The sequence below is a fragment of the Lacticaseibacillus huelsenbergensis genome, assembly GCF_029726355.1.
Taxonomy (GTDB): Bacteria; Bacillota; Bacilli; order Lactobacillales; family Lactobacillaceae; genus Lacticaseibacillus; species Lacticaseibacillus casei.
In genome coordinates, this window is the sequence record NZ_CP120687.1 from 346,030 (window position 1) to 403,700 (window position 57,671).

57 protein-coding genes, 1 tRNA gene, 1 pseudogene and 1 riboswitch (2 of these 60 only partly in view) are annotated in these 57,671 nt (G+C 48.7%); of the genes and pseudogenes, 16 read left to right on the forward strand and 43 right to left on the reverse strand.

Annotation, left to right across the window (positions count from 1 at the left end):
• From LHUE1_RS01525 to LHUE1_RS01555, 7 genes are all read right to left on the reverse strand, one after another.
• On the reverse strand, positions 1-1,168 hold the 5' portion of the coding sequence (locus LHUE1_RS01525; protein WP_049169182.1) for an ABC transporter ATP-binding protein/permease. It extends 521 nt beyond the left edge of the window; the window shows 1,168 of its 1,689 coding nt (coding positions 1-1,168); the start codon lies at positions 1,166-1,168; its stop codon lies off the left edge, out of view.
• Positions 1,169-1,349: 181 nt separating this feature from the next.
• Positions 1,350-1,775 (reverse strand): NusG domain II-containing protein, encoded by a 426-nt coding sequence (locus tag LHUE1_RS01530; protein ID WP_049169183.1) that lies wholly within the window; start codon positions 1,773-1,775, stop codon positions 1,350-1,352.
• Between the two features lie 142 nt (positions 1,776-1,917).
• The gene (cydC, locus tag LHUE1_RS01535) at positions 1,918-3,645 is read right to left on the reverse strand and encodes a thiol reductant ABC exporter subunit CydC (protein WP_049169184.1); all 1,728 of its coding nucleotides are present in this window, start codon (positions 3,643-3,645) and stop codon (positions 1,918-1,920) included.
• Positions 3,626-5,368, reverse strand: coding sequence for a thiol reductant ABC exporter subunit CydD (cydD, locus tag LHUE1_RS01540; RefSeq protein ID WP_049169185.1), 1,743 nt, complete (start codon positions 5,366-5,368; stop codon positions 3,626-3,628). The genes cydC and cydD overlap by 20 nt, the downstream gene beginning before the upstream one ends.
• Positions 5,365-6,378, reverse strand: coding sequence for a cytochrome d ubiquinol oxidase subunit II (gene cydB, locus LHUE1_RS01545; RefSeq protein WP_047106359.1), 1,014 nt, complete (start codon positions 6,376-6,378; stop codon positions 5,365-5,367). The genes cydD and cydB overlap by 4 nt, the downstream gene beginning before the upstream one ends.
• On the reverse strand, positions 6,375-7,799 hold the full coding sequence (locus LHUE1_RS01550; RefSeq protein WP_010491892.1) for a cytochrome ubiquinol oxidase subunit I: 1,425 nt from the start codon (positions 7,797-7,799) through the stop codon (positions 6,375-6,377). The genes cydB and LHUE1_RS01550 overlap by 4 nt, the downstream gene beginning before the upstream one ends.
• A gap of 232 nt (positions 7,800-8,031) precedes the next feature.
• On the reverse strand, positions 8,032-9,336 hold the full coding sequence (locus tag LHUE1_RS01555) for a pyrimidine-nucleoside phosphorylase (protein WP_049169186.1): 1,305 nt from the start codon (positions 9,334-9,336) through the stop codon (positions 8,032-8,034).
• 104 nt (positions 9,337-9,440) lie between these two features.
• Between LHUE1_RS01555 and add the strand changes: the two genes are divergently transcribed.
• On the forward strand, positions 9,441-10,460 hold the full coding sequence (gene add, locus LHUE1_RS01560) for an adenosine deaminase (RefSeq protein ID WP_049169187.1): 1,020 nt from the start codon (positions 9,441-9,443) through the stop codon (positions 10,458-10,460).
• A gap of 195 nt (positions 10,461-10,655) precedes the next feature.
• A complete protein-coding gene (locus tag LHUE1_RS01565) occupies positions 10,656-10,892 on the forward strand; it encodes a hypothetical protein (protein WP_049169188.1) in 237 nt (78 codons plus the stop codon).
• Between the two features lie 2 nt (positions 10,893-10,894).
• Here LHUE1_RS01565 and LHUE1_RS01570 read toward each other — a convergent pair whose 3' ends face one another.
• The gene (locus LHUE1_RS01570; protein WP_049169189.1) at positions 10,895-11,383 is read right to left on the reverse strand and encodes a hypothetical protein; all 489 of its coding nucleotides are present in this window, start codon (positions 11,381-11,383) and stop codon (positions 10,895-10,897) included.
• A gap of 115 nt (positions 11,384-11,498) precedes the next feature.
• On the opposite strand from LHUE1_RS01570, the gene LHUE1_RS01575 reads away from it, so the two are divergent.
• A complete protein-coding gene (locus LHUE1_RS01575) occupies positions 11,499-11,678 on the forward strand; it encodes a hypothetical protein (protein ID WP_032958531.1) in 180 nt (59 codons plus the stop codon).
• A gap of 131 nt (positions 11,679-11,809) precedes the next feature.
• On the opposite strand, the gene LHUE1_RS01580 is transcribed toward LHUE1_RS01575, so the two are convergent.
• From LHUE1_RS01580 to LHUE1_RS01590, 3 genes are all read right to left on the reverse strand, one after another.
• Positions 11,810-12,730, reverse strand: coding sequence for a DMT family transporter (locus LHUE1_RS01580; RefSeq protein WP_010491905.1), 921 nt, complete (start codon positions 12,728-12,730; stop codon positions 11,810-11,812).
• A 29-nt stretch (positions 12,731-12,759) separates the two neighbouring features.
• Positions 12,760-13,374 carry a DNA-3-methyladenine glycosylase I gene (locus tag LHUE1_RS01585; protein ID WP_049169190.1) on the reverse strand — a complete coding sequence of 205 codons (615 nt, stop codon included), beginning with the start codon at positions 13,372-13,374 and terminating at the stop codon, positions 12,760-12,762.
• Between the two features lie 180 nt (positions 13,375-13,554).
• The gene (locus tag LHUE1_RS01590) at positions 13,555-14,001 is read right to left on the reverse strand and encodes a universal stress protein (RefSeq protein WP_049169191.1); all 447 of its coding nucleotides are present in this window, start codon (positions 13,999-14,001) and stop codon (positions 13,555-13,557) included.
• A 309-nt stretch (positions 14,002-14,310) separates the two neighbouring features.
• On the opposite strand from LHUE1_RS01590, the gene LHUE1_RS01595 reads away from it, so the two are divergent.
• The 4 genes from LHUE1_RS01595 to LHUE1_RS01610 all read left to right on the forward strand — a co-directional run bounded on the left by LHUE1_RS01595 (position 14,311) and on the right by LHUE1_RS01610 (position 17,632).
• On the forward strand, positions 14,311-14,703 hold the full coding sequence (locus LHUE1_RS01595) for a helix-turn-helix domain-containing protein (protein ID WP_010491911.1): 393 nt from the start codon (positions 14,311-14,313) through the stop codon (positions 14,701-14,703).
• 138 nt (positions 14,704-14,841) lie between these two features.
• Positions 14,842-15,630, forward strand: a complete 789-nt coding sequence (locus LHUE1_RS01600; protein WP_049169192.1) for a tyrosine-protein phosphatase — start codon at positions 14,842-14,844, stop codon at positions 15,628-15,630.
• Positions 15,631-16,084: 454 nt separating this feature from the next.
• Positions 16,085-17,227, forward strand: a complete 1,143-nt coding sequence (gene queG, locus LHUE1_RS01605) for a tRNA epoxyqueuosine(34) reductase QueG (protein WP_049169193.1) — start codon at positions 16,085-16,087, stop codon at positions 17,225-17,227.
• Positions 17,228-17,266: 39 nt separating this feature from the next.
• Positions 17,267-17,632 (forward strand): hypothetical protein, encoded by a 366-nt coding sequence (locus LHUE1_RS01610; protein WP_010491917.1) that lies wholly within the window; start codon positions 17,267-17,269, stop codon positions 17,630-17,632.
• Between the two features lie 96 nt (positions 17,633-17,728).
• On the opposite strand, the gene LHUE1_RS01615 is transcribed toward LHUE1_RS01610, so the two are convergent.
• The 4 genes from LHUE1_RS01615 to LHUE1_RS01630 form a co-directional block, all read right to left on the reverse strand.
• Entirely contained in the window at positions 17,729-18,271 is a 543-nt protein-coding gene (locus LHUE1_RS01615) for a biotin transporter BioY (protein WP_025012738.1), read from the reverse strand.
• 135 nt (positions 18,272-18,406) lie between these two features.
• A complete protein-coding gene (locus LHUE1_RS01620) occupies positions 18,407-18,811 on the reverse strand; it encodes a MerR family transcriptional regulator (protein ID WP_049169194.1) in 405 nt (134 codons plus the stop codon).
• A gap of 13 nt (positions 18,812-18,824) precedes the next feature.
• Positions 18,825-19,673 (reverse strand): aldo/keto reductase, encoded by an 849-nt coding sequence (locus tag LHUE1_RS01625; RefSeq protein WP_049169195.1) that lies wholly within the window; start codon positions 19,671-19,673, stop codon positions 18,825-18,827.
• 468 nt (positions 19,674-20,141) lie between these two features.
• Positions 20,142-20,213, reverse strand: a tRNA-Asn gene (locus LHUE1_RS01630).
• A gap of 212 nt (positions 20,214-20,425) precedes the next feature.
• On the opposite strand from LHUE1_RS01630, the gene LHUE1_RS01635 reads away from it, so the two are divergent.
• The gene (locus LHUE1_RS01635; protein WP_025012737.1) at positions 20,426-20,983 is read left to right on the forward strand and encodes a class I SAM-dependent methyltransferase; all 558 of its coding nucleotides are present in this window, start codon (positions 20,426-20,428) and stop codon (positions 20,981-20,983) included.
• A 386-nt stretch (positions 20,984-21,369) separates the two neighbouring features.
• Here LHUE1_RS01635 and LHUE1_RS01640 read toward each other — a convergent pair whose 3' ends face one another.
• From LHUE1_RS01640 to LHUE1_RS01650, 3 genes are all read right to left on the reverse strand, one after another.
• On the reverse strand, positions 21,370-22,425 hold the full coding sequence (locus LHUE1_RS01640; RefSeq protein WP_049169197.1) for an RlpA-like double-psi beta-barrel domain-containing protein: 1,056 nt from the start codon (positions 22,423-22,425) through the stop codon (positions 21,370-21,372).
• 263 nt (positions 22,426-22,688) lie between these two features.
• Positions 22,689-23,309 carry a type 1 glutamine amidotransferase gene (locus tag LHUE1_RS01645; protein ID WP_049169198.1) on the reverse strand — a complete coding sequence of 207 codons (621 nt, stop codon included), beginning with the start codon at positions 23,307-23,309 and terminating at the stop codon, positions 22,689-22,691.
• 20 nt (positions 23,310-23,329) lie between these two features.
• Positions 23,330-24,076 carry a TIGR02452 family protein gene (locus LHUE1_RS01650; RefSeq protein WP_049169199.1) on the reverse strand — a complete coding sequence of 249 codons (747 nt, stop codon included), beginning with the start codon at positions 24,074-24,076 and terminating at the stop codon, positions 23,330-23,332.
• Positions 24,077-24,218: 142 nt separating this feature from the next.
• Here LHUE1_RS01650 and LHUE1_RS01655 point away from each other — a divergent pair, with 142 nt between their 5' ends.
• Positions 24,219-25,607, forward strand: coding sequence for a hemolysin family protein (locus tag LHUE1_RS01655; protein ID WP_047106347.1), 1,389 nt, complete (start codon positions 24,219-24,221; stop codon positions 25,605-25,607).
• Positions 25,608-25,872: 265 nt separating this feature from the next.
• On the opposite strand, the gene LHUE1_RS01660 is transcribed toward LHUE1_RS01655, so the two are convergent.
• Positions 25,873-26,670 (reverse strand): alpha/beta hydrolase, encoded by a 798-nt coding sequence (locus tag LHUE1_RS01660; RefSeq protein WP_010491937.1) that lies wholly within the window; start codon positions 26,668-26,670, stop codon positions 25,873-25,875.
• Positions 26,657-27,658: an acyltransferase family protein gene (locus tag LHUE1_RS01665; protein ID WP_277848175.1), complete on the reverse strand. Its 1,002-nt coding sequence runs from the start codon at positions 27,656-27,658 to the stop codon at positions 26,657-26,659. The genes LHUE1_RS01660 and LHUE1_RS01665 overlap by 14 nt, the downstream gene beginning before the upstream one ends.
• 161 nt (positions 27,659-27,819) lie before the next feature.
• Here LHUE1_RS01665 and LHUE1_RS01670 point away from each other — a divergent pair, with 161 nt between their 5' ends.
• Together LHUE1_RS01670 and LHUE1_RS01675 are read left to right on the forward strand one after the other, a co-directional pair.
• Positions 27,820-29,277, forward strand: a complete 1,458-nt coding sequence (locus LHUE1_RS01670) for an MDR family MFS transporter (RefSeq protein WP_277848176.1) — start codon at positions 27,820-27,822, stop codon at positions 29,275-29,277.
• Positions 29,274-29,777 carry a DUF4811 domain-containing protein gene (locus LHUE1_RS01675; protein WP_049169202.1) on the forward strand — a complete coding sequence of 168 codons (504 nt, stop codon included), beginning with the start codon at positions 29,274-29,276 and terminating at the stop codon, positions 29,775-29,777. Before LHUE1_RS01670 ends, LHUE1_RS01675 begins: the two co-directional genes overlap by 4 nt.
• Before the next feature lie 141 nt (positions 29,778-29,918).
• On the opposite strand, the gene LHUE1_RS01680 is transcribed toward LHUE1_RS01675, so the two are convergent.
• The 4 genes from LHUE1_RS01680 to LHUE1_RS01695 form a co-directional block, all read right to left on the reverse strand.
• On the reverse strand, positions 29,919-30,467 hold the full coding sequence (locus LHUE1_RS01680; RefSeq protein ID WP_049169203.1) for a Maf family protein: 549 nt from the start codon (positions 30,465-30,467) through the stop codon (positions 29,919-29,921).
• Complete coding sequence (gene mutL, locus LHUE1_RS01685) at positions 30,464-32,419, reverse strand: DNA mismatch repair endonuclease MutL (RefSeq protein WP_049169204.1); 1,956 nt, start codon at positions 32,417-32,419, stop codon at positions 30,464-30,466. Before mutL ends, LHUE1_RS01680 begins: the two co-directional genes overlap by 4 nt.
• A 4-nt stretch (positions 32,420-32,423) precedes the next feature.
• Positions 32,424-34,997 carry a DNA mismatch repair protein MutS gene (mutS, locus tag LHUE1_RS01690; protein WP_213291510.1) on the reverse strand — a complete coding sequence of 858 codons (2,574 nt, stop codon included), beginning with the start codon at positions 34,995-34,997 and terminating at the stop codon, positions 32,424-32,426.
• Positions 34,998-35,304: 307 nt separating this feature from the next.
• On the reverse strand, positions 35,305-37,134 hold the full coding sequence (locus LHUE1_RS01695) for an APC family permease (RefSeq protein WP_047106343.1): 1,830 nt from the start codon (positions 37,132-37,134) through the stop codon (positions 35,305-35,307).
• A gap of 522 nt (positions 37,135-37,656) precedes the next feature.
• Between LHUE1_RS01695 and LHUE1_RS14325 the strand changes: the two are divergent.
• Positions 37,657-37,734, forward strand: a pseudogene (locus LHUE1_RS14325) (Asp23/Gls24 family envelope stress response protein); the annotation flags it as partial.
• Here the strand turns inward: LHUE1_RS14325 and LHUE1_RS01700 are convergent.
• The 3 genes from LHUE1_RS01700 to groES all read right to left on the reverse strand — a co-directional run bounded on the left by LHUE1_RS01700 (position 37,725) and on the right by groES (position 40,264).
• Positions 37,725-38,066: a DUF1827 family protein gene (locus LHUE1_RS01700; RefSeq protein WP_049171614.1), complete on the reverse strand. Its 342-nt coding sequence runs from the start codon at positions 38,064-38,066 to the stop codon at positions 37,725-37,727. The pseudogene LHUE1_RS14325 and the gene LHUE1_RS01700 overlap by 10 nt on opposite strands.
• 243 nt (positions 38,067-38,309) lie before the next feature.
• Positions 38,310-39,947 (reverse strand): chaperonin GroEL, encoded by a 1,638-nt coding sequence (gene groL / locus LHUE1_RS01705; protein ID WP_010491955.1) that lies wholly within the window; start codon positions 39,945-39,947, stop codon positions 38,310-38,312.
• A 35-nt stretch (positions 39,948-39,982) separates the two neighbouring features.
• A complete protein-coding gene (groES, locus tag LHUE1_RS01710; protein WP_003567052.1) occupies positions 39,983-40,264 on the reverse strand; it encodes a co-chaperone GroES in 282 nt (93 codons plus the stop codon).
• 154 nt (positions 40,265-40,418) lie between these two features.
• Here groES and LHUE1_RS01715 point away from each other — a divergent pair, with 154 nt between their 5' ends.
• Positions 40,419-41,063 carry a CPBP family intramembrane glutamic endopeptidase gene (locus LHUE1_RS01715; RefSeq protein WP_047106341.1) on the forward strand — a complete coding sequence of 215 codons (645 nt, stop codon included), beginning with the start codon at positions 40,419-40,421 and terminating at the stop codon, positions 41,061-41,063.
• 80 nt (positions 41,064-41,143) lie between these two features.
• Positions 41,144-42,202, forward strand: coding sequence for an LCP family protein (locus LHUE1_RS01720; RefSeq protein WP_025012729.1), 1,059 nt, complete (start codon positions 41,144-41,146; stop codon positions 42,200-42,202).
• 89 nt (positions 42,203-42,291) lie between these two features.
• Here the strand turns inward: LHUE1_RS01720 and LHUE1_RS01725 are convergent, their stop codons facing one another.
• From LHUE1_RS01725 to LHUE1_RS01740, 4 genes are all read right to left on the reverse strand, one after another.
• The gene (locus LHUE1_RS01725) at positions 42,292-43,335 is read right to left on the reverse strand and encodes a sodium/glutamate symporter family protein (RefSeq protein ID WP_049171617.1); all 1,044 of its coding nucleotides are present in this window, start codon (positions 43,333-43,335) and stop codon (positions 42,292-42,294) included.
• Positions 43,336-44,223 (reverse strand): ATP-binding cassette domain-containing protein, encoded by an 888-nt coding sequence (locus LHUE1_RS01730; RefSeq protein WP_049171621.1) that lies wholly within the window; start codon positions 44,221-44,223, stop codon positions 43,336-43,338.
• Positions 44,220-44,588, reverse strand: coding sequence for a GntR family transcriptional regulator (locus LHUE1_RS01735; protein WP_047106338.1), 369 nt, complete (start codon positions 44,586-44,588; stop codon positions 44,220-44,222). Before LHUE1_RS01735 ends, LHUE1_RS01730 begins: the two co-directional genes overlap by 4 nt.
• Before the next feature lie 107 nt (positions 44,589-44,695).
• A complete protein-coding gene (locus tag LHUE1_RS01740; protein ID WP_010491991.1) occupies positions 44,696-45,349 on the reverse strand; it encodes a redox-sensing transcriptional repressor Rex in 654 nt (217 codons plus the stop codon).
• Between the two features lie 217 nt (positions 45,350-45,566).
• On the opposite strand from LHUE1_RS01740, the gene LHUE1_RS01745 reads away from it, so the two are divergent.
• Positions 45,567-47,519, forward strand: coding sequence for an ABC-F family ATP-binding cassette domain-containing protein (locus LHUE1_RS01745; RefSeq protein WP_049171625.1), 1,953 nt, complete (start codon positions 45,567-45,569; stop codon positions 47,517-47,519).
• A gap of 106 nt (positions 47,520-47,625) precedes the next feature.
• Here the strand turns inward: LHUE1_RS01745 and LHUE1_RS01750 are convergent, their stop codons facing one another.
• The 6 genes from LHUE1_RS01750 to LHUE1_RS01775 all read right to left on the reverse strand — a co-directional run bounded on the left by LHUE1_RS01750 (position 47,626) and on the right by LHUE1_RS01775 (position 51,822).
• Positions 47,626-47,952, reverse strand: a complete 327-nt coding sequence (locus tag LHUE1_RS01750) for a PTS sugar transporter subunit IIB (RefSeq protein ID WP_010491995.1) — start codon at positions 47,950-47,952, stop codon at positions 47,626-47,628.
• Between the two features lie 97 nt (positions 47,953-48,049).
• Positions 48,050-49,072, reverse strand: coding sequence for a tRNA (adenosine(37)-N6)-threonylcarbamoyltransferase complex transferase subunit TsaD (gene tsaD / locus LHUE1_RS01755; RefSeq protein WP_049171628.1), 1,023 nt, complete (start codon positions 49,070-49,072; stop codon positions 48,050-48,052).
• Positions 49,073-49,107: 35 nt separating this feature from the next.
• Positions 49,108-49,641, reverse strand: a complete 534-nt coding sequence (gene rimI, locus LHUE1_RS01760) for a ribosomal protein S18-alanine N-acetyltransferase (protein ID WP_049171630.1) — start codon at positions 49,639-49,641, stop codon at positions 49,108-49,110.
• Positions 49,625-50,347 carry a tRNA (adenosine(37)-N6)-threonylcarbamoyltransferase complex dimerization subunit type 1 TsaB gene (gene tsaB / locus LHUE1_RS01765; RefSeq protein ID WP_049171633.1) on the reverse strand — a complete coding sequence of 241 codons (723 nt, stop codon included), beginning with the start codon at positions 50,345-50,347 and terminating at the stop codon, positions 49,625-49,627. The genes rimI and tsaB overlap by 17 nt, the downstream gene beginning before the upstream one ends.
• A gap of 138 nt (positions 50,348-50,485) precedes the next feature.
• Positions 50,486-51,097: a hypothetical protein gene (locus LHUE1_RS01770; protein WP_049171636.1), complete on the reverse strand. Its 612-nt coding sequence runs from the start codon at positions 51,095-51,097 to the stop codon at positions 50,486-50,488.
• A 206-nt stretch (positions 51,098-51,303) separates the two neighbouring features.
• On the reverse strand, positions 51,304-51,822 hold the full coding sequence (locus LHUE1_RS01775) for a folate family ECF transporter S component (protein ID WP_039639299.1): 519 nt from the start codon (positions 51,820-51,822) through the stop codon (positions 51,304-51,306).
• A gap of 37 nt (positions 51,823-51,859) precedes the next feature.
• Positions 51,860-51,954: riboswitch (THF riboswitch) on the reverse strand.
• A 758-nt stretch (positions 51,955-52,712) separates the two neighbouring features.
• Between LHUE1_RS01775 and LHUE1_RS01780 the strand changes: the two genes are divergently transcribed.
• Positions 52,713-53,693, forward strand: coding sequence for an asparaginase (locus tag LHUE1_RS01780; protein ID WP_025012722.1), 981 nt, complete (start codon positions 52,713-52,715; stop codon positions 53,691-53,693).
• Between the two features lie 88 nt (positions 53,694-53,781).
• On the opposite strand, the gene LHUE1_RS01785 is transcribed toward LHUE1_RS01780, so the two are convergent.
• The 6 genes from LHUE1_RS01785 to tmk form a co-directional block, all read right to left on the reverse strand.
• On the reverse strand, positions 53,782-54,525 hold the full coding sequence (locus LHUE1_RS01785) for an acyl-[acyl-carrier-protein] thioesterase (RefSeq protein WP_049171639.1): 744 nt from the start codon (positions 54,523-54,525) through the stop codon (positions 53,782-53,784).
• Between the two features lie 70 nt (positions 54,526-54,595).
• On the reverse strand, positions 54,596-55,456 hold the full coding sequence (gene rsmI / locus LHUE1_RS01790; RefSeq protein ID WP_049171643.1) for a 16S rRNA (cytidine(1402)-2'-O)-methyltransferase: 861 nt from the start codon (positions 55,454-55,456) through the stop codon (positions 54,596-54,598).
• Position 55,457: 1 nt separating this feature from the next.
• Entirely contained in the window at positions 55,458-55,796 is a 339-nt protein-coding gene (locus LHUE1_RS01795; protein WP_005687107.1) for a DNA replication initiation control protein YabA, read from the reverse strand.
• Positions 55,797-55,800: 4 nt separating this feature from the next.
• On the reverse strand, positions 55,801-56,778 hold the full coding sequence (gene holB / locus LHUE1_RS01800; protein ID WP_277848177.1) for a DNA polymerase III subunit delta': 978 nt from the start codon (positions 56,776-56,778) through the stop codon (positions 55,801-55,803).
• Entirely contained in the window at positions 56,778-57,107 is a 330-nt protein-coding gene (locus tag LHUE1_RS01805) for a cyclic-di-AMP receptor (RefSeq protein WP_010492028.1), read from the reverse strand. The genes holB and LHUE1_RS01805 overlap by 1 nt, the downstream gene beginning before the upstream one ends.
• Positions 57,108-57,269: 162 nt before the next feature.
• Positions 57,270-57,671: the 3' portion of a dTMP kinase gene (gene tmk / locus LHUE1_RS01810; RefSeq protein ID WP_049171646.1), read on the reverse strand. It continues 243 nt past the right edge of the window; the window shows 402 of its 645 coding nt (coding positions 244-645); the start codon falls outside the window, past its right edge; the stop codon is at positions 57,270-57,272.

The following is a 57,671-nucleotide window of genomic DNA, read 5'->3' on the forward strand; positions in this document are numbered from 1 at the left end:
TGCTCAACGCAGTGACGGCCGTATTGTCAGCCATAATCGTTCCGGATAAAGGTTCCAAGCGGCCTAAAATGGCTTGAATGAGCGTACTCTTACCGGTGCCATTTTCCCCTGCCAAGCCGTATAACTTGCCCGGTTCCAGCGTGGCATCGATTGCCGTCACAAGTGGTTTATCCGGCGCATAACCGATCGTCACCTGATCAAGCGCGATTTGTTTGAGCGGGCGGTTATCGGTAATCCGAACCGTCGCCGGCGTCGCTTTGGCCTTGGCAATTGTTCCGAGGATCGCCGCCAGTGACGGACCGTTTGATTTGACAACATGCACGAAATAGCCGAGTTGCCGGGCATTGACCATCATCATGGCCAATGTAAACCAGGTAGCGAATGCACCGGCAGCTGGTAACTGGCCGCCAATCAATTGAAGAGCAGTCACAAAACCGCCAACGAACACAGTTAGGTAAACAAAACCATTGATGACAAACAGCACCTGCAACTGGGTTTTCAACAGATTCATCGTGGCCTGGCGAAAATATTCGCTATCATCCGCAAATTTTTGTCCGTAATGGTCGGCAGCATTGTACATCACTAAAGTATTCATCCCGCGCAGGTCGTTGATAAAGCGTCCGCCCATTTTTAAGAAGCCAGCCAGATGGGTCTTATTCTGCGCCGACATTTGCTTGCCGAGAAACATCATCGCAAAGCCAATCAACAAAACACAGGCAAGCGGCAGCAAAGCTAACCATGAACGATACCAAATCGACAGCGCGATCAACAACAGGTAAGTCATCATCGCCTGCAAGGAAGTGGGAAACAACGTGCTATAAAACATATCCAAATTGTTAAGTCCGCCCAAATCACGCTGAATCACCGCATTGTCTGCACCGGTTGCGGCACTTGCATCATTGCGTTGGTAAAGCGCCTCGAAATAACGATCACGCAGCTCACGCTTGGCACTCATGGCCCAGTCATGACGGTGATGCCGTTCGTAAATCGTAATATAAAGAAGCCAAAATATCCCCACTACCCCGGCCACCACGATTGCTTCCATCGCACGATTTGCCGCCAATTCAAGCGCAATGATGACCGGCAAGACTGTCGGTAACCAATCAAAAATTGCTTCAATAACCCCAGCCCCAAGCTTGTCACGTCCGTATTTCAATAATCCAAGCATTATAAAGGCTTGCCTCTTTTCTTTCAATCAGTCTGCAGCATTGTGACTGCCATCCGTGTCGCAAACGATCTGCTGAACAACAGATTGTTTTTCCAGTTTACCATGAGAAAATCACATTTAAGCAGCTATTTTTGAAATGCTGCACTACATTTAGCAGCTTGTAAACGTTTAAGCCAACTGATTAAGGGTGTACCAGTCCGCCATCATCGCCGCTAGTGCCTTTATTTCCTTGCGCCGGCTTGATTTCGATCAGCAATTTATGCGGTAGGCAGATGCTTTGCTGCCCAATTTGGCTAATCCAGCCCGTATGCACCGCAATCTGATCCGGCGAATTATCTTCCTTGTCGCGAATGCGGGTGCCATCAACTTCGATGACATTGTACTGCCCTTTTGCCGGATACAGCGTAAACTGCTGGTGGCCCGCATGCGCATCCAGCTTAATGCGCCGTTTAACATGGCCATTAATCGAAATAACGGCCACTTTTTGATCCGTATTCACATGCGCTTCGGTCATTGAAAAAATGCCCAGCGGAATGAAGCATGCTATGAATAATAGAACGACAATAACGTAATCCAACGGCCGTACATATTTTTTTAACCAGCGCATTTTGTTTCGCCTCGAATCGGTCTTCAGGTTCTTATTGTACACGTTAACGACTGAGAATATGCTGAAAACAGCCGTACCCCCAAATCCCGGGATACGGCTGTTTTGTGCTCATAAGTTTAGATGCATTTTTTACTGCTATGAATCACCGCAACCCCGCATCCAGCGCATACAGATTCTGATACCGCTGATTCTGTTCAGCCAGATGCTGCGGCGTGTCGTTCATCGTCAACCGGCCATCTTCTAGGAAAACAACGCGATCAGTTTGACTGACACCTTGCAGATGATGGGTGACCCATAGAATTGTCTTTCCTTTTAGAACGGAGAACATCGTATCCAGCAGCGCCTGTTCGGTAATCGGATCCAAGCCAACGGTAGGTTCGTCCAGGAGTACGATCGGTGCATCCTGTAAAAGAATCCGCGCTAACGATAACCGCTGACGCTCACCACCGGAAAAGGCAAAGCCGGCTTCTTCGACACTGCTGTCCATACCATTGGGCAGTTGGGCAATGAGCTTGTCCAGCTTGACGGCTTTCAACGCCGCAGCGACTTCTTCATCGCTGGCATTTTCATTGCCCAAACGGACGTTATTAATAATCGACGTGCTGAACAGAAATGGGCTCTGATCCAGCACCGCGAATAGATTCGTACGATTTTGCTGATAAGTCAGTACGTCCTGCCCGTCAATCAAAACTTGACCGGTTGTCGGTGTTAAGTCACCCAAGACCAGTTGCAACAAGGTCGTTTTCCCCATTCCGCTAGGACCGAGAATCGCCATCTTTTCGCCGGCGTGAACAGTTAAATCGATATCGGTAATCAATTCAGGATCGGTTGGCGTGTAACGGAAGCTGACCTGCTTTAGCTGAATGGTTTTAAAACTAGTCGGTACTGGTTGCTGTTTGGGTAATGCGCGCGTCACTGGGTGCAGATCATTGAGATGCCGGATCGCATCTCGATAAGTCGGCCACTCACCGACGCCCTGGGCAATCCCAGAAAAGGCTTGATCAAGCGGGAAAACAACCAGGACGAAGGCACCGACCCAGTTGGCACTTGACTGACTGCCAGTCCATTCAAGGTTGGTCCAAATTAGCATACTGATCGTAATCAACACGAACAGTAACTGACCGACAAAGTCCCGTCCCCACTGGAACCGTTTGGATTTTGCGGTCGAGGCAGCCAGCTTTTTCGGTGCTGCCAAGCTTTGATCCAAAAACTCCTGACCGCGATGGGTGATGACCCAATCGGATAGGCCAAGCACCGAGTCTGTCAATGATACATAGGCATCATGGTTCAGCTGCTTTTGCTCAGCCTTGCGGAAGCGTTCAACCACTAGCCCCCACCAAGGAAGAATCAGGATCTGGAACAGCAATAACAAGCAGATCCATAACGCAAAGCCCCAGTTGAACCAGCCTAATAGTAACGTGGCAATTACGGTCAGGCCAGCGCCAACCACGGTCGGAAAAATCATCCGCAAATAGAGGTTCTGAATGTGGCCGATGTCATCTGCCAATAATCCCAAAATATCACCGGTCTGGTGGTGTTCCGAGACAAATGCCGCATCGGTTTCCAGTACTTTGTATAACTTGCGCCGCATATGGCTGGTAATCCGCAGCACCCAGTTGTGACTGGTTAAACGTTCAACATATTGGAAGACCGGGCGCCCAACCCCAAAGGCACGGGTCAGGACAACAGTCACATAAATCGCCGCAAATAACGGTTTGGTAGCACTTTTATCAATCAAAAAGCCTGAGGTGAACATTAACGCGCCGGCAAACACGAACGTCATGACCCCAAGAACCAGCGACCAAAACAGCAGCCACCGGTAGCGTTTTAGATCAGGCCGGACCCAGTGTTCATTTTTCCACCAATGCATTGAATTCACCTCGCATTTCGTGTACAAGTGCCTGATATGGCTTAGAGTGGGCTGCTAACTCGCTCGGTGTTCCTTCAGCAACGATCCGTCCGCCATCAACCACAATCACGCGATCCATTTGGTTGAGCCAGTGCAGTCGGTGCGTGGCGAAGATGACCAGCCGGTTTTTAAAAAGCGGCACCAGTGTCTCTTTCAGCTCGGCTTCGGTTTCAATATCCAAATGGGCCGTTGGCTCGTCAAATAGCCAAATCGACCGGTTGGTATCAACCAATGTCCGCGCCAACGCAATTCGCTGGGCCTGGCCGCCAGAGATTCCCCGGCCACCTTCACCGATGCGGGTCGCATAACCATCCGGCAGCGTTTCGATCCAGTGACTCAAACCTGCCGCCGCTGCTGCTTGCCGAACTTCGTCATCTGAAGCACTCGGCCGATAAAAGCGAATGTTAGCCGCAATGGTATCCGCAAATAAATACGGATCCTGAGGAATATAACTCAAATGATCCTGCCAGGCAGCCTGCGTCAAATGCGGCACCTTGGTTCCCCGGACAGTGATCGTTGCGGATTGCGGTTGCAAAAAGCCGCCAATCAAATTTAACAATGTCGACTTACCTGAGCCGCTGGCACCAATGATAGCCACTTTTTCCGGACCAGTGAATTGCAGATTGGCGTCCTGAATCCCTGCGCGTTTATCGTTGTACGTGAAATCAAGATGCTGCATGCTCAAAGTATCTTGATCCTGCCAGCCATCAAACTCAGGCAGCACCTTAGTATCAGTCGGCAACGGCTGGTCGATTACTTTCCAGATCGCGGCCATCGCATTTTTACCGTTTAACGTTGCGTGGTAATCCGTGCCAAAATCGCGAATCGGCATGAAATACTCCGGCGCCAGAATCAACGCCACCATCGCTGGGTATAAAGGAATGCCGCCGTCCATCAGCTTGATGCCAAGAAAAACCGCAACAACCGCAATCGATAACGTAGTAAAGAAGTCCAACGCAAAAGTTGACAACATGGCGATGCGCAAAACGCCCATGGTCTGCTTCCGGTAATCTTCCGAAACTTCATAAACGTTATTGGCGTACTGGCGGCTAATGCCCATCAATTGCAGCGTTTTGAGTCCCCGCAGCGAATCAATGAAATGGTTGCTCATTTTTTGAAAACCGGCATATTGACTTTCCGACTTGTCACGGGCTGCCAGTCCCAAAATCACCATGAACAGGATGATGATCGGAAACATAATCAGCAGGGTAAAGCCAGTCAACCAATTTTCGTACCAGATATAAGCGACCAAAACCCACGGAATAATGCTCATGTTGAGGATTTTGTTTAAGATCAGTTCGATATAATTTTCGGCTTCGGGAATGCCGTCGAGCGCCATGGTGACCAGATTACCGGTACCTTCTTTTGCCACTGCCGCTGGTCCTAATGCATACAAGTGCTTTAGCAATTGTTCTTGCAACCACGCAGATCCGTTCATGGCGAAGCGGGCACCGATGCGATTACGCACCCACACAATGAGCTGCCGCACGGTAAATGCCAGTGCAAACAGCCCCAAAGGCATCCATAACCCGGCTAAACTTTGACGATTCCAGGAATGGACGATCCCTTCTGCAAGAAACTTTCCTTGCAATAAAATAACAAAAGCTTGCACGAGCGCAAACCCGGCAAGCATTGTCATTGTTTTCCTCATTCCCGATAAGCGCATGAGCGTCTTATCGATCATTCACTAACCGCCCCTTTTGCTTGAATACGTTTGTGGAAGACAACGTAACTCCAGATGAAGTAGATTAAGGCAATTGGCAACAGGATAACTGCCACGATGGTCATGATCGTCAGGGTCAAGGAGCTGGCACTGGCATCTTTTGCAAGAATGGACATTGCTGCATCCTGCCCGATCATCACACGTGGGAATAAGCCATTGAAGATGACGCCAACGACGCCAACCAATCCAATCGCGCTTCCGACAAAGGAAAGCACTTCATTATCCTTCAATACCCCGATATGGGCAGCGACAGTTGAGCCGACAATCACAACCAAAATCAGCAACGTGCTGATAGGACGCTCCTTGAAGAAGTCGGTCATGAAGAATAGCAGAACTGCGAATACAACTTCACCGGCATATAGCAGATAATACAGCTTGCTATTCCAATCGCGCGCACGCTTGCGTAAATCGCCGGTTGTCTTCAGGCGAATGAAATTCAACCCGTGCATCAACATCATCAATGTCACTGCGACACCACCAACGATAGTCAAAAGATTAATCTGATTGCCCAACGTCGGATAAACATCGCCGGCCTTGGTAATTGGCAGCGGCTGGATAATCGCAGTGAAAATCATCCCTAAGACAAACGGCGGAATCAAGCTGCCGCAAGCCAACGCCCAGCGCCAGATATTACGACCGGTTTTGGTCTCGGCGTGTGCCGCAAATTCAAAGGACACACCACGAACAATCAGCCCGAACAAAACGATGAAGAACATGATGTAAAAGCCGGAGAACAAGCTTGCGTACCACATTGGATAAGAAGCAAACATCGCACCGCCAGCGGTGATCAGCCAAACTTCATTACCATCCCAATGCGGCCCGATCGTTGCCACCAGCTGATCTTCTTCGCTCGTGTTGCGAGCTAACAGCTTGGTTGACATGCCAACGCCAAAATCGAATCCTTCAAGTACGAAGAAACCGCTGAACAGGACGAACAATAAAAAGAACCATAAAATCTGTAACCAGCTCATTTTGCGAACGCCTCCTTAGCTAACGGATCGCTGTTGACCCCATAATCGGTGTTCAAATCGCCTTCTGGTCCTTTCTTCAAAACGCGGTGTGAATAGTAAATCATGACACCGCCGAGTAAGGTGAAGATCAGGAAGTAGCAAATGTTGGTGAACAGCAATTGACCGGCTGTCGTGGTTGGCGAAACCGCATCGGCGATCGTGTACAATCCGTAAACAACCCACGGATAACGACCTAACTCGGTGATGAACCAACCAGCCGTGTTAATGATGAATGGCAGCCATAGTGCAAAGCCGAGAATGTATAGCAGCCAACGTTGATTCAACAACGTATCCTTCTTCTTGCGACCGAACCAAAGACCTAGAACACCTAGCAGGAATAGCAGAACACCGCCACCGGCCATGACCCGGAAGCTCCAGAACAAAGTCTTAACCGGTACATAGTAGTCTTTGTCTTTACCATACTTAGCTTGAAGTTCCTTGTTAGCTGTCTCCATACCTTTAACCGAACCGTTCATTTTGTGGTAGGACAACAGGCTCAGCAAATATGGCACTTCAATATTGCCACTCGTCGTGTGATCTTTGGTATTGATCAACTCAACCAATGTCCACGGTGCCGGATCACTGGTATCTTTGTAAATCCCTTCGGTAGCCGCAAACTTCATTGGCTGATCTTTGATAATGAATTGCGTCTGCAAATCACCAAAGCCGATCGCGCACGCAGAAGCGATCGTGCCGACAACCAAACCGACTTTAAGTGACTTCTTATAAAAGTCGACCTGATCCTTCTTCAATAACCGCCAAGCAGCCATGCCGGCAACGGCAAACCCGGCTGTGGTAAAGGCACCAAAGATAACATGCGGAAATTCAACCCACAATTGCGGATTGGTAATCACGGCCCCAAAGTCAACCAGCTTGACCCGACCCGTGGTTTGACTGATCGCAAAGCCAGTTGGGTGCTGCATAAAGGCATTCGCTGAAAGAATCCAGATTGCCGATAACGTGGTACCTAACCAAGTCATCCAAATAAAGATAGCATGTACAGCTGGCTTGAAGCGATCCCAAGTGAACATCCACAAACCGATGAACGTCGATTCCATAAAGAATGCCAACAAGGCTTCAATCGCCAGTGGCACCCCGAAGATGTCCCCCATGAATCGTGAATAGTTCGACCAATTCATGCCGAACTGAAATTCTTGAATAATGCCGGTAACGACCCCTACGGCAAAGCTGAGCAAGAAGATCTTGCCCCAGAACTTGGCCATCTTCTTATATGTCTCATTCTTTTTGCGCACATATAGTGTTTCCATAATGGCGGTCACAAGGCCCATACCAATGGAAAACGGTACGAAAAAGAAATGGAAAACGGTCGTCATCGCAAACTGAAAACGTGCAAGCGATAATACGTCCATTGCCATTAGCATATGTTTCTCCTCCTTCAATAGATTCATTACAATCTAAGTATACCCCGATATTTATTTTTTAAAAACCAAAAACCCAAAAAACAAGATGGAAATCATGCTTCTCACATTTTTTCAAATCACAAGGGTGTTATGATATTGGCCGACACGCCCGTCCGCAAACGCTTCCCAGACGTTCTGTTTTCTATCTTTTTCACGACTGTAGCAATAATCCATCTGTTTGTGAAAATAAATGTCACGGGCGAATAATTTCATGAATGAGCGGTGACTTTTTCGGCGCTGAGGGGCCAATGTGATAGGCTTTTTGGACTAGTCCAACAATATCGACGACATCTTTCGTATCCGCATGCAACATCACAAGCGTATCGCCTTTCGACACCGGAGTTCCCAGTTTCTTGTGCAAAACCAATCCGACTGCCAAATTCAAGACATCATCTTTTTTGGCACGGCCACCACCGAGCTGCATCGCTGCCAGGCCCAGCGCATTGGTGTCAATTTGATCGACAACGCCGCTTTGATCTGCAGTCACGGGAATCCGATACTTGGCTTGCGGCAATTTTCGCGGATCATCGACGACAGTGGGATCGCCGCCTTGTGCTTGAATTAATTGCTTAAACGCATTCAGAGCGCGCCCATCACGCAAGGCGTCTTCGGCTAAACCGCTAGCAATCTCCAAACTGGGAGCCTTGCCGCCCAGTACCAACATTTGTGCTGCTAAAGCAACGGTCAAATCATGCACATCGCGTGGCCCGCGATTTTTTAGCACCGCAATGGATTCGGCAATTTCCAGGCTATTTCCGATCGTAATACCCAATGGTTGATTCATGTCGGTCAATAAGGCAACGCTTTTGACGCCGGCGGTCTTGCTGATGCTGACTAAAGCCTTGGCTAAAGCGTGCGCATCTTTGATGGTTTTCATGAATGCGCCATTGCCGACTTTGACATCGAAGACCAAGGCATTAGTGCCACTGGCCAGTTTTTTGCTCATGATGGAGCCGGCAATAAGTGGTATCGATTCCACAGTGCCCGTCACATCACGCAACGCATAAATCCGGCGATCCGCTGGTGCAACTTCGCGGCTGGCGCTGACAATCGCTTCGTGAATTGTTCGCACCTGCTTTTTGAATTGTGCTTCAGACTCATTCACGTTGAAACCGGGAATGCTTTCAAGTTTATCCAGCGTCCCGCCTGTATGGCCAAGCCCGCGACCGGAAATCATCGGCACGGGAACCCCTAAGCAGGCCACCAACGGCGCTAGTGGAATACTGATCTTGTCACCCACGCCCCCAGTGCTATGTTTGTCGACTTTAATGCCAGGAATGTCGCTTAAATCAAGCACGTCACCGGAATGTAGCATTGCAAACGCAAAATGGTTGCGTTCGGCATCCGTCATGCCATTGAAGTAAACCGCCATCAAAAAGGCACTCATCTGATAGTCCGGAATATTGTCCGCGGTGTATTGTTCAATCATCCAGGTCAGCTCTTCATTCGTCAGCTCACCTCGATCGCGTTTCTTCGTGATCAAATCGACCATGCGCATCTTTTATCACCCTTACCTTTATTCGCTTCCTATAACTATTGTAACGCGTTGGCTGCCGCCTATGTTAAACTCGAATCATTCTAAGTTTTACAAAGGAGAAAATGATGGACTTCGACACGCTACATGCTTTAGGTAAAACGGAATTGCACTGCCATCTTGACGGCTCATTATCGCTAAGCTGCATTCGCCAACTCGCCAAAATGATCAATCGCCCTTTGCCGGCCTCCGATGACGCCTTGCGCCAACTCGTTCAGGCGCCGGCCGATTCTGAAAATCTGGCTGATTATCTCAAAACTTTTGACTTTGTTGCGCCACTGCTCCAGACCAAAAAGGCTTTACAACTGGCGGCTTTTGATGTCGTCGCCCAGGCAGCAGAAGAAAACGTTCGCTATATCGAAATCAGATTTGCTCCGGCGTTCTCAATCAGCGGCGGTTTATCTTTAAGTGACGCAACCGAAGCTGTCATTGAAGGCCTGCACCAAGCCATGACCAAATTCGACATTGTTGCTAAAGCGCTCGTCTGTGGCATGCGCCAGTTGCCTAATGCTGATAATCAAGCCATGTTTCGTGCCAATGCTGCGCTGCTAGGTAACGGGTTGGTCGGCGGCGATTTTGCCGGCAACGAGGCTGATTTTCCCACCAGCGTGTGCGCCCCCGCCATCAAAACTGCGCAAAGACTCGGAGTTCCGTTGACTTTTCATGCCGGCGAATGCCATTGTCCCCAAAACATTGCCGAAGCCATCTTCCTTGGCATTCCGCGAATCGGCCACGCCACAGCCTGCTTTGACCAACCAGACCTCATTCAAAAAATCGTCCAAACCCACACCACGATCGAACTGTGCCTGACCAGCAACCTGCAAACCAAAGCGGCTCGGTCGCTAGATGAGTTCCCATATCAAGCGCTCAAAGCTGCCGGTGCCGCTATCACCATCAACACCGACAACCGCACTGTTTCCAATACGACCCTGACCCACGAGTACGAACTGTATCAAACCTACTTTAAAACCACCGCTGCAGACTTCTTGGCCTTCAATTTAAACGCCATTAACGCCGCGTTCATTTCCGAACCGGCCAAGCAAGCATTGCGCAATCGCTTGCATCAGGATTATGCGGCTTATCTGTGAGTTATGTGAGTTAACAGGGCCTTTGTGCTAATAGCGCAAATTCTGCCAGCCTAGTCCTGAAAGCCCTTAACCATTACTTAAGGGAAAAGCCACAACTTCATCATCAATTTTCCCCAGATTCATCCCGGTTGATTCGTGATATCACCACATGGTCTGGTTATGCTGGTTTTATCAACAAATGAAAGGATGATTCTTATGTTGATTGACCAAACTGACTTTATTGCAACCCAGTTGCAGCAAATTGTTTACCCTAACATTAACGCCATCACTGAAACCGGCGTTCCCATTACGATTACAACGAATAAAAAACAGCGCGACGACCCTGCATTTTGGCAAAGCATCAGCGCTATCTTAAGAGCCCATCTTTGGGTTCCGGTTTCGAAAAAATATCATGAGCTAACCGACCACGATTGGCTAGCAACGCCTGCGTAGTCCTAAGACTCGTGATCAGCAAACGCGTTGGCTGCCAGCACAAGCGTGAGAACAGCATCTGGCGATAACGCCTTGCTGACCGTCTCAATGTGCCCGCTGGTTGCCACTGCTCCGATGACTTCCAGACCATACTTCACGATGTTGAGATCGCGTTGAGGTGCATAACCACCATCGAAAACCGGTTCGTGGTTATATGTAAAATTCAGTTGATCGTCCGTAATGGAACCATCAACGTGATTGACCATAATGCGATCATGGGTAGCCGTCAGTGGTGATTGGTCATCCGGCAAATTCAATTTATGATCCGATTCAGTTGTGTAATAGTCGACTTGTTTCATGTGCAGGTATTTCTCAGCCGGCTTTTTGAGCACTTTCAAATAATCCACAATGGCATATACCTTCGTGGGATCCAGTTGGGTGGTTTTGGCCATCAGCTCATCGTTATGCGCTTCAAGCCAGTCTGCTAAATTACTAATACTAAACTGATCCATACTGTGCCTCCATCTTCATTGCTGATTCATACGCCAGTATAGCATGGACGCGCCATCTAATGTAGGTGATTGTCATAAACCTGTGACATTTCAAGTTATATAATGGAGTCGGGAGATGAGCACGATGCTAAGCAATCAAAAACCGTATCCGATCATTGATTATTTAGGCCGCCCTATCCGACTGCAATTATTTGTCACGTACCGATTACGCATTAAAAATGGCTATATCCTGGCATTACGGCGTAACCAACACCAACAGGCACTGCCGAATCTCCTAGTCAAACACGCAAGTTAAAGTTGTCGACTGGCGATATCGATTCGTCCAATCGCCTTCAGATCAAACGACCCTAGAGGCAAAACAAGTCTCTAGGGTCGTTTACGTTTTAGCCGCTGTTGATCACCAACTGACTCTCAAACCAAAATAGTTCATTCATCGGGTCGTTTTTCCAGCTTAGGTCCACGTGGTGTCACAATTGCCATCATGGCAACTGTCAAAATAATCAGCACCCCGCCCAGCACTTCGGCAAACCCTAGATGCATATGCAGGAAGGCTACCGATACAAGTGTTGCGCCCAACGGCTCGAACGCATCCAGTAAGGTTGCTGCTGTTGGCGAAATAAACTGTAGGCTGGCAAGGTACACCGAATAAGCGATAATCGTTCCGAAAATCACAATAAACCAGTAACCGGCCCAGCCAGCGGCATCAAGATGCGGTATTTGTTTCCAAAAGGGATCAAACGCATCAACCAGGAATCCGCCCAACAATTGCGCCCAGGCTGTCACCACAATTGGTGAGTGCCGTTTTAAAAGTCCTGCCGGCAATAACGTATACGCGGCTGCAGCCAAGGCGGCCATGATGCCCCAAAAGAAAGCTGACGGGGAAATCGCCAAATGTGTCAGCCGGCCTTTAGTCACAACTAGTGCTGTCCCCAGCATAGCCATGCCAATCGTCAGTAAATCAATCCGACGCGGTTTTTCTCGCAATCGAAGTGCAAGAAAAACCAAGACCACGACCGGTGAAAGATACTGTAAAATCGTTGCGGTTGCGGCATTCGCCACGGCAACGGCCTTAAAATAAATATACTGCATGCCGATCATGCCAAATAACACAAAAATAATCAGCTGCAACGCATCACGCCGATTGCGCCACGGTGCCATGATGGCCGACCGATCTTTCCAAAAGGCCACCGCCATCAACACAACACCGGCAATCAGCATTTTCGAGCTAATTAACCAAGACACCTTGATGCCTTTATCAAACAGGGACTCGCTTACCGGGCCGGAAATACCCCAGAAGCTCGACCCCATAATGGCCAGAAAAATCCCCCACAAGCGGATGCGTTTCAACGCCCTTGCCCCTTCTTGCGCTGATTGGATCAGTCTTCCATAACAACATGATCGTCAATTAATCCTGCGCCTTGCAAATAATTATACACGATTACCGGGCCGACGAAGGCAAAGCCGTGTTTTTTCATATCTTTGGCAATCTTCACCGACAGTGCGCTCTTAGTCGGGATCTCCGCCAGTGATTTCGGACGGTTAACCAATGGCTTACCATCAACGAACGCCCACAAATAATCATTTAAGCTGCCATACTCGGTCTGAATTTTTAAAATGGCGCGGGCATTGGTAATCGTCGCCTCGATTTTCATGCGATTGCGAATGATGTCGGTGCGTTTTAACAAGGCATCAACATCCGGCTCATCCATCGCTGCCACTTGTTTAATATCAAAATGATGGAAAGCATCATTGAAGGCAGCCCGCTTGCGTAACACGAGTTCCCAGTTTAACCCTGCCTGAAAAATTTCCAACGATAACAACTCAAATAGTTTTTGATCATCGTGAACCGGCACGCCCCATTCATGATCATGATAAGCGCGTAATTCCGGTGACATTTTGGCAACCCAATCCGTATAGCGTTTGCGCTCCTGATAGCGGCGCAATGCTGCTTCCGTTTTAGCCTCTGCAGTCCGATCGCTTGTATCTGCCATTTCAATGACCTCCAAATCTTTGCTGGTTGGTTATAGATACATTACGCCGCGATCTTGAAGAATGCCAGCAGTCGCCCTCAGGTTATTAGATTTATTTGTAACGCTTTCCGAAATATGATGTGCATCAAAAAAGGCAAGAACCGGCGATGTAATATCACCGATTCTTACCTGACAAAAAGCTTATTTAGTTTTAACGATCAGCACATCGCATGGTGCGGTGCGGTTAACGTATTCGGTTACCGAACCAACCAGCACCCGCTCAACTGCATTCAATCCGGTTGCGCCAATGACGATCAGATCGTTGTGGTGGTCGTGTGGAAAGTCGGTGGCGATGACCGTCTTGGGATTACCAAAACGAATATGGATATCGATGTCGGTTAATCCCGTACTCTTGGCTTGTTCCTTCAAATTCTCTAAGTATTCCTGCGCATCTTGCGTCAGCTGATAAACCGCATCACCGGATATCATACCGCCATAGCTGCCGATAAACTGCTTGGTGTCAAGCACATTCAAAACATCCAAGTGGGCTTGGTTGGCCATCGCAACTTTAACAGCCTTACTGAAAGCTAACTCGGCTTCCTTTGACCCATCTACGGGTACAAGTAAGCGATCATATTCTTGGTCCATTCCGCTCACATCCTAACTTTCTTATTAACTTAAGCATAGAACGGTGAGGAAACGAATACAAGAAATAAATTTGGTCTTAACATGGTAATCGATCACCATACCATGTAAAATATACATCAGTACCAACCTTGAGGCGTCAACGTGGCTGGTCATGGAACCGTCAATCAAAATTTATTTAAATATATTTTGATTTTGCGGTTCAATGATTGATTTAATACGTAATGATGCTATATTATAGTGAGTAAGCTTGTATTCTTAATTTTTAAGAATTCGGCGTCACACAAGAAAAAAAGAAGCGTGGTGAAATTTATGATTACAAATGGTGTTGGCAGTGTCTTGCGGCAAATCCGTAAGAGTCGTGGCGAATCAATTGTTGAAGTTGCCAAGGCAACGCACACGTCCCCTGCAAGCTTTACCAAGTGGGAGAACGATCAGACAATTCCAAGCGAACGCAGTATTCGAAAGCTTGCTGAATACTATGATGTCGATCCGCTTGATTTGTTAGGCGTTGCATATCCTGACAAGTACGCGAAACAAAAAGAGCAGGAAAAAGCAGCTGCAGAGGGTTCGACCATTCGGATTGAAGATCTGATCGGTAATAACTCCGTTTTGACCTACAATGGTTCCCCGCTTAGTTCCGGAACCAAGTCCCTTGTGGCAGCCTTCATTACCGGTTTAATTATTTCTCAACCGGAAGAATAGTTGCTTTGCGTTACACTAGGAGTCGTCTGCGGGCGGCTCTTTTTATCTAGTCATTATGAAAACGCTTCAGCCCGTTGCCGGTCACCATCAATGTCGCGTATACTAGGGTCAAACGTTTTCACGATGGAGGAATTAAATTTGGCACCTTATGTTCTTAATATTAAACACGGCTTAAATTTTCGCGAGCTTGGCGGGTATCGAACCAAATCCGGCCAGGTGATTAAATCTCACAAAATTATCCGCTCGGCAAAACTAAGTGAATTATCTGATGAGGATTTGGATTATTTGGCCGATTATGGACTGATTTCCGACGTGGACTTTCGCTCGCCCGAGGAACAAGCGGCCGAGCCCGATCGCTATCCGAACGTCGCTGAATACCACTTCGTCCCTGTCTTCCCAACCGACGAAACCAAAAGCAGCGAACAGGCTGATGCCCTGCAAAAGAGTTTCTCCCGCGATCCGCACGCTGGTTTCGAGAATATGGTCAAAACTTACGCCGATATTGTCAAAATGCCATCCGCCCAAAAAGCCTATCGTCAATTCTTCGATATTCTGTTAAGTAACGACAGCGAAAGCGGCGCTGTGCTGTTCCACTGCACAGCAGGTAAAGACCGTACCGGTATGGGCGCTGTTTATTTACTATCGGCTTTGGGGGTCGATGGTCATACGATTCGGCAAGATTATTTGGCAACCAACGACCTGATTCAGCCGATGGTCGAAAAGAATCTTGCTGCGGCACGCAAACGCGGCGCAACGGATGCGTTGCTCGCTAACATTCGTGACCTAGGTACCGTTTCGGGTGCCTTTCTCGACAGTGCACTGGCGACCATCGACGAAGAGTACGGCGGTATGAAAAATTATCTGCAAGACGCTCTGCAACTCACGCCGGCGGAAAAGCGCGACCTCCGGGAACTCTATCTTCAGTAATTAGCGATAAATTCGTCACAATCTGTTCACATTTTTCCGATATGTTAGCAGCGTCGTGAAAAAGCGATGTTCCGCCTCCTGTTCTTTTAACGAAAAACGTTGTCCGGCAATGGTTGGATGACGTTTTTTTGTGAGCGCGAGCCAGCGCGGTTAGAAGCCGGAGTGTAAGTGGCCCCAGACCACAATGGCTGGGCTTTGGCCATTGTGGTCTGGGGTCCTTACATGTAGGCTTCTGCGCTGGCGAGCGCGTTATAGAAAGCGGAAGCAAACCCTCACCAGGCCCTCAATTTTACGAGTGGCAAAGAATGGTCTTTGGCCATCACGCCCGAAGCCTTTACACGCAGGCTTCTGTGCCAGTAACCGCGTTAAAAGGCAGCGGAGCGTTCTGCAATTTTGCTTTCCCGCCACCGTTTCGCTAAAATAATGACATCATCAATGTTAGGAGGTTGGCGGCATGGATCTTAAGGAAACGATCAAAAGCCACGCGAAGGATTTGGGGATCGATAAAATCGGCTTTACCACAGCCGATGATTTTGCTGCGTTAAAACCCAGTTTACTAGCTCAAAAAGCCGCTGGACATACAACCGGATTCGAACACCAGAATCTGGATGAACGGCTGTATCCAGACAAGATCTTTGACCAGCCGCAGAGTATCATTGCCATCGCGCTGGCTTATCCTTCTAAGATTCATGACCGCCCACCACGCACCGGTCCTAAACGCGGTCGCTTTGCACGGGCTAGTTGGGGTCTTGATTATCACACCGTGTTGGATCGCAAGATGGACGCATTAATGCAATTTATCAAAGACACGGCTGCGACGGATACAACCATCCGCTTCAAGCCGATGGTCGACACTGGAGAATTAATCGATGTCGCCGTAGCTCAGCGTGCAGGGCTTGGTTTTATCGGCAAAAACGGCCTGTTAATCACGCCGGAATTCGGTTCATACGTTTATTTAGGCGAAATCATCACGAATATTAAATTCGCACCGGATGAACCGATGGCTTGTCAATGTGGGACGTGTACCCGCTGTATTGACTTTTGTCCGCCCAAGGCACTGCTAGGCGATGGGCGGATGAACGGTCAGCGGTGCCTGTCTTACCAAACTCAAACAAAGGGTTACATGGATCCGGAATTTCGGCCGATGATTCGCAATGTCTTGTACGGCTGTGATATCTGCCAACAGGTCTGCCCGTTTAATAAAGGAAAAGATTTTCATATACATCCCGAAATGGAACCTGATCCCGACACCGTGATGCCGGAATTAATTCCCATGCTAACGCTAAGCAATAAAGGCTTTAAGACCCGCTTCGGTAAACTGGCCGGGGCATGGCGCGGGAAAAAGCCGCTGCAGCGTAACGCCATCATTGCATTAGTTAACCTTCATGATCGCAGTGCTGTTCCGCACCTACTTGAGGTCATTGAAAACGACCCCCGCCCCATGATCAGGGCAACGGCCGCGTGGGCTATTAGCGAACTGGCCGCGGCTCCCACAGCTGAACTCACGACATTTTTGAAAAATGCCCAGGCTAAGGAAACCACCGAAGAAGCTCGCACCGAGTTTCAAAACGCAATTGATCGAATCGTCCAACGCTGAGCATGTTATAATAAAGTATAAGGATGAGAGGTGCCCACATTGAAATTATATCAAGGACTGACACAGGTGCAGGTCAACGAAGAGATGGCCGATGATGCGCCAGACTTCAACATTACAACCGATCTGGTTAAACCGTTACACTATTCGCCATCGGAATTGTACCGTTATTTAGATGCTGTTCTAAAACCTGGCAGCCGTCACGATCAAAATAATCTTAAATATGTCACGGATGCCGCGTTCATCGGCGAAAACTTTGATTTCAATTCGGTACCCTTCACGGCCAAATTGAAAGATTTTGAGTCTAAAATGGCATTTGCCCGAAATCTCGTGAGTGACCTCAATCGCCACGTTTCGGTTAATATTAATACAAAAGATCATGCCTTTGAACTGTTGTTTGTTGATTAAATGCAAAAAACGTAGCTCCGTTCAAAATAAAAAAGTACCCTGATTCGCCACCATGCAATTGACACGGTGGTAATCAAGGTACTTTTTTGTACTAGCTTACTTTGAATTCAACGCAGGCATCACAGCCGTTAATTGTTGAACCACCAAAACGCTGAGCGCCATTTTAAGCAGATCACCTGGAATATAGATCAAAACACTCAAAAGTGCCGGAACAAATGTCATATTCGTCGTCGCAGCCAACCACGCGGCGCCCAACAATTCCGTCAGCAGCACGCCGCCCAACGTCATCCCAAGGGCTTTGGTCACCCAAGAATCTTGCTTAAGGTAATGGGTAATGCCGGCATAGGCCAGCGGCGTTAGCAACCAACCATACATGAAACCGGCAGTCGGCCCCATGAAAACAGCGATGCCGCCACGCCCACCAGTTAATACGGGCAAGCCAAGCGCAGCCAATGCCAGCAACATGCCAATTGTGACCGTTGCCGACCGTTTCGGTAACAACATGGCCACCAACATGACGCCCATGTTCTGCAAAACAATCGGCACACCTAGAAAACCAACTGTGATCGGTGGCGCAAATGCCAATCCGATTAAGACTGCCAATAATAGCCCCATACGTGTTAGAATTTTTGTTTGCATGAAGTCACCATTCCCGTTCTATATTTTACTTAGAATACCATACCGTAACGGCATGCAGCATCAAAATTCGTTCAGAGCATGTCTCTTTTGTGTTCTTTTTCAAGAAAAGCTGTTTTTTAGCTAAAATAATCCGTGCTACTTTTCATCGGCCAATTTGCCTTCATAAGCCAATTTCTCGTTTTCATAGCTAAGCATGTGATCTTCAAAGTGATCGATCTTGTAGTCTAGGTACCGAAGTGTCTTGTTAATATTGTCACGCTGCGCCATTAAATGATCGCGCTGTTCAACGAATAAAGACTTTCTGGCAGCAATTGTCTGATCGCCTTCACGTAAAAGTTTGACAAATTCAGAAAGTGCTTCAATCGACATCCCTGCTTTACGAAGAATCATGATGTAATAAACCCAATTGAGCGCATGTTCATCATATTGGCGATAGCCACTTTCGTTACGCGCAATGTCTGGTAATAAACCAATACGCTCCCAATAACGTAACGTGTCTTTCGTCAGATTAAATTTCTTACTAACCTCATCAATCCTCATCAGCTCACTCACCTTATTTAATACGCCTGCCAACAATCTTCATTTGCGCCTCAGGGTCACGGTGATCGAAGAACTGGCTTTCCTTCATGTCTAATCCGGCAATTTTCCCAATGTCATCGTCGTTCAATTTAAAATCGAAAATGTTGAAGTTCTCGATCATCCGATTTTTATGAACGGATTTAGGGATTGCCACAATACCACGTTGAGTCAGCCAGCGTAAAATGACTTGCCCAACTGACTTGTTGTACTTGGCGCCAATTGCCGCTAATGTCGGATTTTTGAAGATATCGTGCTTCCCCTCCGCAAAGGGTGCCCATGCCTCTGGTTGGATGTCGTTGTTTTGCATAAATTTGACAGGTTCAAGTTGTTGATTCCAAGGATTAACCTCAATTTGATTCAGTGCCGGCGTCACATCGTTGAAAATTGCAATATCAGTCAATTGATCCGGCTCAAAATTAGACACACCAATTGCTCGAATTTTGCCTTCTTTATACAACTCCTCCATGGAGCGCCACGATCCGTGAACGTCTCCCCAAGGTTGATGGATTAAATACAAGTCAAGATAATCCAGCTGCAGTCGATCGAGCGAGTCTTGAAACGCCTTCTTGGTTGCCACGTATCCCGTATCAGTCAACCAAAGCTTGGTTATAATAAAAAGATCCTGACGATCAATACCACTACGTTTGATCGCTCGGCCAACTGCTTCTTCATTACCGTATGCTTGAGCAGTGTCGATCAACCGATAACCTGATTCAATCGCATCCAAAACTGCCTGTTCAGCAACATTGAGATCTGTAACCTGAAAGACGCCAAAGCCGAGGATCGGCATATCGATACCGTTGTTTAATTTAACTGTTTCCATAAAAGCTTGCTCCTTATTTTTTGGTAAACCGGTGGAACCGAACTTTCAGTTTCTGTCAACGACTCTAATGTTGACTGATGTTGTGGACGTACCAGATAAGTTCAGTCCTTTTCTACTGTCATATAACCTGCGATTCCCAAATGATATACAGAAAAATGTCATGCATTCCGATTTGGATGTTTCACTAGGCATACTTGAACTCATCATCAATAACTTAAAAATTGTAAGAAATATCAATATTCAGACGCTGTTCTTCAACAACACCTTTATGATAAACCTTTGTCTGAACTCCAAGGCAACAATAGTTATCATATTTTCTTTCGAGCGAACGCCAGTCTTAGTCAGCTTCAAAAAATAGAACCCATTTCATTAAATCCGGACCCAGTCTGAACACAATCAGCAGTGATAAATCTTTATGAAAATCTGCAAAAAAATAGCTGTGAACTTTATATCGTTCACAGCTCAGTCCTGCCCAGGCTGGATTCGAACCAGCGACCCTTTGATTAACAGTCAAGCATTCTACCACTGAACTACTGGGCAATTAACATGTCTATTATATTCTCATGTTTCTTAGCAGAATGCAATACTTTTGTTTAACTTTTCCGAACTTTTTTCAGTGTTTCCTTAGACAAGCTCCCCCGTCGTGTTAAATCAGGCCTCGTTAAGTTGTTAACTCGTCGCTGACAACATGCAAGATCAACCGACATCTTGGGTCTTTTTCCTCTATAATGAATGTGAAGGGTTGTGAAACTATGGACACGCCATATCCTAATATGCAAGATAATCCCAACATGCCATTCGAATCAGGTGACGATCAACCGGTGTGGCAGGCGCTCGTTAAGAAAATGCCGCCAGTAACGGATCTGCGTGTGCTTGTGATTCATTGTGGTGACGGCTGGTTTTGCCGCTATGCCTTGAACCATGGTGCGGCTGCCGTACTGGGCATTGATACCGATACCGCCGCCATCCAAAGTGCCCGCGCAGTGGCCAGTTCCGATCGGCTGCGTTATCGCATCATGCCTGATCATTGGTTGAAACTGCTGACCGGACCTTACGATCTGATTGTCGGCGCGTTTAACCAATCCCCTGCCGAGTTGCGCACTATCACCCATGTACTTAGTCAATTACTTAGCGCTAAAGGGCAGCTCATTGCAGCAGTGGCGCCGCCTAAACAGCCAACTGGTGACCAGCTTGCTGTTGATGAACTGATTAGTTCCCAACTGGTGATTAATCGGTGGTTTCAGGTCACCGATAAACGGCTGACTCAAACTGCGCAACTTTATTTGCTACTGAGTTCCCGTGTGCGGTGACCTTTTTGTTAAAAGTGTAAAAACCTTCGCTGACAAAGATAGCCCATGAACGAACATATAAACGCGTTCACTGGCGCAGAAGCTTGCGTGTAAGGACCTTGGTCGCATTGGCCCAAGCCCGGACCATCACACCCAAGGCCACTTATACTCCGACTTCTAACCGCGCCAGTTCACGCTCTGGCTTAAACGCGTTCTCCGGCGCAGAAGTCTGCGTATAAGGACCTTGGTCGCGATGGCCTAAACCCGGACCATCACGCCCAAGGCCACTTATACTCCGACTTCTAACCGCGCCAGTTCACGCTCTGCAAAAAAACGCACTCGCTGCTTCCCTGTATTGGGAAACTGCGAGTGCGTTTAATTTTGTTTCATGTTAAAGGCGAATCGCTTTAGCCAACAACTTCAACTGTCGCAGAGAGAATGCCCGCTGAAGGAATCTGGTTGTTTGGCATCGCTACGTCAAGCTGACGTGGGTTGCCTGCTGCAAATGAACCTGTGTCGTTAACAACCCGGTCTAACACCTGACCATTTGACATCGTGATGCGTAAATGGGTGCCTTTAGGGAAGACACTTAAGTTGGCGGCAACACCACCATAACCTAAGCTGCTACCCATAACAGACGGATCATAGAAACTGATCTTGAAGGTGCCTTGGTTGCTAGTTGCTTGTTGTTGGGTTGCCTGTTGAGGTTGAGCTGTCTGAACCGCTGTCTGCGTTGTCTGAACGGTTGCCTGGCTGGCAGGTTGTTGTGCCTGCTGTTGTTGAGCGGCAGCCTTAGATGCAGCAGCTTGTTGTTGCTGGAGCGCAGCTTGCGAAGCAGCGGCTGCTTGTTGTGCTTGCTGTTGGGCAGCGGCCGATTGCTGGGCTTGTTGCTGAGCAGCGGCTTGTGAAGCGGCAGCAGCTTGCTGAGCCTGTTGTTGTGCTTGTTGCTGGGCAGCGGCCTGAGCTGCACTTGCTGCGGCTGCGCTGGATGCTGCAGCGCTTTGAGCAGCCGCGTCCGATGAAGCCTGAGCATTATTGGAAGTTGACTGAGCGGCCTGTTCAGCTGGTGACGTTGTCTGTGTCGGTGCGGCGCTTGCGTCAGCCTTCTGGGTTAACGGTGCCAGTTGCTGCAAGGTATTGATGCTCAAGTAGCGTTCTGGAACCCAACCATGATCGGCAGTTTCATACCAAATTTCTGAATAAACTTTTTTACTATTAACAAATTGAAGATGTTCGCCAGTTGTAACGTAACGTTTTGCTTGTTGTCCCACTGTCGGTGAAGTCCAAACAGTTGTTGCGCCGCCATTATAAGTGACGTCGGCTTCCGTCTTATCACTAGCTGGTGCACTGACGGTTGTCGATTCAGTATCTTTCGTTGCTGCGCTAACGTGACTAGGTTTGGACAAAGCAACGGCGGATAAAGCAACGGCTGAGAATAATACTGTACTTAAGAGCTTTTTCATGTTCGTAATTCCTCCTGATTTCATGTGGTGACTTAACTAACTGTGGCTTAGTATAGTCAGTGAGTATTACGAACATGTATTCGCGGTGTTGCGGTTACGTTAAGTTCTATGACAAAAGATTACATTAGGTTACATCCTTAACATTGTCAATCTCAAAAGCCCGCTGTGACGCGATTCTCATGTCAGCGGAACTTCAAAAAATCTTCGAGGATACCCTTGATTTTTCGCGCTAAGTCTAAATAAATTGCGTTTTTTGCTTATTTTTACCCAAAAAGTTGCTCAAGTAGCGCATTAAGAACCTTGTGTCCGGGTGCCAAAATGGCTTCATTAACCGGGCCTTGTGGTTTACCGGCGGCCGCCCCCATCGCTGTAATCATGGTCGGCGTCACTTCCAGATGAAATTGCAACCCGACGATCCGATCGTGATACTTAAATCCTTGAAGTGCCTGGTCATTTTCGTATAATAGTTGGCTGCCCGGCAGACGGCTCATCGCTTCCCCATGCCAATGGAAAACGTTAAGCAGCGTCCCATCACTGGTCCTGACCGTGCCGATTCCTTCTTCCGGTTTTTCCATCGGGTAGACGTTGGCACCAAAAGCCTTGGTGATCTGCTGAGCCCCCAAGCATATGCCAAGGACTGGCCGGTTCAGTTTGTTCAAACTGCGAATCAAGATCCGTTCGGCTGCTAGCCAGGCCAGATCGTCATTGACGCTCATGGGGCCGCCAAGCACAATCAACCCATCAATGTCTGCCGGATTCAGTTGCGCAATCGGATCCCCTTGATCAGGGCGGTAAGTGACAGTTTCAATTGAATGCTTATCGGCCCAGTCTTGAATGACCCCTAAGCCTTCAGCATCCGCGTGTTGCATGACCGTGAGTTTCATCGGTTAATTCCTTTCTTTCTTTATTCGTCTTCACCTTTTAAAGCAGCCGCAAATGACTTAATCGTTCTCATCTGCGGATCGTAAATTGCAAAATAAACGCGTTTGAATGCGCCAGCAAACTCCGGTAACAGCAACGCCTTCCGAAAAACGCCGGCAACTGGCTTGATTGGATTACCAAAAACGCCGGTACCGAATGCGCCCAGAATTAACTGATCAACGTCATGCGCCTTAAACGCCCGCAGCGTCTGTAAAACCTTAAACGCAATGTCATTCATAGCCGTCGCGTCATCCAGCTGCGGATCAACGCGGCGATCAGGTGCCGCGACAGTGACGATATCGACATATTTTTTTGGCAAGCGGCGTCCCTGATCGTCAAAAACCTGCCGTACGTGTTCCGCATAAATGAGCTTTGAGCTAAACAGGCCGCGATTAGGCTGTTTGCAGTTCTGATCATAATAATCCGCCATGTGCTGTTCCAGCGCCGGCACCAAAAATGTTCCCTTCGCAATCGCTTCTTCCTGCGCCCGCGCGCCAAACGCCACACCACCGCCTGGATGAACCGGACTGGCAAAGTTCATCACGCCGACTTTGCCAGTCAACTCACTCATTAGTTGAAAAACATCCACGTTGCGAATCGCAATCTGCGGCATTTCCGTCCCTGTTGCCGGTGTCCGTGGCAGCGGTTTGCTAATCAGCTGGGTCTTAGGCATTTCCGGCTCGGCTTTAAAAACCTTCATTGTTTCCCAATACATTTTGACTTGTTCCATTTCGGCTTCTCCCCTCGAATCGCATACTCGTTGATACCAGCATAACGCATAATATAGAAGCAATCGATGAATTATCGTTCATTTGGCTCATTCAATGTTAAAATTAAGTTTGTAAAGCTACATGAAATGAGGAATGGAATACATGGAAAGTGGCCAAATCGTCCCCAATTTATTGGTGATGCTTGTCACCTTTTTCTTCGCAGCGTTTTTTGTTGCCTGTGAATTTGCACTGGTTCAAAGTCGTCCAAGTGCCTTGGAGGAAATGATCGACAAAGGTACTGGGCGCAAAGCGAAAATTGAGCGCGCCTTGCGCATGGTTCACAACTTAAATGAGTATCTGTCAACGACCCAGGTTGGTGTTTCACTGGCCGGCATCATTTTAGGGTGGATCGGGGAAACCACCGTTGAATTCTTGCTGGTTGATCTGTTTGGCCTGACCCACTTAAGTTTGCCAAATGGCAGCCTGCATGCGGTCGGCGCTATTTTGGGGGTTATTATTTTAACCTACCTGGAAGTGGTGCTCACCGAAATTGTCCCGAAGAACATTTCCATTGATTACCCAATTAAAACTTTAATGTTGGTGGTGACGCCGCTACATTACTTCCATATCTTGTTCTTCCCATTTGTCTGGTTGCTGAACGTCAGCGCCACCGGCATTGTCAAAATGATGGGCATGAAGCCAGCCGATGAAGGTAATGAGGCTTTCTCACAAGCCGAAATTCTGAATCTCAGTAAAAATGCTGTTACTTCCGGCGACATGGAACAAAATGATGTCATTTATATGCAGCGGGCATTTGAGCTCAATGACAAAACGGCCAAAGACATCATGGTTGACCGTACCAGCCTGTTTGTGATCGATATTAATACCACCGTTAAGGAAGCCTTGCGCGACTATCTAACTCAAGGCTATAGCCGGTTCCCGGTTGTGGCAAACGGTGACAAAGATAAGATTCTGGGGTATGTCTACATCTATGATCTCGTCAAGCAAGGGCAAGTCGATCCATCCGTGAAAGTCTCCAAGCTGCTGCGTTCGATTATCAATGTGCCTGAAGTTACCCCGATTCACAATATTTTGACGCAAATGATCAAGAAACAAACGCCAATTGTTGTGGTCGTCGATGAATACGGTGGCACTAGCGGCATCGTCACTGATAAAGATATTTATGAAGAGCTGTTTGGTACGGTTAAAGATGAAATCGACGATGTCTCCGACGAGTACATTCGGAAAACCGACGATCCCAAAGTCTTTCGGGTCAGCGGCAAGACGACACTCTGGGACTTTGAACGTTTCTTCCACACTAATATCAAAGCGTTCACGGATTCCGAGATCATCACCATTGCCGGCTTTATCATGGAAACGCATCCCGATCTGAAGTTGCATGACAAAGTCAAAATCGATCACTTCAACTTCACCGTCGCTGATTTCTCCCGAGGCTTCGCCAACTGGTTTGACGTCACCCAGGATCCAAAGCCGGTCAAGCAAACCGTTGCTGAGGAAGTTAAAGAGGCAAAAGATAAGAAGCAGGATTAGTTTTCAGCGTTAAGCTCACAAATTGCAACTAACATGTGTTTAAACAGTCTAATATTCATGACTAAAGTGTAAAAAAGACCAATTGATCGTACATTGCGATCAATTGGTCTTTTTTTCATGAACGATTCTTGTTTGTATAGGGATTGAGATCTTAGTGCCAAAGCGGAGCAATCATAGGCCAGATGGGGCTCAGTTGTGCCCACCGCTCTAGCTTCGCGTCGCCACCCCAGCTGGCCGGAGATTGCGGAGTTTGGCACGACCAAAGTCACTTTCCCCAGATAAACTGCAACATCGCGCGGTCAACCGTCACATTGTGTTCATGGAGCTGGCTGTGTTGGGCATGGGGGCCAGTGACTTCAAGTGTCTGATACTTGGTGAGGCCACGAAGCAGATAGCCTAAGCTCAAGGCGGAGTTGACGCTCACAACAGTATCGGTATCCGTACCGTCTTGAACATTGCCGTAAATATTCAACACCGACTTAGCGCGAAAATGCGTGCGGTTCTTCAATAGCCGCGCATACTCAGGCCGAATCAGGTTCGGCCGCCCGTCTGCTGCCAGCTGCAGCTGATGTGGCTGGTCATTCCAACCGAGCAAGCCGTCATACGGGCCGGCAATCGCAACGACTTTTTCCAATTCAATCGGCGTTTGCGCCATCGCCGCCGCAATGACAGCATAGGCGCCCATACTGTGGCCCACGGCGTTTAATTTCACCACGCCATAGCGCTCATGCAGCATCGTGAAAATTTTAGCCAGCCATTGACTGTCTACTTCCTCGCCAGCGGTGTTGTTTTGAAAAATCACTTGAATAATCGGCGCAGCAGTGGTGTGTAACGTACCACGAACATCTAACTGACCCGTTGGACTTACCGTAATCACCATACTGCGTTTAGCTACCCCCGCAGCTTCGGCGCCTTCAATCAGCTGATTGGTTGAAAAAGCCGTGCCCCGATAACCATGAACGAAAATGGTCGGTGTCGTGTCCGCTTCCACCAATTGCGTGCCTGGCGCCAGCCCAACGAGTAAAATCACCACAACCAGCAATAACCGTTTAATTAAACGCATATAATCCCCCGCCTTGCCAACGTTCCCGAACGCAGCGGCCCGCATAAGCAAGGAAAAGAGGAATCGTGACACCGGCAATCACCAGCACAAGTATATTAGGATCACCGAACTTCTCCAAAACATAGCCGACCGCTTTATGACCATACATTAAAGGTAGTGTACTACGGCCAATGCGATCTAACCAGTTTCCTGCAAAAGTTCCTGACACTATTTTGGCTCCAGCAAATAAACCACCGCAGATGATGACTGGCGCCCATCCCGCCAGAAGTGGGTCGGTTAAGTGATGGGATTTCATATAAAGCAAAAAGTCGATTTGGCCACGCGACTGGGCAGTAAACAGCACTGCGAAAAGGCCGACAGCGACCACCACAAACCACGGCTTGGTGACAATTTGCCGGGCATAATGGAATAACCACCAGCCGATAAACATATACGGCAAAGCAACCAGTACTAAATCAAGGTTGCCTGGAATCGGAAATCCTAAAGCTGCCTCAGCGTTAGGATAACTGAACCCTAACCAGAAAAGTCCGGCCATTAAAACCGCCTCTTGCCAGACTTTTGGCATATAGCCACGTAATAGACTAAACAGCAAACTACTGAAGGCATAAACTGTCATAAACCAAAAGACCGACAAATAACCATTCAACTCGGTGCCACCGTAAAGCAGCCGTCGCAGATAATCCAAGGTAAATGCAGGCGTGCGTTGCTCAACCACAAAATTCAGCAAAATCAGCCCCACACCGTAGCCAAAATACTGCTTGAACATTGGCCAGAACCGCCGCTTCAGATAATCTCTTAAAGTCGGCAACGTTGTCGGCTTGACGAAGAAACCGCCAATCATAAAGAACAATGGCATATGCCACCAATATAAGCTTTCATAAAACGTTGTATTGCGCGGATAGAAATGCCCCAACACAACTGCAATGATTCCGAGGCCTTTGGCAACATCAATCCATTCAATGCGTTGATGCGTCGATTGGACTTTCACGTTTTGAAACGCCCCTTCCGTATTCATTAACTTACTTTTAGGCTAACAAGTCGCAACGATGTTTTTTTGATACCTTTTTAAAGATTTTGTGAAGGCCATTCACCCAAACGTGCTGTTGACGTGCTAGACTGGATTATAACGTTTTTAGAAAGGACACGATTTTGTTGACACCAACTGATGTTAATGGGCATCCATATAATCGTTTGCTACTTGTCATCACCCTATTGATCGGCACGTTTACGACCTTCTTAACTCAAACCATTCTCACCACGGCTTATCCGACACTGATGGCTGATTTTCATATTAGCGCCAGCGCGGTTCAGTGGCTGACAACTGGCTTCATGTTAATTATGGGTATCATGATTCCGGTTTCCGCGTGGCTGTTGGACAAATTCAACGTCAAACACCTTTATCTGACGGCCATGACCATTTTCTTCTTAGGTTCGCTGATTTGCTGGCTTGCCGGCGATTTTCAGATGCTGCTGGCCGGCCGCCTCATCCAGGCGATTGGTGTCGGCATGTCCATGCCCACCTTCCAGACCGTGATGTTCACCATCTTCCTACCGGAAAAACGCGGCAGCGCCATGGGCTTAGCGGGCATCGTCATTGGCTTGGCGCCGGCAATCGGTCCGACGCTTTCCGGCTGGATTTTGCTGCATCATACCTGGCGTGCGTTATTCGCCGTCATCATGCCGATTGCTGCCGGGGTTGTGTTATTGGCCACTTACAGCATGCGGAAAGTTTTGCCGACGTCACATCCCAAGATCGACGTACCATCGATTATTGCTTCGACGCTTGGGTTTGGCGGCTTATTGTATGGCTTCTCAACAGTCGGCGATGCCGGCTGGACGGACACCCAGGTTCTGATCAGTCTCGCGATTGGCATTATCTTTGTCGCCTTGTTCTGCTGGCGACAACTGCATCTCAAAACACCGCTACTGGAATTGCGAGTCTTTAAATCCAAGACCTTCACGTTAAGTGTTATTTTGACCGCGGTAGCCTTCATGTCGATGGTCGGGGTTGAAATGGTGCTGCCGATGTATATTCAGACAATTCGTGGCGAAAGTGCCTTTCATTCCGGGATGATTTTGTTCCCGGGGGCAATTATGATGGGGATCATGAGTCCGATCACCGGCCGGATTTTCGATCGAATTGGCGCCAAACGTTTGGCTGTCGCTGGCCTGTTTCTGCTGGTCGTCGGCTCCTTGCCGTTGATGACGTTAACTGAAACCACGCCGCTGATTTATATCACGACAGTTTATACCGTGCGAATGTTCAGGATCACCATGGTCACCATGCCGGTCACGACTGCGGGGATGAATGCCTTACCGACGCATTTAATCAACCACGGAACGGCCGTGAACAACACGATTCGGCAAGTGGCGGCATCGATCGGGACCGCGATCCTGGTCTCTGTTTTGTCGGTCGTCACCAAGGGCGCAACGCCGGCAGCTAGCGGCAAGGCCCTTGATCCGATTGATTACGCCAACGCGCTACATCAGGCTACCTTGGCTGGCTATCGGGCGGCTTTTGCCGTTTCGTTGGTCATGGCAGCGCTAGGCTTAATACTGAGCTTCTTCTTGAAAAATGACGCCATGGATCGGAGGGACGCCTCATGATTATCTTATTGTTGATCATCGGTGCCATCGCCTTTTTCTGGGCTGTCGTGTTAATGAAACCCAGTCGGCAGCGGCCATTAGCCATCATTGTCAGTGGCTTGCTGGTTTTAGGCCCGATTGCTTTGTTGAGTGTGAATGATCTTTACCATGTTGGTTTTACGATTGACGAAACCACCGAGTTGCAACCACTGGCACCCATGAATGACCAATTGCAGATTATCAGCCAGCCCATCGGTACGGCTAAAAAACATATTGCTTACCGCTACCGGATTTCCGGCGACGCCATCGATCACACAGTCAAGCCAAGTGCCACCATCAAGACGAAACTGAAACACGGCACCATTCCGCAAGTCGCTGTCACCGAGCAGAAACTCAAATACAGCAACGTCTTTGCCGCCATCATGTTTGCCGGCTCCGGTGAACAAGGCAAAACCATCGGCAAGGTCTACACATTCACCCTACCAAGCAACTGGCAGGTTGTTAAATCACCTAAGCGTTAATTTCTGAGCGCTCTAACCAGGTTCAACTATTTATTCTTGATGTAATGTTCTAACTGAATGAATCAAAAATGACCGAGTCTGCCATAAAAGAATCTGGCAACTCGGTCATTTTGTATTTTCGATCTGTCTAACCCATTTGGATTAAGCCAACAACATGCGATACAACGTGCTGATCGGTAGACCCATCACATTATAAAAGTCGCCTTGAATGGACTTAACCAGCAAGGCTCCGGCATCTTGAATCCCGTAGGCACCGGCCTTGTCTTGATAAGCATCTTCCTGCAAATAGGACTCGACTTCTGCTTCCTCAAGTGGCCAGAACGTAACATCGGTGCCTACGACTTGTTGGCGCACCGTGCCATTATCCAAACGTACCCATAAGCCGGTATACACTTGATGGGTTTGGCCGCCAAGTGCGGTGATCATCTGCTTGGCTTCTTGCCGGCTATGCGGCTTGCCCAGCAATTTGCCCTGAAACGCCACCATGGTATCTGCCGCAATAATCGTAGCCCCCGGATAACTGGGCACCAGCGATTCGCCTTTTGCCTTCGCGAGACTCTGGACATATTCCGGCGGCGCTAAAACCGGCAGCGCCCGTTCATTAATCGTGGCTGGGTGGCTCTCAAAACTGGGAATAATTCGCTTGAGCAATTCCTGCCGCCGCGGTGAGTGACTTGCTAATATGATCATGCCTGCATTTCCCCGCTTTCATGACTATCCTGAATCCGTTTGAACATTTTCTCCAGATCCGTATTGGAAAAGTGCACCAAAACCGGCCGGCCATGCGGGCAATTAAACGGATTCTCACATTGCGGTAGCTTTTGAATCAATGCCCGCGCCTGCTTGTCGTCCAAATGGTGATTTGCCTTAATCGCCCGTTTACAGCTCATCATGATGGCCGTTTTTTCTCGAAACGCCGCAACCGTAATCTTGCCATCCCGTAGAACCCAGTCGACCATCTCCTTGATCGTATCCTCTTCCTGACCGGCCTTAAACCAAGTCGGATGATGTTCAACCACGAAACTATTTTGGCCGAAGTCTTCCAGATACAGGCCGACTGATTCTAAAACATCGCGGTGCGTCCGAATATCAATCGCATCGGCCGCGGAGTAGTCCAAAACAATCGGCACTAACAAGTGTTGCTGATCGGTGCTGACTTTGCCGATTTCCTGACGATAAAATTCGTAGTTGACCCGCTCCTGCGCGGCATGCTGATCCAAAATATACAGACCGTCGCTGGACTCAGCTAGCAAGTAAGTGCCGTGAACCTGCGCCAAATACGTTAAATCCGGAAATCGCTCAGCTGGTTCGTTCCGCTTCAGATCTTGCGCTGGCAAGTCCTCCACCAGTGCTGGCGCTACATTGGCATCCAACTGCTGATAACGCTGATCCCACGCAGCCAGCCGTTGCGGTTCGCTAAAGATTGGCCGATCATCCAAATCATCCATGGTTAAGTCCGGCGCTGTCTCAGCAGACGGCGTTGATGCAGCTTGAGGCGTATTTACAGGCTGGTCATGGGTTTCTTCGTGTAGTTCAGTTCCCTGCGGCGGCGTTGGCGCAGCTGTTTTCGGGCTGATTTTATTGAGCGTCAATTCTAGTTGATCCAGATCATAGTGCTCGCGTTTAGGCAGGTTATCCAACGCGTCTGGAATGAGATTTTCTTTTGCTAACCGACTCCGAATCGCTTCACTCAGCAGATGACTGAGCTGATCTTCCTTGCTCAGACGCACTTCCGCTTTCGTCGGATGCACGTTGACATCGACCAAGGCTGCATCCATCTGAATCGTGATGACACCCATCGGATACCGCCCAACCATGAGCTTGGAGCCGTAACCGGCAATCACGGCTTTGGTGAGCTGGAAATTCTTGATATAACGGCCATTAACGACCAGACTCAAGTAATTGCGCGATGCACGCGTGGTCTCCGGCAAACTGGTTAACCCACTCACTTGAAAATCAAGATCCTGTGCCTGAAAGTCAACCATGGACCGTGCTACCGGTAAGCCATAGATCCCCGCAAGTGTCTGCCGCAGATCGCCTTGACCCGCAGTCCGGACGACCATATTGCCATCGTGCGAAACCGTAAAGGCAATGCCAGGGTTAGCCAAGGCCAGCCGACTGACGATATCGACAATTTTCCCCAGCTCCGTCTGCTGTGACTTCATGTACTTCAAGCGCGCTGGCGTATTGAAGAACAGATCGGACACTTCAACATCGGTGCCCCGGCGATGCGCCGCCGTGGTTTGATCCTCGACTTTGCCACCCTTCACGTGAATCTTGGCGCCGATGCCAGAGTCTGTCGCGGTCGTTAACGTGACATCGGCAACCGCCGCAATACTGGCCAAAGCTTCACCACGAAACCCTAACGAATGCACATTAAACAAATCCCGCGTCGTCAGAATTTTGCTCGTCGCATGGCGCAAAAAGGCGGTCGCAACATCGGCAGGATCAATCCCGATCCCGTTGTCGCTGACCTGTATTTTCTGCAAGCCTGCCGCCGATACCTTCACGTCAATCTGGGTTGCCTGGGCATCGATGCTGTTTTCCACTAATTCTTTGACCACGCTGGCCGGGCGTTCAATGACTTCCCCGGCAGCAATTTGGTTACTTAACGTGGCCGATAGCTGATGAATTTTTGGCATAAAATCACTTCTTCTTTAAACGTTTCTGAAGGTCGAAAATCAAATTCATGGCGTCCATTGGCGTCGCATCCATCAAATCAAACTTAGCTAGTTTCGCCAAAATCGGACTGTTCTTCGGTTGCGGTTTAGGCTCTTCAAAAAGCGACAATTGCTGGTCCGTCACCTGGCTTGGGGCTGCAGGCACCGTTTTCTCCGGCGTGGCGGCTTCAAGCTGCTTCAGAATCGCATCGGCACGATTCAATAAGTCTGACGGCAGGCCAGCCAATTTGGCCACATGAATCCCGTAACTTTTATCTGCCGGTCCCGGCATCATTTTGTGCAGGAAAACCAGGTTGCCATGCTCTTCAACCGCACCGACATGCACATTCTTGAGCTTCGCCAATGAATCCGACAGACTGGTCAGTTCATGATAATGGGTGGAAAATAGCGTCTTGGCGTGCACGTGATCATGCAGATATTCGATGATCGCCTGTGCCAGCGCCATGCCATCATAAGTCGCCGTTCCGCGTCCGATTTCATCAAAGAGAATCAGACTCGAAGCCGTTGCATGACTCAGTGCCGCGTTGGCTTCAAGCATTTCGACCATAAAGGTGCTTTCCCCATTCGCCAAGTCGTCCGCCGCGCCAATGCGGGTGAAGATTTGATCAAAAATCGGTAAATCCGCAGCATCAGCCGGGACGAATGATCCAGCCTGTGCCATGATCACAATTAACGCCAACTGCCGCATGTAGGTACTTTTCCCGGACATGTTAGGACCGGTAATCAGCAGCATATCCGTATCCTGGTCCATGATAACATCGTTAGGAATATAGCTGTCTTGCCCCAAAACGTGTTCGACAACCGGATGTCGGCCACCTTTAACATTAATGTCGTGGGTGCCGGCATGCATCGTCGGCCGGACATAGTGATTGTTTTCAGCCACTGTCGCAAAACTTTGCAAGACATCCAATGCCGAAATCTGGGCGGCTAACGCTTGGAGTCGTTTAATCTGAGCTTTGACCTGATCACGAATGTCTTGAAAAAGATCGTACTCCAGCGCCGTTGAGCTTTCCTGGGCTTCAAGTATCAAAGTCTCTTTTTCTTTCAATTCAGGCGTAATGAACCGCTCGGCATTTGTCAGCGTCTGTTTGCGCTCGTAGCGGCCTTCCGGTACCTTGTCCAAATTAGACTTGGTGACTTCGATAAAGTAGCCAAACACCTTGTTATACCGGATTTTCAAATTGTGGATACCGGTGGCCTTGCGCTCTGAAGCTTCCAATTCCGCAATCCACTGCTTGGAATTCTTCATGGCATCGCGGTACTCGTCTAACTTCTTATTGTAGCCGCGTAAAATCAGGCCGCCGTCGGTCACCGAAATCGGCGGTTCCGGCTCGATCGCCCGGCGAATCAACCCGGCAACATCACTGACTGGATCGATTTTACCCCGAAGTGCCTTAAAACTGCCATCATCAAGCTTGCTTAAGACATCCTGAATCGCCGGCACCTGATCAAGTGAGGTTTGCAATTGAATCAAGTCGCGCCCGTTAACCGTGCCAAAAGCCACGCGACCGGCTAACCGCTCCAGATCATAAACCTTCGTCAGACGTTCCTGTAACTCACTACGTTCAAAAAAGTGATCCAGCAAGTCCTGAACTTGATTTTGCCGTACGCTGATCGCGCCAATATCCAACAGCGGCCGTTCCAACCACTGCTTCAGCAAACGCCCGCCCATCGCGGTTTTCGTTGCGTCCAATAAAGATAGTAACGTATCGCCTTTGCGCCCGGTACGGCTGTTTTGCAGAATATCAAGATTGCTGCGGGCATCCTGATCCATTTCCAGATACGCCGATGGTTGGTAGGCCACGGCTTTTTGAATATGGGCCAGACTCCGTTTCTGCGTATTCAACAAATAAGCCATCAGCATTTGCACAACCGCGGCTGCGACCGGATCGGTCAGATCTTGCGACACATAACTGCCTTCACTCGTGGGCTGACTGTCAGGCTGAACCGACAACAAACGCTCGCTTTTTTTCAACATGGCTGCGTCATCATCGGTCAGGTCTTCTGGCACCACAATCTCTTTGGTTGCGAGCGCACTCAGCTCATTTTGCAAAGCGAATTTACTTTTGAGATCAGTTACTTTCAGCTCACCGGTGGAAACATCGCCATAAGCAAAGGCATAACCGCCTGCGTGTGGCAAAACAGCAGTAATGTAATTGTTTGTCTTCGCGGCACCGGCTTTGATGTCGACATTGGTCCCCGGGGTAATCAACTGGATCACCGCGCGCTTGACCATCCCAACGGCTTTTTTAGGATCTTCCATTTGCTCACAGATAGCGACTTTATACCCATGATCAATCAGAATATCGACATAACTCTGCACCGCATGATGCGGCACCCCCGCCATCGGAATCGGATCATCCGCACTCTTATTCCGTGCCGTCAACGTCAGCTCAAGCAACTGTGCGCCTTTAATGGCATCATCGTTGAATAATTCATAAAAATCGCCAATTCGATAAAATAAAAATGCATCCGGATACTGCGCCTTAATCGCATTATACTGTTGCATCATTGGCGTATCACTGGTTTTTTGCGGCACAAACTTCACCCTTTGTCTTTGACTATCTCTGACGTTCTATATCATTTATTTTAACAGGTAAGTCAACAGAGCGCGAACAGGGCCGTTAGAAACCGGAACATAAGTGGCCTTGGACGTGATGGCCCGGGCTTAGGCCATTGCGACCAAGGTCCTTATGTGGAGGTTTCTGGCCCAGTGAGCGCGTTTTGGGCCGGATTGCCCCTCACCAAACCCACTACCCCGTTTAACAGAAAACAAAAAGCGAATGAACCCACACCTATGGAATTCATCCGCCTCTATTGCATGTCTCTTCAACCTGCCTAAACGGTCACTTCTTCAAATGATAACTGTAAGTGGCAATAATCACGTTCTCGCGGCTTGCAAACGCAGCGCGTAAACGGAAGTTGGTTTGGTTATGGAGAATATTTTGCCATTTTTTGCGCGGTACGAATTGCGGAATTAGCACCGTGGTCGTGAAGTTGCGTTTAGCAGCATTCCGCGCCACGATGTCGACGAAGCGAATTGTCGGTGCTTCAATCGAACGATATGACGAGTGAATATCGACAAACCGGACATCCGGAAAATCAGCCCGAAATTCGCTTTGCGTTTCTTTTTCCTTGTTCGGATTCTCATCCATCGAGACGTGCATCGCAATGACATAATCGCCGATGGACTGCGCATAGTTCAGCGCGGCGCGAGTCACCCGCGTCACATTACCGACAAGCACAATGACGGTGCTGCCATCGTACTCATGCTCCTCAACATCTGCCGGCAACCGTAACTGCGCGGCCACTTTACGGTAATGATCATGAATCTTGTAAAACATAAAGATCGCAAGCGGCATCACGATGAAGAACGGCCAGATATCAAACAGCCGATAAGCAAATAAGATGACCAGAATCGCGAACGAAATTAATGCGCCAGAAAGATTGGCGACCGTTTTGCCAATCCAGCCCTTGCCGCGGTGCCGGAACCAGTGAATGATCATCCCGGTTTGCGACAACGTAAACGGAATGAACACGCCTACCGCATACAATGGAATCAGGCGCTCCGTGGATCCCTGGAAAATGGTGATCAACGCCGCCGAGCCCAGGGCCAAGGTCAAAATCCCATTGGAATAACCCAACCGATCGCCGCGATCCAGGTACATATGCGGCATAAACTTGTCCTTAGCCAAGTTAAACGCCAAGACCGGAAAAGCCGAGAACCCTGTGTTGGCAGCAACCGCCAAAATTAACGCGGTCGCAAATTGAACGACATAATACATGATGCCGGTGCCACCAAATGTTTCTTTGGCAACCTGTGAAAGTACCGTCACCTTCGCCATCGGCACTAAACCATACCAGTAGTTCAAGAACGTGATCCCGGCAAAGAAGAACCCCAGAATGCCAGCCATAATCGCTAACGTTTTGGCTGCATTCTTTTCCTTGGGCAACTTGAAAAACGGCACCGCATTACTGATCGCTTCAACCCCGGTCAGTGAACTGGATCCGCTGGAAAACGCCCGGAAAATCAACGCCATCGACACGCCGGGAATCGCTGCGCCGACCAATGAAGTTGCCTTATACGGGATGGCACCACTGACAACCTGATAAAGTCCCCAGACGATCATCACGGTCATCACAAGCACAAATAGATAAACCGGAATCATCAGGAAGTTAGCCGATTCGCTCATGCCACGTAAGTTCATGCCCATCAAGATAAAAATGATGATTAGCGAAATCGCCACCTGATGGCCATACAGCGCAGGAATCGCACTGGTGATCGCCTCGGCGCCGGCTGAAACCGAAACCGAGACCGTCAACATATAATCAATCAACAACGAAGCACCGGCCGTTAAACCGGCATTGCGGCCCAAATTTTCGCTGGCAACAACATAGGCCCCGCCACCACTAGGGTAAGCATGGATAATCTGCCGATATGAAAGTGTCAGCGAAATCAGTAAGACTAAAACGAACGCCGCAATCGGTAACGAATACCAAATTGCCGCAGCTGACAGTGTCGTGAGGACCAAGACAATCTGCTCGGTCCCATAAGCCACACTGGACAAAGCATCTGACGACAGCATCGCCAATGCTTTGAAGATGTTAAGCTGTTGACCACCTTCCTCGGAAGATTTCAAAGGCCGCCCAATGAACAGCCGTTTCAAGTGCATCATTTTCTAAACTCCTATTAACCCACACCGGTTCAAAAATTTTAATGAATCGTAAACAAACATGCATTAGTGTACTCTAAATTTCGGCTTACGCCTACCTTGTTTCATCTTAACTTATATGTGCCGCCAGAAACACCGGTTGGATTGATATTTGTCAGCGGGTATGGTTCGGAAAAAGCCGCGATCAGGCACTGCTCTATAAAGAAGCTAAGGGGTTCCGTTGACTGCTAAGTTCTGTAGCGCGTTTGGTAGCCCAGAAATTCAGGTGCAAGAACCTCAACCCCAATGGCAAAAACCGCCATTGGGGTTGAGACTACTTACGCTTTATTTAAGCACACCGGTTCACGCTCACTTTAACGCGTTCGCCAGCGCAGAAGTCTGCGTATAAGGACCTTAGGCGCAATGGCCAAAACCGGGCCATCACGCCTAAGGCCGCTTATACTCCGACTTCTAGACGCGCCGGCTCACGCTCGACCATAACGCGTTCGCCGGCGCAGAAGTCTGCGTGTAAGGACCTTGGTCGCAATGGTCAAAGCCCGACCATCACGCCCAAGGCCACTTACACTCCGACTTCTAACCGCGCCGGCTCACGCTCACTTCTCGATAATAACCACATCATGCACTTTCAATTTACGATGGACTTCATGTTCGATCTCGCTTTTAGCGGCGTGGTCGATTTTTAGCTCGGTTTTCGGTGTGTCTGGCAATAGTTTCTCAAGAACAAAATCAATCTCGGCATCTTTGATGGTGCGCTTGTCGTGTGTCAGGACAATATCGATTTGGTCGAAGCCTTCCACATAATAAACATGCACCGATCCTAGCGTGTAAAGTTCGAAATACTTGACTGGCTTGCGACTGTATAAAAAGCGCATGGTGTGCGGAAGCATCTTGTGTAAACTGGCATTAAGCCGAATGGGATTTTGAATCAATTTCATATAACTCGTCCCCTCTTATTTGACATGGAAAATAGCAACGTTAATTGTTTATCAATTTTATTTTAACAAGGAAAGGTGGTCAATGCCTATGATAACGCTTGGCACGAGTTTGAAGGGTACAAAAGACGTGCCATCATACGTTCGCTAGCCCAGAAATCGGCTGGCTCACGCTCACATATAAAAAACACCAGCAAAGTTCGCTGGTGTTTTATTTGTGTTCTTCTTTTTAAGGATAGGACGAAATTACATCATGCCACCCATGCCACCGGCTGCCGGGTTTGCACCTGCAGCACCCGCGTTGTTATCCTTTGGTTCTGGCTTGTCAGCAACAACCGCTTCAGTGGTCAGCATCAAAGCAGCAACTGATGCAGCATTTTGCAATGCGGAACGGGTAACCTTGGTTGGGTCAATGATACCTGACTTAGCCATGTCTTCCCATTCACCGGTTGAAGCATTGTAACCAATGCCTTGCTTTTCCTTCTTCAATTGTTCAACGATGACAGAACCTTCGCGGCCAGCGTTTTCGGCAATCTGGCGAACAGGTTCTTCAAGGGCACGTAGAACAATGTTGATCCCGGTCTGAACGTCGCCTTCTTCTTTCAAAGCAGCGACTGCAGGGATGACGTCAACCAAGGCAGTACCACCGCCGGCAACGTAACCTTCTTCAACGGCAGCACGGGTCGCGTTCAAAGCATCTTCGATCCGATACTTACGTTCCTTCAATTCGGTTTCGGTTGCAGCACCGACCTTGACAACCGCAACCCCGCCAGCTAACTTAGCCAGACGTTCCTGCAACTTCTCACGATCGAAGTCGCTGGTTGTGTCGTCAATTTGCTTCTTGATGATGTTAACCCGTTCAGCAATGGCATCCTTGGAACCTGCGCCATCAACAATCGTGGTGTTGTCCTTGGTAACGGTAACTTTGCCGGCACGACCCAATTGTTCAATCTTGGTATCCTTCAGATCCAAGCCAAGATCGGAACTGATCACGGTGCCACCGGTCAAGGTTGCAATGTCTTCCAGTTGTGCCTTGCGCCGATCGCCAAAGCCAGGGGCCTTAACTGCAACAACATTGAAGGTACCACGAATCTTGTTAAGAACCAGGGTTGGCAATGCTTCGCCGGCAACATCGTCAGCAATGATCAACAGTGCCTTACCTTGTTGAACGATTTCCTGCAATAGTGGAAGGATGTCCTGAATGTTGGAAATCTTCTTATCGGTAATCAGGATATATGGATCGTCCAGATCAGCTTCCATTTTATCATTGTCGGTTACCATGTATTGACTCAGATAGCCGCGATCAAACTGCATCCCTTCAACAACAGAAAGTTCAGTGTCGATCCCTTTGCTTTCTTCGATGGTAATAACACCGTCATGGCCAACTTTTTCCATGGCGTCCGCAATCAGATTGCCGACTTCTTCATTGGAAGATGAAACCGAAGCAACCTGGGCGATTTCCTTCTTGCCGTTAACTTTGTGGCTGATCTTGTGCAGTTCGTCAACCGCTGCCTTGGTTGCCTTTTCGATACCTGTCCGAATGCCAACAGGGTTAGCACCGGCAGTCACGTTCTTCATACCTTCGCGAATGATGCTTTGTGCCAGAACCGTTGCGGTTGTGGTACCATCACCGGCGATATCGTTTGTCTTGGATGCAACTTCCGCTACCAACTTAGCGCCCATGTTTTCGTAATGGTCTTCTAAGTCAATTGACTTGGCGATCGTAACACCGTCGTTGGTGATTTCCGGTGCGCCATAACTCTTATCCAAAACAACGTTGCGGCCTTTTGGTCCTAAAGTTGTTTTTACTGTGTTTGCTAATTGATCCACGCCACGCAGCATGGCGGTACGTGCATCCTCAGAGAACTTAATTTCTTTTGCCATTGTTTTTATTCACCTCAAAATTGATCGATTATTTTTTACGCAATTGCCATAATGTCTTTTTCGTGCAGTACGAGGTAGTCTTGACCTTCATACTTTACTTCAGAGCCGGCGTATTTGTCGTATAATACAGTATCGCCAACTTTAACGGCCATTGGCAGACGCTTGCCTTCCGGTGTCAAAGCGCCTTCACCTACTGCGACAACTTTGCCGGTTTGCGGCTTTTGTTTGGCATTATTGGCTAAAACAATGCCGCCAACAGTCTGTTCCTCTTCTTCAACGACCTCGACAATCACGCGATCTCCTAATGGTTTTAACAAGGCAATCCCTCCACATTACATTTTTTGATTTAGCACTCGCTATGTCTAAGTGCTAACTACAAAAGTAACTATAACGAGTTTTCCGGGTGAATGCAACCCCAAAACCCGGGAATGTTATACTAATTTCAGATATTTTTTCAAAGGAGTCCCCTATATGTCACTGCAAAAACATGCCTTTTCCGTTGTCGGTGCTTACCTCGTCACGTTTATCGCTAACCTTTTGATTTTCCAATTCATGCCGGTTGGGCGGCTCAGCCTTGGTATTGTGACCTTAATCAGTGTCATCGCAATGATTGCTGCGGCGTATAGCGAACGGCAACTGGTCATTGCCAACGCGATTGAAGCCCCTGGCGTCCTCGCACCACAACAGCGCGTTTTCTGGGGTGTCATCGGCATTGCCGGCGTCTTGGCTGCTCAGTTAGTCGGCTCATGGCTTGAAATGATCCTTTTTAAAATGCCGCAAACCAATAGCCAGATTCATCAGCAGCTTTCCAGTATGACCACCAATCCCTGGTACTTTTTGGCAATCGGCCTCGCCATTCCCGTTCTGGAGGAGCTGGCTTTTCGTAAAGTATTGTTCGGTAATCTGGTTAATGTCACTGGCGTTTTCGGTGGCGCTTTGATCGCCAGTCTGTTATTTGCCGTGACTCAACCAGGCGGCCACTGGCTCAGCGCGACCTTAGTCGGATTGGTTCTGGCCTATGATTACCGTCACACCGGCGCCATCAGCACTGCCATCATCGCCCATGTCGGTGCACTATGGGTGGTCTGGCTATATTACATTGCCCACGCGCTGTAAACGTAATCGAATATTAATCTCGTTGGCGCATTCAATCTTCTATAATGGAAATAATGTTTTTATAAAGGAGCCGTTCAAAAATGGAGACCCGTTCAAATCACCGCCACCGTCAACCGCCTAAACGTTTTCGCTGGGGACGCCTCATCGGCTTAATCGTCATTGTCGGCCTGTTTACGGTTGGCGCCTATGCCCTGCGCCTCTATAGCCAGGCAAAATATGCCATCGACAATACATACCATGCCACCAAACACGTCAGCACGGACATCGCCCAAAAGAAACCATTTGCAGTACTCCTGCTCGGGGTCGACACCGGTGCTGAAGGACGCGTTGAAAAGGGCAACTCCGATACCATGATTGTGGCCGTCGTCAATCCGAAGACCAACAAAACCACCATGGTCAGCATTCCCCGCGATACGGCTGCTGAATTGATTGGCACCAAAGAGTTCAATATGCAGAAAATCAACGCTGCATACAATGTCGGCGGTTCTGATATGGCCATCAACACAGTCTCTAAACTTGTGAATGTGCCGATTTCTTATTATCTGACGATCAACATGGGCGCGCTGGAAAAAGTCGTCAATGCGGTCGGTGGGATTGACGTTGATGTTCCGTTTTCATTCCAGGATCCTTACACCGGTAACCAGAAATTCAAAAAGGGTCGCATGCATTTAAATGGCAACATGGCACTTGCCTACTCACGAATGCGCCACGCTGATCCGGAAGGCGACTATGGCCGGCAAAAGCGCCAGCAACAAGTCATCAAGGCAATTTTGAAAAAAGCCGTTTCTGTCGGATCGCTTGGTAACTTCACCAAACTCATGGACACGATTTCTAAAAACATTGCAACTAATCTGAGTTTTGCCGATATGCAAAGCATTTTCATGAACTATCGCGGCGCTGCCAAAACCATCACAACCGATCATCTCAAAGGGGTTAACGCCTGGGTCGGCGACGGTGCCTATCAAATCGCATCCGATGCCGAAATGCAGCGGGTTTCCGATAAACTGCGCAAAGCACTGGGCCTGCAAACCGAAACCATCAGCAACGAAGAAACCAAACAAAACGCCAAGAATACTCAGTTTGATTTCAAGGCGACGACCGATCAAAATTACATTATCTTCACACCGTATGACCGTTAACATCCCTGCAAGCAAAAACCGCCTACCGACTTTTTTTCGTCGGCGGCGGTTTTTTAGTGGCGTAAAAATTTGCTTCTGCCTGCTCAGTGCTATCGAACCATCAGCTGTTCTTGCGCACGCTCACGATGCAGCCACCAAAGACCAAGCGCGAGAACACCGATAATGGAGACACTGTAGGACAGCAATTCATTTTGGAACAGCCAATCCCCAAAATTGTAAGGGACAACAATCAAGGCATAGACAAAAATGACCCAGCGGAGTTTTGGTAACAATAGGATGTCACCTTCGTTTTCCAACGAAATGCGGTCAAATAACCACCGGGTGATCCAGTAACCGGCTGCACTGGCTATTAATGCCATCACAAAAAAGAACAGAAACAGCTGATCGCCATGCGGCAAGAATGCCCTATAAGAACGCTTGTCTATGGTGGTATAAGTAACAAACCGCTGAATGGCACTCATGCCAAGCCAACCACCAAGAAGACCAAATACAAACATGCCGAATAAGGAAGCAAAGATACTGCCGACTGCAATACCGGCGGTGAACATGAAGCTATTAACAGCCAGATTCGTCATGAATAGTCCCAAAATATTCAAGCCGCTGATCCCGACATACGCTGCTGGAACGCCTGCGTAATAGCCAAACAGAGTGAGACTAATGCCAAGCGTTGTCGTCCCCAAAAGGCATGCAAGTCCATACCAGTAACGAGTGTCAAACAACCGTTTTCGCTTAAACCTGCTTTTAAAGAGAGTCGCGTTAAAACTGCTTGCCTGATCTGCTCCAGCCATGATCAATCCCAAGAGCAAGGGAACAATATAACTAATCACTGTCATAATACGGTTGATCAGAAATGGCGAATAAAGCCTGTTTCGTTGTGGCTCAATCAAAAAGCGTTGTTCATCACGATAACCAGCGTAACTTTTATTGCCATATATTTCAGAGTGATGTTTAGCTGCCTGATTTTGGGCGGCATAATATTCTGTAGGATTCATCATATATTTCTGCTGACTCTGATAATTTTTTAACGTGTCACCCAAATTAAAAACTGCCAATAACACAACAAAAACAAACATCACACGAATAAGCGCTTTGTGCCTTATCCGAACAAGTTTCAACAGCTGATGATCACCCATCTAGCCCACCTCCGCATGTTTTTTTCGAAATTCGACTTTAAACAAATCCGACAATGACAATGGCAGGCTTTCGTTCAAAACCGGTTGCTCAGCTTGCAGTGCCGCTTGCACATCTGGCGTGAAATCAGGGAAAACCACTTCGATGACGCGTCCGCGGATGTTCAAAATGCGGCCATGCTGTTTGATCACCGCCGGAATTTCCTTGGTCCGGAATACCAATTGCAATTTCACTGCTTGCTGCCGGACATTTTCCAAGGTGAGATCACGGCTGATGCGCCCATCTTTGACGAATAAAACGCGATCGGATAAACCGTCTAATTCGGCGAGATTGTGAGACGCAATCAGAAAGGTTCGCTGACCATCGGCTACTGCGTCCACAACCAGATTCACAATGCGTTCGCGAATCAGGACATCCAGCCCATCGAATGGTTCATCGAGAAAAACATACGGTGCCTGACTCGCCAAAGCCATCGCTACCATGACCAGTGCCTGATACCCTTTGGATAGACCTTGAAACCGCTGGCCGCCAGCTAACCCGAATTTTTTAATCAGGTGCAGAAACGCTGTTTGATCGAATGAAGGATAAAGCAAGGCATAGGTTGTTCCAATTTTGGCTAATGCATACTTGCGAAAAAATAAATGTTGCTGATCTAAGTAAAAAATGGCTGCTTGTTGCGGTGATTCTTTTGTCAGATCATGTTGATCCAACGTGACCGTCCCGCCGTCAGCGATATACTGGCGGTTGACGGTACGAAAAATCGTGGTTTTGCCGATACCATTTGGGCCGACCAATCCGACAACCTGGCCGCGATCCAGCGAAAACGTGATATCGCGCAGGACTTCCTGATTGGCGATTCTTTTTTGCAATTTAGTCACGATTAAACTCATACACGATGCTCCTCCTTTTCAGTCAACCATGCTTGCAATGTCGCTAAACTGATGCCCAGGCTTTGTGCTTCCACGACAATTGCATCAAACTTTGGGCGGAACGCCGCCACTGCTCTTGAATTCGCATGTTTTAATGGCTCAGCCACAAATGTGCCGCGCCCGGGTTCAACGTAAATCACGCCGTCCGCCTCCAGTTGCTTGTAGGCTTTGGCGACGGTATTGGGATTCAGCTGTTCTTGCTTCGCCATTTCCCGCACCGATGGCAGCTTATCGCCCGGCTGCATAATGCCTTGTAGAATCCGGGTCTTAATCTGCAACACCAAGCGTTCATAGTACGCCAAATGAGTATATGACTCGGTTGCCATTCAGGCGCCCCCTTTCGTACTACGTGTACTATTATACATAGTACACTCAACAACGCAAGAAAAAACGCCGTCCATCTGTCATGGACGACGCATTTTCTTTTTTTCAGTTAAGCTTCCGGTTCGTTGAGCGTTGGCCCATAATGTTCCAGGAAGTAAATCAAGGTCTGTAGTTCCGTTGCCAAATCGACATTTTGTACCCGCACGTAGCTAGGCACCGAAATGCGAATCGGGGTGAAGTTCATGATCCCCTTAATCCCGGCTTTAACCAAATCATCGGTGATATGCTGGGCGGCATCAATTGGCACCGTCAAAATCACGATTTCAATCTGCTGATCTTTAATTTGCTTAATCATTTCGTCCATGGGATAAATCGGTACCCCACTTTGAATGGTTCCGGCTAAATCAGGGTTGATATCGAATCCGGCACTAATCCGAATGTTGTTAGCCTGTCGAAAATTATAATTCAACAAGGCGTGGCCAAGATTGCCGACACCAACCAGCCCGACATTGGTTAGCCGATCCTGATTCAGAATCTTTTTAAAGAATTTCAGCAAATCGTTGACGTCATAGCCGTAGCCGCGTTTGCCCAATGCACCGAAATAAGAAAAATCACGCCGAATCGTTGCCGAGTCAACTTTCACCGCGTCCGACAGTTCAGTTGAACTGATCTTGGTTGTCCCGGAATTCGCCAAGAAATTCAAATATCGGTAGTACACGGGTAGGCGTTTCGCCGTTGCTTTGGGGATGATTGTTTCCGCCATGTAAGCAAGCCTCCTGTAGAAGTATTCCCATGCAGAACATGTGAACTGTCCAACATAGTATCTTCTGCTAATATTAGCTGGTTTATGGCCTGAACGCAAGCGGATACATCTTCACAAGCATATTTTATTGTGCGAATGCATCATCAGGGAACGCACGCCCATGAACAAAACTATGGTATATTAGGTCTTAACGATTATTGTGAAAGAAGGTATTCCTGTGATCATTTTGCAGGCACAACAAGTTAGCCGCAGCTTCAACGGCAACGAATTATTTGCCAATGTGAATCTTGAAGTCCAAGACGGCGCGCGCATCGGCCTTGTTGGCCCCAACGGGATTGGTAAAACCACCCTGCTGGAAATCCTGACCGGGATCGCGCCTCCGGATAGCGGCCAGGTAACAACCATGAAGAATCTGTCCATTGGCTATTTGGCCCAAAACTCCGGCTTAGATTCAGATAAAACGATTTTCAAAGAAATGTTGACGGTCTTCGCACCACTGCAGGCAATGGCCCGGCAAATCCACGCATTAGAGGCCAAACTCGGTGATCCCAAACTCATTGCGGACAAGCCGGCTTTTGCCGCAACCATGAAACAATATGATCAGTTGCAACACGATTTTAATGAGCAAAACGGTTATGGCTATGAAGCCGAAATCCGCTCGGTTCTCCACGGCTTCCAATTCGGTGAAGACACTTACGACAAGCCAGTCGGCACCTTGTCCGGCGGCGAACGCTCTCGTCTGGCCTTGGCCAAGCTCCTGCTGGAAAAGCATGACCTGATCATCCTCGACGAGCCGACTAACCACCTTGATATCGAAACCCTGAGTTGGCTGGAAGGCTATCTTAAAACCTATCCCGGCGCTATTTTAACGGTCAGCCACGATCAATATTTTCTTGATCACGTGGTCACCGAAATTTACGAACTGGATCACCACCATGCGACCCATTACAAAACCAACTACAGCGGGTATCTCCAGCAAAAGGCCGAGCGCCAGGCGCAGGCTTGGAAAGCCTACACCAAGCAGCAAGAAGAAATTGCCAAACTGCAGGATTTCGTGGACAAGAATATTGTCCGCGCCAGCACCACCAAGCAGGCCCAAGCGCGCCGGAAGCAATTGGAAAAAATGGACGTTCTGGAAAAGCCAACTGGTGACGACAAAAGCGTGCGTTTTAACTTCACCCCTAATCGTCCCAGCGGCAATGAGGTGCTCAAAGTCGACCAGGCAACGGTGGGTTATGAAGCTGATCACCCGATGGCCGGCCCTATCGATTTCCAGGTAAACAAATTCGATCGGATCGCCCTTATCGGACCAAACGGCGTCGGCAAATCGACTTTACTCAAAAGTATTTTAGGCAAGATCCCGTTTCTATCCGGATCAGCAAAGTTCGGCGCTAACGTTGATGTCGGCTACTACGACCAGGAAATTCAACAACTCAACCCTAAAAATACTGTGATTGACGAAATCTGGGATGAACATCCGATGATGCCGGAAAAAGACGTCCGTTCCGTTCTGGCTGCCTTTTTGTTCGGCCCAGACGATATTCAAAAACCGGTCAGTGCCTTATCCGGCGGGCAAAAAGCGCGGTTGGAGTTGACCAAGTTAGCGCTCAAACATGATAATTTTCTGGTTCTTGATGAACCGACCAACCACTTGGACATTAACAGCAAGGAAGTCCTTGAACAGGCATTAAAAGATTTTAATGGCACCGTTTTGTTCGTGTCCCATGACCGCTACTTCATCAACGAACTGGCAACCAACGTCATTGCCATCGCCCCGACCGGCAGCACAACCTACCTCGGCAACTGGGACTACTATCAGGAAAAACTAGCCGAGACTAAGGCAGAGGCCGAAGCTGCGGCTGCTGAACAGCCAACCGCCAAAACCGAAACCGCGGGCGCTACCTCTTACCAGCAATCCAAAGAAGATGCCCGCGCAACCCGTAAGTTGCAGCGAGAAGTTGCTGACTTAGAAGCACAGCTGCAGAAACTCGGCAACCAAGCGACCACAATCCAAAAAGAAATGACCGCCCCCGATGTTTTGAGCGACTATGTCAAAATGCAGAAATTGCAAACTAAGCTCGAAGCAGTTCAGAAACAAACCACGGACGTCGAAAATGCTTGGGAAGAAAAAAGTATTGAGCTTGAAGACATGCAAACTGCTGACAAGTAGGCAACGAAATTAGCCTCAATCAAGGTCAGTTAACCGCAAAAAAGCTGGTACCGGAATCAATAACTTGTTTCCGGTGCCAGCTTTTTACATTTTTTAACTATCGCAATTAAACCTTTTGATCCAGCAACCCGATTGCCTGCTGCAAAACTTTCTCGCCGTCCATCATCCCATAGGCTTTCATGTCAATGACAGCCATCGGGATTTTTTTAGCGTCGGCTTTAGCTTTGAACTGGCTTTCCATGAAGCGGACTTGCGGGCCAAGCATCAGTACCGAAACTGGCTCCGATGCCAGTTTATTGTCAGCATCTGCAGCCGCAGTGGCAAAAACATCAACATCCATACCATCTGCCGCAGCAGCTTTTTTCATTCGTTGCACCAACATCGAGGTGGACATACCAGCGGAGCACACTAACATAATTGTTTTTTCAGCTATGGGAATCATCCTTTCGTTAACAAACTTATCGATAAGTTAAGTTTAACTAAATCAACGAACCCCCGTCAACGAAAGTGCTGATGATTCGCTCATGACCCTAAGCATGGGCAAAGCTCAGGCCCGGATCCGCATTGAGATTCTCGGAGGCAAGATGGCGCTTGGCCAATTCAATATGCGCAGCTGCCCCGATCATGGCACCGTTATCGCCGGTTAAGCGCAACGGCGGAACAATCACGTCCACATCCGGAAAATGCACGGCCAGCGCTTCGTTCATGGCTTCTTTGAGTCCCTGATTGGCTGCTACCCCGCCAGCCACGATCAGCTGTTTAACCGGATAGTGCGTCAGAGCCTTCTGAGTTTTATGAACCAGGACATCCACCACCGCAGCCTGGAAACTGGCCGCAAGATCTTCGCGGCTAAGCGTTTCACCGATTTGATTGGCATGGTGCACCGTATTGATCACAGCGGACTTCAAGCCACTGAAACTGAAGTCCAGATTATCCTCTTTATCCATGGCGCGCGGAAAATGGAAGGTATCGTGGCCCAAATGTGCCAAACGATCGACTTCTTTCCCTGCCGGATATGGGATGCCCAAAATCCGTCCCACTTTGTCATAGGCTTCACCAGCTGCATCATCTCTAGTATCACCAATAATCTCGAACTCACCGGCAGCTTTCATGTAAACCAGCTCGGTGTGACCACCGGAAACCGCCAACGCCAACAATGGATAGGTCAGCGGCTTAACAAAGCGGGCAGCGTAAATATGCCCAGCCATATGATTGACCGGAATCAGCGGCAAGTGGTGGGCGTAAGCAATCGTTTTGGCAGCCGTCACGCCGATCAGCAGTGCGCCAACCAATCCCGGGCCGTAAGTGACTGCTACGGCCGTTAAGTCGGTGTAGGTCACCCCGGCTTCTTTCAGTGCTGCGTCTGTTACCAGCGTAATCTGCTCGACATGGTGCCGACTGGCGACTTCCGGAACGACGCCGCCAAAACGCTGGTGGCTCTTGATTTGCGTCGCGATAATATTCGATAAAATCTTGTTGCCATTTTCAACGACAGCCACACTGGTTTCGTCGCAGCTGCTTTCAAATGCTAAGATCAATTCCCTTGCTGCCACATTGTTCTCCTCTACAAACATGATGGTTCCGGATATCACGGCAAAGGCCGATACATATCCAGTGCATCATCATGATTGCTGACATAATAACCTTTTTTAACTTTGCCATCTTGAAAACCGAGCGAATGATAAAGCTGCTTAGCAATATCATTATTTGTTCTAACCTCAAGCGTGACCTTTTCACTGCCGTATTCAATCGCTCGGCCAATCATAAACTGCATCAAAAAGCGACCCAGTCCCATATGCTGGTAAGCTGGATCAACGGCAATATTCGTGACATGAGCTTCACTCATGGTAAACCAAGTACCGACAAAAGCAACCAGTTGGCCAGCATCTTCAACCGCAAGATACAATGAATGACGCACTTTGCGCAATTCAGAGAAAAACGCATAGCGATCCCACGGCGTATCATGATAGATCCGCCGCTCAATCGCCAATGCCGCGTCAACATCGGCTTCCGTCATGCGCCGCAGTAAATATTCCTTATTGCGGACATTGATCGTGCGTGACTCAAATTGAAGTTCATCAGGCGTCGTGCGGTCAAACCACGACCTAAACTTTCTCAACATAAACATCATGTCCTTTGCCGGGATGCGCCTTAAGCCAGTTGTTTTCGGCTTCCGTTAAGCGTAAATAGCGCGGCACAAAATCATAGACAGAAACCGGTGGTAAATCTTTGCCTAGCTGACCAAGTCGCAACGCTTGCGGCAGATTTAACCAATCTGGGGCAAAATGAGCCAAACCGCCCAATGCCTCGATAATCTGTCCGCGAAACATCGCTGCATCGGTTCCGACAAAGATAACCGGTTGCCGTAACGTTGTCAACTCGGTGAGCAAAAGCGTCAGCGGAACGTGGCGATCCGTAACCACATTAATCAGGTTCCCCTTGTCCCACTGGTAAACACCTGTGAAGACATTGTTGCGCCGTGCATTCATAATCGGCACAATCATAGCTTTAGTATCCGTAATGTTTGCCGCTAACACTTCCAGGCTGGAGACGCCGACCAATGCGATGTTCAGCGTGTATGCCAGAGTTTTTCCGGTAGTCACGGCGATGCGAATGCCCGTGTAGGAACCCGGACCGTCCGCAACAATAATTTTATCAAGATCTTCGGGTTGCAAGCCACTTGCAGCAACCAAATCGTCAATCGTTGGTAATAACTGTTCACTATGAGTCCGCTCATGATTAATAGTCGTCTGCGCCAATAACCGATCATTGTCCAGCACGGCAACCGACATCGCCTCATTTGAGGTATCAAGTGCTAATAATCGCATAATTCAGGCCTCCCTTCGGCGATACAATCATGGCAATAGTTTATCACAAATGGCCTTAGAGCGTGAGTGGTATATTCGTGTGGCTGCATACAAACCGCTAGTCAGCCGCCTCGCGCTGTGCCAAATAAGCGCCATCAACTACAAGGATAACCACGCTTCGCCGGGATTAGGCAGTTCCCCGTTCAACGCGGCAAGCAAAATGAGAATGCTACCAATCATCAACAGAATCTGTAATAAAATCTTAAGCCATAAGCGTTGATGAATGATACTTTCTGGCGTCCAATACAAGTCCGCGGCGCTCTGAATCCCGGTCGCCTCGTTAGCAGCCAGCAACTGATCATGCAACCATTTTGCCAACCACATCCAGGCAAACCCGGCAACTACCGCGCTGATGGCCAGCACCCACAAAGCCTGATTGCGGGTGGTTAAATAATCTGCCGTAAAAATATATAATCGCCGAATAAGCGGCAAGTGACTCAGTTCGTTGTAAAACTGATTTCCAATCGCAAAAGCGAACGCTAAGCCGCTAATCCAGCTGCCTGTCAGTCCGACACGGCGAATCCGCTGCGCCAAAGCATTTTCACGATATAAGTTGCGGACATACGTTTTCCGGCCAGTACGTACCTGATTCGGGTACATCATCTTGTGCGTCGTCAGCTGCATAGCAACAATTTTACGCTCCAAGGACCACGCCCATAAACCGGTTCCGGCCAATGCCACCGCTATCAATCCAAGCAACAATAGATCCATTGTCCGCCTTCCTTTCCAGAAACTTTGATTCGCCTATTTTAGCAATTAATCCGGTGAGTGACCAGTTAGATGAACTGGGTGCTAGGGTTGTGCCAGTGGGTTCACGCCAGCATGCAAAAAGCAGCAGCAAGCTTCCGAGTCACCGCGAAGATGACCGAGAAACTTGCTGCCACTTATTGAGTCGGTGTTAAAACGACTTTTGTCAATTAAAGATGCGGCCGAATCCGTTCGACGGCTTTTAATGTCCCATAAGACAGTGCCGTCTGGATCGGTAACATGACCACGTTTTTAATCGTTCGTGGCCAGATAATCCCTTGCCAAGGCGTCCCCATCATGTTCAGCCACAGCGTTGTCAAAATGACATTACTGATCAGCAACACCAATCCGACGCCAAGTAACGTCCGCATAACCGTTACCTTCTTGCCGTGGAAGAACATGCCGTAAATCATTGCAGCAATTGCGGCACTGAGCGTGAACCCGGGAAAATTGGCGCCCGGATTGAAGACCATAATCGACAACTGGTCATTCAAAGCAGCGGCACCCGCGGCCAGCCATGGTCCGAAATAATACCCCATCAAAATGGTAGCGAAAAACGCCGGACTGATCTTAAGCCATGGCGTACCAAAAGAAAAACGACCCAAAACAATCTGCATTGCCATCAACATGGCCATATACACGATGTTCCGAGTGGAAAGCTTGGGACTACTAAACGATAAAACTTGCATAAGCTGCAATCTCCTTTTTTGCGGAGACGCCTAAATATCAGGCGAATGCGGCATCTGCACCGCGACTTTCGTCTTCGTCTGCCGTTCACATTCCGTTCCAGCAGCACTTAACGCGCAGATTCCTACTCCTAGATTTTGTCACGAGTTCTATCGTACACCGAAAATTAACCAAAAGAAACCCCTTGAACGTTCGCATCAGCACTTAAAGGCAGGCTCAACCCTTGACATCATCGTGAAAATTATCTCACGACTTTCTCGGTATTTTTTAGCGCTACACCAAGTCTGCTACCAGATTGGTCCGCTAAAATGGTGTCTCGTAAGCAAATTTTTCTTAGTTGCTCAAAACTCCCTGACAAAGGGATTCCCTCAAAGGCGGTGTACTCAGAATTTTGGGTACGCCGCCAGTTTTATGTGAGCGTGAGCCAGCGCGCTTAGGAGTCGGAGTGTAAGCGGCCTTGGGCGTGATGGCCCGGGCTTTGGCCATTGCGACCAAGGTCCTTACACGCAGACTCCTGCGCTGGCGAACGCGTTATGGTGAGCGTGAGCAGGAGCGCTTAGAAATCGGAGTGTAAGTGGCCTTAAAGCCTAAATGGCTGGGCTTTGGCCATTTAGGCTTTAAGGTCCTTACACGTAGATTTCTGCGACTGCGAACGCGTTATAGAACACGAAAGTCTGACTACCCACTTGCCCTAAATAGAACAAGTTTCAAGTACACAATCCGGGCTTAGGCCATTGCGACCAAGGCCCTTACACGCAAACTCCTCCGCCGGCGAACGCGTCATGGGCGTAAGAACACCTAACCCACCAAATACTGCAACAATCTCACTTCCCGCATAGACTTGCACTCAAAACTCCGTATAATAAGTCTCGATAACCTTTGAAAGGAAGCTTTGACCGTGACTAAACACATTCTCGTTTTACATACTGGCGGCACCATCTCCATGACCGAAACCAGAGATGGCGACATCATGCCCAGCAAGCATAATCCCTTGCTCGGCGCCGATAGTTTTGTGCCAGCCGGCGTCGAACTGACTAGTGAGGAGATTTTTAATCTACCATCGCCGCACATGACTCCGGAGCGGATGCTCACCTTAGTCAAACGCATCCGCCAAGCGGAAAAAGACGGCGCTGACGGGGTGGTCGTCACCCACGGTACGGATACTTTAGAAGAAACCGCCTATTTTTTGGATCTCACCCTGGATTCCGCCATGCCGGTCGTTGTCACCGGCGCCATGCGTTCCAGTAACGAAATTGGCAGCGATGGGCTAGAAAATCTGCAAAGCGCGATTAAAACCGCTGCCAGCGACGAGTCGCGGAACAAGGGCACCTTGGTGGTGATGAATGATGAAATCCATACCGCCCGTTTTGTGACCAAAACCCACACCACCAACGTCGCAACTTTTCGGACGCCGACATTCGGGCCGGTTGGGCTTGTCACCAAAGATGGTGTGCGTTTCTTCCAAGAGTTGATCAACCAGGAAGTCTGTGCCATTGACCACCTTGTTGACCATGTCTTCTTAATCAAAGCTTACGCAGGAATGGACGGCACGCTGTTTGACGCACTCCCGGAAAATATCCACGGTCTGACCATTGAAGCGCTCGGCGCCGGTAATCTCCCACCAGCCACCTTGCCGGCTATCCAGCGGCTACTAGATCGGCATGTGCCGATCGTACTGGTCTCCCGCTGCTTTAATGGCGTTGCTCAAGCCGTCTACAATTACGAAGGCGGCGGCGTCCAGCTCAAAAAAATGGGCATCATCTTCTGTCAGGGACTCAACGGCCAGAAAGCGCGCATCAAGCTGCAAGTTGGTCTGAGTGATGGTAAACGCGGCCAGGCACTCGCTGACTTCGTTGATAATGCCGTGAGTTAATTGAGCTAATGAATGAAAAGCAGTTCTAGGCGACAGATTTTGTCCCTAGAACTGCTTTTTTGGCACTTTAGCATGAGTCATACAAAACTTACGCCTTAAAGTCATCCCAAATCATCTGGGCCTCGGCGTTCACTTCGCCATCGGTCGTCACGCGGTGTAACGTGCGGGTTGCGTCATCCGGATCGGCCTGAAACTGGGCTTTCGGACTCGTTCCATACGCCACTTCGCGCTCGTAACGAATATCGGCACCACGCAAAGTATGCGAGCTCAAAAAGTCATATCCAAGACTGTTTTCCATCCACTCCAGATAATGGGCATTGTTCACATGGCCATTGCTGTCAATGTCAAAATAGCGCACATGAAACGTCTCTTCGCCATCCGGGTGATCGACTTTTTTGAATCGCGGGAACCGTTTGATTTTGCGATCGGAAACCGCGCCAACCCGTTCAACAAGCTCAGGAATAACGTCAACGATCTTACGCGTGCGCAAGTCCATAATGACCCAATTGCTGCTGACGGAAACAAGCCGGTTACCTTGCGCATCGTCAATCCAGTAATCACGGTAAGTAAAATATTTATTGTAAGTCGTAGCTTCGGTCCCGACCCGCAGCAGTTCTTCAATTTTTGGCATACGTTGGATTTCCATGTGATACTGGGTGATCACCCAACCTGCGTGAAACTCACTGATGGCATCAATACCGGCATGCAGCTTCTCCAACTGACGCTCAGACACTTCTAGCATCACATTCATCATATTGGCTAAGCCCGCACGGCCAAACCGATCACCCAGAAAGCCTGGAATGCGATAATCTTCTTCATAGACTTTTCCCATGAAAATCCCTTCTCTTTCGTTTCGACTTGTTCCTGTTAGTCGGTGCTCAAGCGCGCGTACTGGCGCCGGTTCACGCTCTGTCTAGGTCATGATAAGCATCATACACCACTTGTTTAGCAACCCCGTTTTGTTTAGCGACCAGCTTGATCGCCGCATTCGGTTTGGCGCCGGTGGCAACGATAGCGGCTACTTGGTCTTTGAACGGTGCCGCGCTTTTGACAACTGGCTTATCCGGGGCTCCTGCTACCATGATCACAAATTCGCCTTTCAACTCATTCTCGGCATACGTTTGCAGTTCCGTGATCGTGCCGCGGATAAAGGTTTCGAACTTTTTGGTCAATTCTCGCGCCAAAACAGCCTGGCGATCACCGAACGCTTCCAACATCGCGGCAAGGGTTTTCCCGACCCGATGTGGACTTTCATAGAACAAAAGCGTTGCCGGTTCAGTCGCCAACTTGGCCAAAATGCGTTGCTTATCGCCGGATTTGCGCGGTAGAAACCCATAAAACAGAAATGGCTGCGGTGACAATCCAGAGGCAATCAAGGCCGTTGTCGCCGCATTGGCCCCTGGCAGCGGAACCACCGGCACACCATGTTCAATTGCCGCATGGACCAATTCCTTGCCGGGATCGGAAATCGACGGCATTCCCGCGTCACTCACCTGAGCAATCGTCTTCCCGGCCTCCAGCTTCGCCAACAACTCCGGAATGCGCATTTGGGTATTATGTTCGTGAAATGAAATGGTTTTGGTCGTAACCGCAAAATGATTCAACAACATCTGCGTATGGCGCGTATCTTCCGCGGCAATTAAATCAGCCGTTTTTAAAATCGCCACCGCACGAAATGTCATATCGTCCAAATTTCCGATCGGTGTCGGCACCAAATACAAAGTCCCGGTGGTATGCGACCCAAAGCTTCGTTGCTGCTCCAAATCAATTCTCCCCATAAATAATATCAAGACAAAAGGCGCATGGCTCGTCATTCACCCGGCGCTGACCATAAAACATCGGGCAAACGTGGAATCCTTCATTGTAGAGGCTTTCCAGGTTCTGCTTCGACTTGGATAACTCAACGCCGCCATCGCTGGTTTTGTTGTCATCTTTTTCTAGCTCTGCCAGGTGCTGACGCAGATGCTTATTCTCGATTTCAAGTTCCGCGTTACGTTCTAGCGTCTCCGCCATATCGTCTTTCATCGCCGCAATTTCCTTGAGCATCTGCTGGGCGTGTTTCTCAAGGACTAAGAAACCATCATACAGTTCTTTCTTTTCCACAAGATCACCCTTCTAAGAGTTTAAGCATTAACTGTTCTGTTGCCGACTGAAACGTCACATTCTGGCTCAAGCGAACCTGCGCCGTTAAAATGGCCTGCAAATCATCGGTCAGTTGCCGACTCGATAACTTCGCCAACGCAGCAACCGCCGGAATATCCAGCTGTTGCGTCGCCGCAATTTCAAAATGGCGATTCAAGGCATCGGCATACGCCAAACCGATCAGCGCTAAAACCTGACGTTGTGCCGCAGCATCTTTTGCAACCGGCAACAATTGGGTCTGCACCCGCACAAAGCTTTCAGGATCATGGTCAGCTAGGCGATCCAGCAATTGAAACACGCGATTAACCCGATCCTGAAAGTCCTCGGCAGTCAATAATTCCTGAGCTTCGCTGACATTACCGGTTAACCGGCCAGCCACCCGCGCCAATTGCGGATTGGCACCGTCTTCTTCTAATTTGGCAATCAGCGCTTGCCGATCAGGGCTTTGGAACGTAATCACCTGCGCCCGCGATAAAATCGTTGGCAAAAGTTGATTTTTCGATGAAGCAGTGAGAATCACCGTCATGCCCGGAACCGGTTCTTCAAAAAACTTCAGTAGTGAATTAGCCGCTCCTGCAGTCATTTTATCAGCATCTTCAACGATAAACACGCGGCGGTTGCCTTCCACACCGGTTTTGCTCATTTCCTGTTTCAAGTTGCGAATATCATCAACCTTAATGCTTTGGGTACTGGTTTTGAGCACCATCACATCCGGATGATTGTGATTCAAAATACGTTCACACTCAGGACATTCGCCACAAGGAGCACCGTCTTGGACATTTTGGCAAAATAGGCGCAAGGCAATCCATTCAGCCAGTTCCAACTTACCGGCACCTTTTGGCCCCACAAACAAATAGGATTGGGCCAGTTGCTTGCGGTCAATGATTCGGGCAAATTGGGCGACTAACTTAGGCTGCAACGAATCAATCAAAAACTTAGCCATTAGAAGCGGTGAAAGGATTCAATCGGCAAGACAAAGACGGTGGCGCCGCCGACTTGAACCTCAACTGGATAAGCCATGGAACTGTCTGATGTCGCATCAAGATTAACTGGCGGCGTCATAAACTGTTGCCGCGTCTGCGAGGTTTCCTTGATAATCTTCAACACGTCATCGACCCGTTCATCCGCAACCCCGATGATAAACGTCGTATTCCCCGCCTTCAGAAAGCCGCCTGTCGTGGACAACTTGGTCGCCTGAATGTTGGCATCAATAAATTGGCTGCTGAGTAAGTTACTATCTTTATCTTGAACAATTGCGAGAATGAGTTTCATGGTATGTCCTCCTTATGAGAGTGAGCGTGAGCCAGCCGATTAGAAACCGGAGTGTAAGCGGCCTTGAGCGTGATGGCCCGGGCTTAGGCCATTGCGCTCAAGGTCCTTACACGTAGATTTCTGCGACTGCGAACGCGTTATGGTGAAGTCAGCCCGCCATCATCATCCAAACAACGACGGGAACCGCTTCGTAATCGCTGCCTCTGCTGCCGTGACAACTGCCGCAAGCGGCTGAGTGGCATCAACCGTGACAATCCGCGTTGGATTATCCGCCACCAACTTCATATAGGCCGAATGAACGCGTTCGTGAAAGGCTAGGCTTTCCTGATCGAGTCGATCATATTGGCGCTCATGTTGATGGGCCGCAATCCGATCCAAACCGACCTGCACCGGCACGTCTAAGTAAATCGTTAAATTCGGCTCAAGCCCGGCTGTTGCAAACTGATTCATTTGCAAAACCGCCTGTGTACCAATTTGCCGACCACCACCTTGATAGGCAACAGAACTATCGACAAACCGGTCACAGATAACAATATCACCTTGTGCAAGCGCCGGTTGGATCAC

Bases quoted from the DNA above. Each gene is read 5' to 3' on its own strand.
- holB (WP_277848177.1), bottom strand. From the start codon at position 56,778: ATGGCTAAGTTTTTGATTGATTCGTTGCAGCCTAAGTTAGTCGCCCAA.
- add (WP_049169187.1), top strand. From the start codon at position 9,441: ATGGACTTCGACACGCTACATGCTTTAGGTAAAACGGAATTGCACTGC.
- LHUE1_RS01695 (WP_047106343.1), bottom strand. From the start codon at position 37,134: ATGATGCACTTGAAACGGCTGTTCATTGGGCGGCCTTTGAAATCTTCC.
- LHUE1_RS01725 (WP_049171617.1), bottom strand. From the start codon at position 43,335: ATGGGTGATCATCAGCTGTTGAAACTTGTTCGGATAAGGCACAAAGCG.
- LHUE1_RS01555 (WP_049169186.1), bottom strand. From the start codon at position 9,336: ATGCGCATGGTCGATTTGATCACGAAGAAACGCGATCGAGGTGAGCTG.
- LHUE1_RS01585 (WP_049169190.1), bottom strand. From the start codon at position 13,374: ATGGCAGATACAAGCGATCGGACTGCAGAGGCTAAAACGGAAGCAGCA.
- LHUE1_RS01625 (WP_049169195.1), bottom strand. From the start codon at position 19,673: ATGGAAACAGTTAAATTAAACAACGGTATCGATATGCCGATCCTCGGC.
- LHUE1_RS01740 (WP_010491991.1), bottom strand. From the start codon at position 45,349: ATGGCGGAAACAATCATCCCCAAAGCAACGGCGAAACGCCTACCCGTG.
- LHUE1_RS01645 (WP_049169198.1), bottom strand. From the start codon at position 23,309: ATGAAACTCACGGTCATGCAACACGCGGATGCTGAAGGCTTAGGGGTC.
- LHUE1_RS01635 (WP_025012737.1), top strand. From the start codon at position 20,426: ATGGACACGCCATATCCTAATATGCAAGATAATCCCAACATGCCATTC.
- LHUE1_RS01720 (WP_025012729.1), top strand. From the start codon at position 41,144: ATGGAGACCCGTTCAAATCACCGCCACCGTCAACCGCCTAAACGTTTT.
- LHUE1_RS01565 (WP_049169188.1), top strand. From the start codon at position 10,656: ATGTTGATTGACCAAACTGACTTTATTGCAACCCAGTTGCAGCAAATT.
- mutL (WP_049169204.1), bottom strand. From the start codon at position 32,419: ATGCCAAAAATTCATCAGCTATCGGCCACGTTAAGTAACCAAATTGCT.
- LHUE1_RS01785 (WP_049171639.1), bottom strand. From the start codon at position 54,525: ATGGGAAAAGTCTATGAAGAAGATTATCGCATTCCAGGCTTTCTGGGT.
- tsaB (WP_049171633.1), bottom strand. From the start codon at position 50,347: ATGCGATTATTAGCACTTGATACCTCAAATGAGGCGATGTCGGTTGCC.
- rimI (WP_049171630.1), bottom strand. From the start codon at position 49,641: ATGTTGAGAAAGTTTAGGTCGTGGTTTGACCGCACGACGCCTGATGAA.
- cydB (WP_047106359.1), bottom strand. From the start codon at position 6,378: ATGAGCTGGTTACAGATTTTATGGTTCTTTTTATTGTTCGTCCTGTTC.
- LHUE1_RS01660 (WP_010491937.1), bottom strand. From the start codon at position 26,670: ATGCGTTTAATTAAACGGTTATTGCTGGTTGTGGTGATTTTACTCGTT.
- LHUE1_RS01590 (WP_049169191.1), bottom strand. From the start codon at position 14,001: ATGGACCAAGAATATGATCGCTTACTTGTACCCGTAGATGGGTCAAAG.
- cydD (WP_049169185.1), bottom strand. From the start codon at position 5,368: ATGATCGATAAGACGCTCATGCGCTTATCGGGAATGAGGAAAACAATG.
- LHUE1_RS01650 (WP_049169199.1), bottom strand. From the start codon at position 24,076: ATGGAACAAGTCAAAATGTATTGGGAAACAATGAAGGTTTTTAAAGCC.
- LHUE1_RS01730 (WP_049171621.1), bottom strand. From the start codon at position 44,223: ATGAGTTTAATCGTGACTAAATTGCAAAAAAGAATCGCCAATCAGGAA.
- LHUE1_RS01805 (WP_010492028.1), bottom strand. From the start codon at position 57,107: ATGAAACTCATTCTCGCAATTGTTCAAGATAAAGATAGTAACTTACTC.
- queG (WP_049169193.1), top strand. From the start codon at position 16,085: ATGGATCTTAAGGAAACGATCAAAAGCCACGCGAAGGATTTGGGGATC.
- LHUE1_RS01775 (WP_039639299.1), bottom strand. From the start codon at position 51,822: ATGCAAGTTTTATCGTTTAGTAGTCCCAAGCTTTCCACTCGGAACATC.
- LHUE1_RS01700 (WP_049171614.1), bottom strand. From the start codon at position 38,066: ATGAAATTGATTCAAAATCCCATTCGGCTTAATGCCAGTTTACACAAG.
- LHUE1_RS01735 (WP_047106338.1), bottom strand. From the start codon at position 44,588: ATGGCAACCGAGTCATATACTCATTTGGCGTACTATGAACGCTTGGTG.
- LHUE1_RS01640 (WP_049169197.1), bottom strand. From the start codon at position 22,425: ATGAAAAAGCTCTTAAGTACAGTATTATTCTCAGCCGTTGCTTTATCC.
- LHUE1_RS01620 (WP_049169194.1), bottom strand. From the start codon at position 18,811: ATGAGGATTGATGAGGTTAGTAAGAAATTTAATCTGACGAAAGACACG.
- LHUE1_RS01615 (WP_025012738.1), bottom strand. From the start codon at position 18,271: ATGCAAACAAAAATTCTAACACGTATGGGGCTATTATTGGCAGTCTTA.
- cydC (WP_049169184.1), bottom strand. From the start codon at position 3,645: ATGCATTGGTGGAAAAATGAACACTGGGTCCGGCCTGATCTAAAACGC.
- LHUE1_RS01680 (WP_049169203.1), bottom strand. From the start codon at position 30,467: ATGATCATATTAGCAAGTCACTCACCGCGGCGGCAGGAATTGCTCAAG.
- groL (WP_010491955.1), bottom strand. From the start codon at position 39,947: ATGGCAAAAGAAATTAAGTTCTCTGAGGATGCACGTACCGCCATGCTG.
- LHUE1_RS01575 (WP_032958531.1), top strand. From the start codon at position 11,499: ATGAGCACGATGCTAAGCAATCAAAAACCGTATCCGATCATTGATTAT.
- LHUE1_RS01595 (WP_010491911.1), top strand. From the start codon at position 14,311: ATGATTACAAATGGTGTTGGCAGTGTCTTGCGGCAAATCCGTAAGAGT.
- LHUE1_RS01550 (WP_010491892.1), bottom strand. From the start codon at position 7,799: ATGCTAATGGCAATGGACGTATTATCGCTTGCACGTTTTCAGTTTGCG.
- LHUE1_RS01570 (WP_049169189.1), bottom strand. From the start codon at position 11,383: ATGGATCAGTTTAGTATTAGTAATTTAGCAGACTGGCTTGAAGCGCAT.
- LHUE1_RS01715 (WP_047106341.1), top strand. From the start codon at position 40,419: ATGTCACTGCAAAAACATGCCTTTTCCGTTGTCGGTGCTTACCTCGTC.
- LHUE1_RS01530 (WP_049169183.1), bottom strand. From the start codon at position 1,775: ATGCGCTGGTTAAAAAAATATGTACGGCCGTTGGATTACGTTATTGTC.
- LHUE1_RS01675 (WP_049169202.1), top strand. From the start codon at position 29,274: ATGATTATCTTATTGTTGATCATCGGTGCCATCGCCTTTTTCTGGGCT.
- LHUE1_RS01655 (WP_047106347.1), top strand. From the start codon at position 24,219: ATGGAAAGTGGCCAAATCGTCCCCAATTTATTGGTGATGCTTGTCACC.
- LHUE1_RS01770 (WP_049171636.1), bottom strand. From the start codon at position 51,097: ATGGATCTATTGTTGCTTGGATTGATAGCGGTGGCATTGGCCGGAACC.